Here is a 44,806-nt window from a genome sequence, read left to right on the forward strand (position 1 = left end):
GTCCAAGGCATGATCATTCCTCTTTAGATTTCTCATGCCATCAGTCTAGATGTGTTACCTATGTCTCCGAACGCTTTGTAACCCATGTCCCCGGTTTGTACACATGGCGCACCCTACACTCGAGTGTTTTTGGGGAGGTTTGCGAGTGGAGCCAAACTTCCCTGTGGGTGAAACGCATCTTCAACACGTTTCACTGGCTCCCTGAGACCTTTGCATCCGTTCCGGTGGGGGAGTGTTGTCGCGGCAGCTCCCGGTGGGGTTGCTGTTTGGCGACAGTGATTCCTAATCTATCAGATAAAATTCAGCGGGCCTATAGGCCGAATGGGCCTTGGCGAGCAAACCACGTATAATCTCGATCATGGTTCATTAGATTGGGGATGCGATAAATGAAAACTGCGTTACTGGTGGGATTGTTGGTGGTTTCGGTATTGTTGGTGTTGGCGGCGTGTTCGGCGCCAAAATCGGACGCGCAGGTTTATGATGTGCCGGCGCTGGTGAAAAATGACGTGCTGGAAGGTGAGGGGCAGGTGGCAGAGCCGGGCATGACGGTGTTTGTGCATTACACTGGCTGGTTGTATGACGAGGCTGCACCGAACAAAAAAGGCAAAAAGTTTGATAGCTCACGCGATCGTGGCAGCGAATTTAATTTTCCATTGGGTCAGGGCCGTGTGATTCGTGGATGGGATGAAGGTGTGGCCGGGATGAAAGTGGGCGGTCAGCGGACGCTGATTATTCCGTCCAGTTTGGGTTATGGTTCGCGCGGTGCGGGTGGCGCGATTCCGGGAAATTCTGCATTGGTGTTTGATGTAGAGCTGCTGGGCGTACGCTAAACGCGGGCAAAAAGAAGAAGGGCGCCGTCATGGCGCCCTTCTGCGTTATATCGAGCTATGACTGCCGTCACAGAACGGCGCTTTGCCGCTGTGTTTGCAGCCGCACAGATACACTGTCCGTTTTTGATCAACCTTGAATTCAATGGGTGAGAAATCACTGCCGGCGTGTGAGCCATCGCAGAATGGTTGTTTTTTTGATTTGCCGCAGGCGCACCAGTGATAGGTGCCGGGTTCCAGTTCAACGGCATAGGAGCCACGCTTGGCAATCTTGGGTTTGGTCATCGGTTTTCCTTTTGGTCTGGCCAATTCGATCGACTGAGTAGAACTAGTCGATTATCTCGGCCAGCTTCCGCTTACGCAAGGTTTTGTTTTGACGACAAAGCATAATGGTCTGAGGTTTGTCGATGGTGACTTCGAGGGCATTTTTGCAAGGTTGGGCGTGACTGCCGTCGCAAAAAGGTTGAGCGCTTGAGCGACCGCACTGACACCAGAGGTAGGTGCCTGGACCGAGTTCGATAACATCATCTTCAATGAAAAACATTGGGACGTTGCTCATACAGACCTCCAAAAGGTGAAGTGCCTACACAAAAGCGTAGTTGGTCTGTGAACGGAATGCAAAAGCTGGGCTGGGTAAGAAACCGACACGAACAAATCGTGTCGGTTTGGAGCAATTACTCGCCGTAAATCTCTTTGTAGAAGAATTCTGGCGCAGTTAACGCGGCGCGATGCACGGCTGCGTTGTAGTAACGGGTCGCAAACGGCTTGTTTTGCGCGTCGTTTTCGCGGAAAGTGGTCAGCGTGCTGTCCTTGCAACCCATGGTGGCGCTCCACCAGCCGGATGGATAAATGGGCTGGGGGAAGAAAATTGTCGCCAGGTCAACAAAGCCTGCACCGCCGATGGCGCTGTACATGCCCTTGATGATGTCCATGTGCAGCAGTGGTGATTCGCTTTGCTGAACAATGATGCCGTTGGCTTTCAGGCAGCGGTGCGCCTGCTCGAAGAATGGCTTGGAGAACAGACCTTCCGCCGGGCCAACCGGATCGGTGCTGTCGACGATGATCAGGTCGTAGGTTTCGTCAGCGGCGTCGTGAACCCACTTGATGCCATCAATGAACATGATGTTGGCGCGTGAGTCGTTGTTGGACTCGCACAGTTCAGGGAAGTGAATTTCTGCCGCGCGGGTAACCACTTCGTCGATTTCGATCATGTCCACATGCTCGACCGAAGGATGCTTGAGCACTTCCTTCAGGGTGCCGCAGTCGCCGCCACCGATAATCAACACCCGGCGGGGGTTGGGATGGGTGAACAGCGCGGGGTGGGTGATCATCTCGTGGTAGAGGTAATTGTCGCGGGTGCTGACCATGGTCAGGCCGTCGATGGTCATGAGCTTGCCGAAATTTTCGGTCTCGTATACTTCCACACGTTGGAAATCACTGGTTTGATCGAAAACCTTCTTCTTGATTTTCAAGGAAAAAGCAGTGGTGGCACCGGGAGCCAGTTCGGTGTACCAAGTGTTGTCTAAGCTCATTAATTTCTCCTACGGCCTGCCTTAGGGGCAGTGAAATGTGTTCAGTGGCAAAGCCATAAATTATAATCGCTTTCTTTTCCCAGATGATAGCCGGAATCAGTACATGACAAATTGGACCATAGACGACGCCCGTGAGGCCTACAACATTGCTCATTGGGGGGACGGCTACTTTGACATCAACGATGCCGGTCACGTGATGGTGCGCAACCGCCAGTTGCCGGAACACCCCGGCGTCGACCTGCATACGCTGGCGCATGAGCTGCGCGACCAGGGTTTATCCTGGCCGGTGTTGCTGCGGGTTACCGATATTCTGCGTCATCGTCGCGACAAGCTGTTCCAGTCGTTCGAGCGGGCGACTTCACAGCAGGGCTATCAGGGCAAGTACACTGCGGTTTATCCGATCAAGGTCAACCAGCAGCGTACGGTGGTTGAGCATTTGCTGGCCGATGACCAGTACATCATGGGCCTGGAGGCCGGCAGCAAGCCTGAGCTGATGGCGGTGCTGGCACTGGCGCCGGGTCAGGGGCGGACGCTGATCTGCAATGGCTACAAGGACCGCGAGTACATTCGTCTGGCGCTGATTGGCCGCCGTCTGGGCTATGAAATTTTTCTGGTGGTGGAAAAACTCTCCGAACTGGAACTGGTGATCGACGAGTCGCGCAAGATGGGCATTGAGCCATTGCTCGGGGTGCGGGTGCGTCTGGCCTCCATCGGCAAGGGCAACTGGCAGAACACCGGCGGCGAGAAATCCAAGTTCGGTCTGTCGGCCAAGCAGGTGCTGCAAATGGTCGAGCGCCTGCAAAAAGAGAACTGCCTGCACTGGCTGCAGCTGATTCACTGTCATCTGGGGTCGCAGCTGGCCAACATCCACGACGTGCAAAAGGGCATGGGCGAGGTCGCACGCTTCTACTCCGAGCTGTGCAAGCTGGGCGCGCCGATTCGCAAAATGGACGTGGGCGGCGGTCTGGGGGTGGACTACGAGGGCACACGCTCGCGCAGTTACTGCTCCATCAACTACAGCGTGCAGGAATACGCCAATGACGTGGTGTTCGCGCTGGCGCAGATTTGCCAGCAGCAGGGGCTGCCACACCCGGACATCATTTCCGAGTCCGGTCGCGCCATGACCGCGCATCACGCGCTGCTGATCAGTAACGTGATCGATGTGGAGCGTGCGCCCGGTCTGGAGCAGCCCACTGTGCCAGCCGCCGATGCGCCGGCAGTGCTGCACAATTTGTGGGAGTCGCTGCAAAACATCGACAAGCGCAGCGCGCTGGAAGCCTACCACGATGCGGTGCACTGGTTGTCTGAAGCGCAAACCCTGTTTAATCACGGCCTGATCGCGTTGTGGGATCGTGCGGCTGCCGAGCAGTTGTACTTCTGCATTTGCCGCAAGGTACGCCCGCTGTTGCTGACCTCGTCGCGTTCGCAGCGCGAGGTGCTGGACGAGCTGAACGAAAAACTGGTCGACAAGTATTTCTGCAACCTGTCCATTTTCCAGTCGGTGCCGGACATCTGGGCAATTGAGCAGATCTTCCCCATCATGCCGTTGCAGCGGCTGAACGAGGAACCGGACACTCGCGCCGTGTTGCAGGATCTGACCTGCGATTCTGACGGCTCCATCGATCTGTACGTGGATCAGCAGAGTGTGGAAAACAGTTTGCGGGTGCATGAGATCAAGCCGGGCGAGGATTACTTGCTGGGGCTGTTCATGGTCGGCGCCTATCAGGAAATCCTGGGCGACATGCACAACCTGTTTGGCGATACCCACTCGATCAATCTGGAGTTCACCGAGGATGGCGGCTATTTGCTGTCTGATCCAGAGCAAGGCGACCGGGTCGACGAGGTGCTGGCCTTCGTGCACTACGAGAAGGAGACGTTGTTGCAAGCCTATCGCGACAAGCTGGCAGCGGTGGAACTGGATGCGGCGACACGCGCCCAGTACCTGGCCGAGCTGGAAGCCGGCCTGACCGGTTACACCTATCTGGAGGATTAAGCATGAGCAAGATCGAAGTGATTCGTCAGGCATCCGATGCCGAGATTGCCAAGCGCGGCATTCGCCAGTGGCCGACCTGGGGCAAACAAGCCTCCAAATTTCCCTGGACCTACGACGACAGCGAAACCTGCTACTTTCTTGAAGGCGATGTCATCGTTACTCCCAAAGGTGGCGAGCCGGTGCGCATGGGCAAGGGCGATATCGTGACGTTTCCGGCGGGCATGAGCTGTACCTGGGAAATTTTGGCGGACGTGCGCAAGCATTACAATTTCTTCTAGGCGGTGACGTCGGAAGCAAAAAGCCCCGCAATGCGGGGCTTTTTTGTTTAGAAGCGCAGGTTAAAACGCAGCGCTGCCGGGGTGCGGATGGTGGTGCTGCGGTCGCCGCCGTCACCGGCCAGGATCAGGTCAAAGGTGAGGAAGTCCCGTGGCAGCCAGCGCAAGCCGATGGCTGTGCCGGTGTTGTAGGCACGGCTGGCCGGAGTTTGAAACTCGGCCCCCAGTTGAACTTCGTCCAGCCAGGACGGGGCTTGGCTCAGGCGGGTGAAAACGGCGGTGGCAAAATGCAACTGCAGACTGCCTTTGCTACTGCTGACGTAGGGATTGAGGTTGAGGTACAGGTCGGCCTGGCGGATCTGGTAGGCCATGCCGGCGGTGAGATCAACCGCTGTGCCGGGGCCGGTGTTGACGTAGCCGATCAGGTAGGCGGACATGTCGTCGGCAACTGCACCTTTGGCGCCAATGGAATTCTCGCTGAGGATGCCTTCGCCGTAGGGGGTGGCGACGCGGATTTGGCTGTCCGCAGGAGGTGTCCAGGTGCCGGTGTTGTTGTACAGGTCAACGTAGATGTGGCCGCCGGTGTTTACCCGGCCCAGCTCCTGCAAAAATGCCCGGCTGGGTGCTGCGTGTGTCTGGCTGGTGGTTAATAGCAGAGCCAGCAGGCTGCTGGCTCCGATGAGTTGGCGAATGCGCGCCTTGACCAACGGCGGTTAGCCTCGACGCTTGGTCAGAATGCTGACCAGGCTGTCTTCCTGTTCGATGCGATCGGCAAGAATTTCGCCCAGGGTGGACAAATCGCGCTCCAGGTCTTTGAGACGCTGGCTGCAGTGCTCATTGGTGTCGTACTTGTCGTTAAAATCCAATATCTGCTGGGTAGATGTAGCGATGCTTGGATAAATCTTGTGGGCATGGACGGCAACTGCCTGGCGGCGCTCGCTTTGGGTGTCAATAAAACGATACAGGCGGAAGTGGGCATCGGCGCAGTAATCCACCAGTGACTGGCAGAAGCGCTGGATCAGCTCGCCCATTTCCTCGGAGTATGCAAACGGACGATGGGCAGCCAGTTCCGCGTAGCACGACAGCATGTCGGTACGGTGTCTGATCAATTGCTCAATGGCCTTGATGGAACCCTGGCGACGTTCACCACGAATTTGGTCGGCGGTAGTCACGGCGTTTGATCCTCGGTGTCGGAGTTAAAGTTCATTTTATCAGAGAAACTTGCAGAAAGTGTACCTGAAATACCGCCAGCTAGTACCGGTGTTGGAAGTACAGCGCGGTGCTGGAAAAACCGCCCGTCGTCCATTCTACGCCGACATGGCCGCCTGGGTGTAATTGCCAATCTAATCCGTAGGTTAGCACTTTAGACTGAGTCTGCAGCAGGGTTTGTGTCGAACTGCCTTGTTGGGCTTGTCCCTGTTGCTGGCCGGCGGTGATGCCAGTGTAAAGCGCGAGGGCGTCAAAGGCTTGCCATTGGCCATACAACGATAGCTGCCAAATATGCCGATCCAGTTGTGTGCTGTTGGATTCCCGACGGCTGGAGTGATAACGGTATTCGCTGACTCCGGCCAATTGCAGCCCTTGCCAGACGGGGCTGAGGACGCCAATACGCAGGCCGGCGAGGTAGCCATCGGTGTCGCTGGTCTGTGGTCCTTGCAGCTGATCAAACTGGCGGGCGACGAGCAGGGTGGCGTACAGTTGTTGGCTGTGAAGGTGGCTAAGCTCGGCCAGGGCAGTCTGGCTGTGCAGGTCCCAGCCGGGGGCGAGGCTTTGCTGGCTTTGCTGCAGGGTCAGGGTGAAGGCTTGTGGTTGCCTAACCCATTGATCAATAAAAGGTGTGCTGGCCTGGCAAACCCAGGGACAGAGGAGTAGCGGCAACAGGTTCAGGCGCTGCATGTGGAGTTGTCCTCGTGCCGGTAGGGGGAGTGGTTTTGCAGTTCCTGCATGTATTGGCGCATGGCGTGTTGTTCGCGCTGGCAATAGTCGCTGATGGCGCGGCGAAACTGCGGATCGGCAATCCAGTGCCAGGACCAGGTGGCCGTGGGCAAAAAACCACGGGCGATTTTGTGCTCGCCCTGGGCACCGGGCTCAAACGTCTGCAACTGGTTTTCAATGGCGAACTCAATGCCCTGGTAGTAGCACAGTTCAAAGTGCAGGCCGGGCAGGTTCTGGTCACAGCCCCAGTGGCGTCCCCACAGCGTGTGCTGGTTGTGGAACAGCAGTGCGCCGGCCAGATAGTTGTCACCGCGCCGGGCCAGTATCAGCAGGACTTGTTGGCCCATGCTGCGGGCGATATCGAGGAAAAACGGCAAATTCAGCGTCGCCAGCCCGTTTTTTTCTTCAAATGTGCTGCGGTAAAACCGCGTCATGGCCTGCCATTGCTCGTTGCTGGCATCACAGCCAAGAATGCGTTCGATAACCAGACCATGGGAGTGTGCCTGTTCGCGTTCTTTGCGAATTTGTTTACGCTTGCGCGAACTCAAACGCTGCAGAAAATCATCAAAGTTCGCATAACCCTGGTTGTGCCAGTGAAATTGACAGCCCAATCGCGCCAGCCAACCGGCGTTGGCAAACGCCTGGTTGTCGGCTTCTTGCGTGAATAGCACATGGGCCGAGGACAGCTGATGCAGCTCGACCTGTTGCTGTAGTGTCTGGATGAGCTGGGCCCGTGCGGTCTCGGTGCTGGCCAGTAATCGTGGGCCACTGGCAGGGGTGTAAGGTACTGCGCAGACCAGCTTGGGGTAATAGTGCAATCCCGCTCGGCCATAGGCTTCGGCCCAGGCCCAGTCGAAGACCAGTTCACCATAAGAATTGTATTTAATATACGCCGGCAGCATGCCGATAATTCGATCAGCATCTGTGTGCAGAACATGGTGTGCCTGCCATCCCAGCGATGGACTGACGCAGCCATGGTGTTCGAGGGCGGATAAAAATTCGTACTGCAAAAATGGATTTTGCTCGCCACCCAGGAGTGATTGCCACTGGGCGATAGGGATACCAGACAGAGATTGAATGATTTGACTGTGCATGATGATTTGCGGCTCGACAAGTCATCATACTAATGATCAACGGGTGAGAAATGCAATGACCGATGGACTAGCGCAAAATTTGCTGGACGAACTGCGACAGGGGTATATCACTGCTCTGCCTAGCAAGGTGGAGGACATTGAGCTGCACTGTCTGGCCATGGAAAAAAGCGACGATTACGCCGAGCACTATGCCGAATTATATCGAGCAGTGCACAGTCTGAAGGGCAGCGGTGGTACGTATGGCTACCATATTATTTCTGGTATTTGTCACCAGATGGAAGATTGGCTGACGACATTGGAAAAATGCGTCAAACTTTCCTCCAGCCAGCTGGATATTCTGTTGGCCTACGTGGATCTGCTGCGCGATGCGATCAGCCATATTCAGCAAGCCGAGACCTCGTTCCAGGATATTGAGCAAACCCTGAGCGAAATCAAGAAACGTTCGCACCAAAACAAATTGCATGGTTTGGTGGTGGATCGTTCGTCCATGAATGCCAAAATCATTGCCAAAATACTGGGCGAAGACAACGTGCAATTGGCTGAGGCAAGGGACAGCATTAATGCGTTGTCGCGGGCATTGACTGAAAAATTTGATTTTGTGGTGGTGGCATCACAGGAGTTGGGGCCGCTGAGTGGTTCTGCGTTGATCGCTACGCTGAAACTGTCCAGTGGTGCCAGTGCCCAGAGCAAAACGATTTTGCTTTCCAGTAACACGCAATTGACAGAGCCAGTGGAACTTCAGCCGGATGTGGTGATCAAAAAGGATGCGAAATTGGTTTATAATCTTGAACAATCAATTATGTTGCTGGGATTGAAAAACGCGGCTTAGGTGTGACGTCCAAAGTATATTTTTCACTAAACATCAGTCATCAGGATTATTTGGCGCACTATCAAGGAGCGATACAGTGGGTGATCGTTCGTGCCCATGATGGACGCAAAGTACAATTTCCTGCCTCATTGTTACGCCAATTTGTCGGCCATGATGGTGTACACGGCGCGTTCGAAATTCAGTTCGACGACAACTTCAAATTTCAATCCATGCGACGCTTGCGCTGAGGTGGGCCAGACTTGCCGCGTGCACGGGTTTGCGGCAGATGAACCTGTTCTTCCCGCCAGTCTCCGGGAGCTAAACCTTCCAGTGTCCATGAGCCAATCTGATATCGAATTAACCGCAGGGTAGGAAATCCAACGGCGGCGGTCATGCGGCGCACCTGACGATTTTTTCCTTCGCTGATGGTTAGTTCCAGCCAGCTGGTGGGAATGTTTTGTCGTTCGCGGATTGGCGGATTGCGTGGCCAAAGGCTGGTGGGTTCGGCAATGCGTCGTGCCTTGGCGGGACGGGTTAAGCCATCATTGAGTTCAACGCCCTGACGAAGCTGCGATAATGCGGCATCGCTGATTTCATTTTCCACTTGCACCCAGTAGGTCTTGTCGAGTTTATGCTTGGGGTGGGCGATGCGATGCTGTAACTCGCCATCGTCGGTCAGCAGTAGCAAGCCTTCACTGTCGTAATCAAGTCTGCCTGCAGGGTAAACACCCGGCAGATCGACAAAGTTTTTCAACGTGGTTCGTCCCTGGTCGTCCAGAAACTGTGACATCACCTGAAACGGTTTGTTGAGTAAAATGAGTCGCGCCATGGCTGGGAAACCGTTGTGAAATTTAAGTTTTAGGGAGGGTTGACGTTTATAGCTATGACAAAACCGGTCACAATACGCGGCATCTTACGCCGGGTTGCGGCTGAACTCATTGATGTTTAAGAGGTCAGTTCGCATCAAAAGATATCGTTTCATCAAGAGAACATTTTACCTGAAAGGTTACATGGCAAGGATTAAATTACACCGAAGTGGCTGGTTGTTGGCTGTTGCCATGTTTAGCATGAGTTCGGCCGTGTGGTCGGCCGACGAAGAACCGCAGGTGTTTTCCCCATCGCTGCGTACGCCGGCGAGCACTGGCGAAATCCTTGATCCGTTTGAAAGTCGGGCTGAGGCTTTGCGTCGTGCCAAGCGTGAGCAGGAAAAAGCCCAAAAACTAACGGATGAAAAAAAGGCGCTATCGCCTAATGACGATGACTCCTTGTTGAAGGTGCAGGCGCAGACCGTGGTGGATTTTTGGGCCAAAAGTGCCGGCGGCGTGCCGGTGGTTGAGCATTCCGATGGCACGTTGGGTGAACCGAATACCTCGGCAGTGCTGGGTTACGCGGATGTGCACAGCACCATCGACACCGCTGAAAACAAGTGGTGGGACAACGGCCAGTTTTACGCCAGGTTGCTGTTTACCTTTGGTACCAGCCCTTCGGTGTTTGCCGGGGATGTCCAGGGTGTCAGTAATGTGGACGCACGGGGATATGAGGTAGGCAAACTGATGGAGCTTTGGTATCAGCATGAATACCCTTACAGTCACGCCAATGTTCGTGTCGGCATGCAGGATGTCAAAGACCGGTTTTACCAGATGGAATATACCGGCCTGTTTGTGAACAAGTCGCTGCAATTAGATGGTGTGTTCACCCACGCGGGTTTGATGCCCACCTATCCTAACGCGTCGTTAGGGCTTACTTTTCATACCAACTTGACGCCCGGTCTGTATTGGAGTGGTGGTCTGTACGATGGCACCCCCGGGGCGACAGATGAATATTTCAATACCAGTGTCAATTCCAGTGAAGGCGTACTGAGCATGATCGAAGCTGGCTACGCCAGTGGTGAGCGGTATACCGAAGCGGGCTATTGGCGCATCGCTGCCGGTGGCTGGTATTTGAAAAAAGAAATCCACGAAATGACCGGGCTTCCCACCGTAAATGAGAAGCACATTAATCAAGCAGGGTCTTACCGCTTCGACACTTGGTGGGTGAATCGTCCTGGGGTGGGTGGTGGCTACGCGATGTTAGAGGGGCAATTGATCGACAATCTTGGTGGTTTTGCCAAGTTTGCCATGGGCGATCAATTCGTTAATCGCCTTTACCAGTTTTGGACAGTAGGTTTGCACGTGCGAGGATTGTTGCCGGGGCGCAACTTGGACGAGTTTGGTCTGGCATTGATCCAAACGCGACAGAGCCCTTATTTTTTAGCAAACAATCCGTTGATGTACCTCTGGGACGGGGATAACGTTGTTTCCGCGAAAGCCTTGTCAGCAGAAACCATTGTGGAAGTGACTTATCAAGCCAAGGTGCGGCATTGGCTGAAGATTCAACCCAACATGCAGTTTATTCAAAACCCCGGTATGAGCGCGTTTAATGCGGCGTCTACGGTGATGGGGGTGCGGATGATTGCGGACTACTAGTCAACAAAAAGGGCGCCGAAGCGCCCGTTGAGGACAAGGAGTTCAGGAGAATTATTTGGCTAATTGATCTTTCCAGTATTTGGCTTGTTTCTCGTCTTTCTTCAGGCCAAACCAGCCTTCCTGGTAAGCTGCAGCCAGATATTCCTGGGCTTCGGGTACACCACCTTCGGCGGCCTTGTGATAGAGTTTTACAGCGGTAGCTTCATCCATTTGGCCGGCGGCGCCGTTGTGGTACATGGTGCCCAGCAGGAATTGTGCGCGGGCATCATTTTTCAGTGCCAGAGGCTCAAGTTTGGCGGCAGCCTTGGTGTAGTCCGAGGCTTGGGCAGCCATGAAGCCGTCTTCGAATTCTGCTGCCTGGGCAAGACCTGCCGCAGCACTGATTCCAAGAATTACGATCGACTTTTTGAAAGCGCTAAACATAGGGGTATCCTCTCATGGGTTCTGTCTCAGTGTTCCTGAGATATGAATCGGACTGGGGAGAGGGGCTTTGAGCGGCAAATGCTACGGGTTTTGCCAATCGCCTCACAGAATTGAAATAGCTCATTCTGAAATGTCATTTTCGAGATGAATGTTATGAAATTTGATTTAGACAGCGGGCTGTTCAGTGGAGTGACCAATCAGCCATCGCCAAATTGCGATGCGCGTCCGCTGGGCGAAGTGATTGATTTATTGGTGATTCATGCCATTAGCCTGCCTCCCGGCCAGTTTGGCGGCCCCTACATCAGTGACTTGTTCTGCAACCGCCTGGACGGGGCGGCGCATCCCTATTTTGCCGAGATTCACCAGATGGAGGTGTCGGCCCACCTGCTGGTTCGTCGCCAGGGCGAGGTGATCCAGTACGTGCCGCTGCAATTGCGGGCCTGGCATGCGGGTAAGTCGGTGTTTCAGGGGCGGGAAGGCTGTAACCGTTTTTCCATTGGCATCGAGCTGGAAGGCTGTGACGACGTGCCGTTTGAGCCGGTGCAGTATCAGGTGTTGGTGCAGCTTTGCCGGGAAATTATGCGGGCCTACCCGGCGATTACTCCTGATCGAATCGTGGGTCACAGCGATATCGCGCCGGGGCGTAAGACCGATCCCGGCCCTTATTTCGATTGGTCGCATTTTCGCCAGCTGTTGGCCGAGGCGGTGGCGTGATGGATGGTTCGCTATTGCTGTGGATTAACCAGGGGTGGGCGCATCCCTGGCTGGATGTGTACTTTGAGCTGGTATCTGCCAAGGCGGGGTTTTCGTTCCCGCTGATGGCGCTGATTATTGTGGCGCTGGGGCTGCGCTATGGTGTTGCTGGTTGGCGCGTGGGCCTGGGGTTGCTGGTGCTGGTGGTTTTTGGCGATGCTTTTGGTAATTTGCTGAAAGATGGGTTTGGTATGCCGCGCCCCTGTCTGGACTGGGCCGCGCAGCTGCGGGGCCTGGGAGACAGCCTATTTATCGGTTGCGAAGTCAGTAACAGCGGAATGCCGTCTAATCACGCACTGAATTTCTTTTCGACCTTTGTGTTCATGAGTCTGGTGCTGCGCCGCTGGTACTGGACGACCCTGTTTTTGCTGTTGGCGGTCTCGGTAGGGCTGTCGCGAATTTATTTGGGTAGCCATTTTCCGTCGCAAGTGCTGGTCGGCGCGCTGATCGGCGCCGCATGGGGTGGGGTGTTTAGCTGGATTTGTGTTCGTCACTTCGACTTTATGCGCCAGGTTTGGCAACAACGGAGTGCAGCATGAGATGGCTGGGCGCGTTGTTGCTGTTGTGTCTGGCTCTGCCGGTGGGGGCGCAGTCGCTGCCGGCAAGTTTCGAGGCGTTTTACGAAGTCAAAAAAGCCGGCTTGCTGATGGCATTGGCGGATCGCCGCTTCGAGCAGGCAAGCCTGGTTTATCAGTCAAACTTTCGTACAACCGGCGTGGCCGCGATGGTTGCCGCAGAGGATGTACGCGAAACCAGCTGGTTGCAGCAGTCGGATGGGCTGCGTCCTACGCGCTATCAAAAAATTCGGCGGGGTGATATCAGCGAACGGATTGAGCAGACCTTTGATTGGGCCAAGGGCGAATTGCGGATCAGCATCAATGAACAGAAAAAACAGCATTCGCTGGATCATCTGGTGCTGGATCAGGCATCGTTTCAATTACGGCTAATGCAGGATCTGGCCAAGGGTGAGCGGCAATTCAGTTACACGATTGCCAGTGACAGTCGGTTAAAACAGTACAGTGTGACTTTGCTGCGTGAAGAAACACTGCAATTGGCGAAAGTGAATTATCGCACTTTGGTGATGTTTGCCGATGACGGCAAGACTCAAACCACATTGTGGTGCGCGCCGGAGCTGGGCTTTGTGCCGATACGCATTGCCTATCGCGAAAAAGGCATTACCTTCACTGCCAACATGGTGCGTTACAAAGCGTTATAGTCCCGCCCACCACAGACGCGCTTTTAATCCCCAATACGTGGTGTAACCCACTTCCAGATCGCTGATGTTGCCCTGCGGATCAATGACGAAGCTGCTGGGAAAGCCGCGAATACCATAGTGTCTGGCCATCAGACCGAGATCATCGACCAGCACCGGCGCGGTGATGCCGACCCGTTTGACGTGCTCGCGCACCTGCGACCGGCTGCCGGATTGGGTGGCGATGGTGATCACCTGATACTCGCTGGCCAGTTTGTCGATGCTGGCGTATTCCAGTCGGCATACGCCACACCAGGTGGCCCAAAAATGCACCAGCACCGGCTTGTCGCGCATTTGTCGCAAATCAACGGGCTTGCCGTCCAGACTAATGCCAGACAATAACGGAGCCGCGCCGCTGGGGGCGTCCTGGCCCTGGTAAAGCTGGATAGCCCAGTAGGCAACCAGAACGATGCTGATGTTGATCAGCCAACTTTTCCAATTAAACCTGCTTTTTTTCATGGTGATATTTTCGTCCACAGATGGTCTTATCAATAGGTAAATGCAGTCTTTTACGCGATCGGAGTGCATTTAATTTTCACCGAACGATTGCCGATATCCTTGTCGACAATGAACAGAGAATAAACCTATGGCCAAAATATTATCGGTTGATGATTCAAAAACTATTCGAGATTTGGTGAGCGCGATACTGACGGCGCAGGGTCATGAAGTGGTGACTGCCGAAGACGGTATGCAGGCGATGGATATTGCCCGTGCACAGAAGTTTGATCTGATACTCAGCGACATCAACATGCCGGTGATGTCGGGGATCAGTCTGGTGTCCAAGTTGCGACGGCTTGAAGGCTACGAATTTATCCCGATTGTGATGCTGACAACCGAAGGCGCGGACTACAAGAAAAACAAAGCCAAGCAATCCGGGGCGACGGGTTGGTTGCAAAAACCCTTTACCCCTGAGCGTCTGCTGGGGGCGGTCAATAAGTTGATCAGCTAAGCTGGACGGGCGAACACAGAAAAGGCCGGAATAGATCCGGCCTTTTGTTTTTTGAAAATCATTGCCGCTCAATGTTAGTGGGATTCGTTCTTCTTTTCGCCGCAGCGTTCACATTCGTATACGGTGACCAGTTTGCCCTGTTTTACGTCAAACAGCTGCTGCTTCAGGAGTTTCCATTTGTGAAAACCACGTCGGCATAAGGTGTTGCCTTTGTGTTTGTCTGAAAGCTTGGGTCGCTTGAAGGGAATGACTTCGCCCATACGTACCTGTCGTTGTTAGTGGCTGAAAGGGGCCGAAAACCGTTCCATCATAGCAAGTACTGGGTTCGGGGAGAACCTGAGGTTTTGTGGTTAAATTGACTTTTGTCAGCGCCTGTCACAGGCTGGTAGTGGGTCTGCCTAAAATCGGAATTCGTATGTTATTGAAATTGGTGAGTTATAAACTGTGCCCTTATGCTCAGCGAGTGTTGATTACGCTGCGCCATAAAAAAGTCCCCTACGATATTGAGTTTGTCGATATTGCCCAGCCGCCGGCATGGTTGAAGGAATTGTCGCCCTTGGGCGAGGTGCCGATCATGGTGGTGGACAACAAGGAGGTACTGTTTGAATCCTCGGTAATCTGCGAATTCATCGACGATACCACGCCGGGAGGGCGGTTATTGCCCGAGGACCCGTTGCTGCGTGCTCTGGACCGGAGTTGGATGGCCTATGCCGGCAGCGCGTTGCGAGGCGTGAGTGGGGTGATGCATGCCCGTACCCAGACGCAATGGGATGAATCACTGGATGTGCTGAAAAACAAAATGTGCTGGCTGCAAAATGAATTGCAGCAAACCCCGTATTTCAATGGGCAGGCATTGACGCTGGTGGATTTTGCCTACGCGCCGCTGTTCATGCGGATGCGCCTGCTGCAACTGGACCGGGAGTTGGGCCTGACGGAACATTATCCTAAAGTAGCGGCCTGGGCGAAGGTGCTGCTGGCTTTACCACTGGTGCAGGGATCGGTGGTGAGTAATTTTGACGAGTTGTTCCGCGCCAACGTCGTCACACACGGCCCATTCACCGCACAGCGACTGGGTTGGCGCTAGGACACGGTTAGTGGTCGTACAGCGTGAGTTGTTTGGCGTGGCAGCCCAGCATGATGTCTCCGCGCAAAAACGAAATCAGCAAATCCCCCAGTACCTGTTTGCGCCAGCCGTGTTCGAGGGCTGAGCTGCTCGGATTGGCCAGAAACTGCTCCAGCATTTTGCGGGTGGCCAGCAGATTGGGGTGGAGTTCAAAATCAGCGGCGGTCAGGCTGACGATGGCCTGCAGGGCATCGACCAGGGCGAAGTCTGCCGGAGACAGCTTTTGTTTGCGCTCATAGTCCGGCAGTGGCACAGGCGGCTGGGATTTGGCGGTGTGAATCAACTCGACCAGCGCCTGGCCGTGGCGGCGGACAAATCCTTCGGTCAGGCCACGGATATGCGCCAGCTCTTGTACCTTGTCGGGCAACTGACGGCAAATGTCGATCAGCACCTCGTCCTTGCAGAGCCAGCCGCGTGGCAAGTCTTGCTGTTGCGCAGTGATTTCCCGCCAACTGGCCAATGCCTGCAGCACACTGAGCTGTTGCGGTCGCAGTTTGTTGGCCTGCTTTACCCGCAGCCAGGCGGTTTCCGGTGGATTCTGGTACAGCGACGGCTCGGTCATGGCGGCAAAATCGCTGTCCAGCCATTGCAGGCGATTACGCTCTTCCAGCATGGATTTCAGCTTGGGGTAGATTTGCGCCAGGTAGGTCACGTCTTCAATCGCGTATTGCAGCTGATTGGCCGGCAGCGGGCGACGGGTCCAGTCGGCGCGGGCGTGGCTTTTGTCCAGATTGACGCCCAACAGTTCCTGCACCAGGCTGGCATAACCCAGTTGCTCATCCAGGCCAATCAATGGCGCAGCCACTTGCGTGTCAAAAATGGGGCTGGGCAGTTCGCCGCGCAGGTTGTAAAAAATTTCCAGATCCTGACGGCCGGAATGCATCACCTTGGTGATGTTGCGGTTGTACAGCAGATCCAGCAGGGGCGACAGGTCGTCGATGGCCAGAGGATCAATGCAGGCAGCCAGCTCGGGCGTGGCAATTTGCACCAGGCACAGTTTGGGATAATAGGTTTTTTCCCGTAGAAATTCGGTATCCAGGGCGATCCAGGTTTGGTTTTGCAGCTGCTGACAAAAGCTATCCAGAGCGGCGCCATCGGAAATAACTGTATAATCTGTATTGTTTTTCATGCGCCAAGACTACCAGATGTGGCAGTCTTGGCAAATAGGTCATCAGCTGTTCGGCAGTATTTCCACCGGCCCGGTAGCGATGTTTTCGTTGCGATCATAAATATCGTCGCGGAACTGCACCCGGCCATGTTCATCCACCCAGGCGGTCCAATACAGCAGGTAGATGGGAACGGTTTTTTTCAGGGTAATGCGCTGGGTTTTGCCGTCGCGAATGGTGTCGCGAATTTTGCGCTGATCCCAGCCCTCGTCGTTCAACAGTTTGTACGCCAGGGTGATAGGGCGCTCAATGCGAATACAGCCGGAACTGAAAGTGCGCACTTCCTTGTTGAACAGTTCGCGTGAAGGCGTGTCGTGCAGATAAATGCTCCAGCTGTTGGGGAACATGAACTTGATGTTGCCCAGGCTGTTGTTGGGGCCGGGGTCCTGCACCAGATAATACGGGAAATTGTCTTCATTCAGCGTGGTCCAGTCGACCTGCAGCGGGTCAATTTCAGTGGCGTCCTTTTTCCATGAATCGAATACGCGCATCCGGTTGGTGGTCAGGAACTGACCATCTTTCTGGATTTTGGGCAGCAAATCCTGTTTGGCGATGCTCGCCGGGACGTGCCAGGTTGGGTTGATGTCCAGGTACTCAATCTGGTTGGCAAAGGCCGGTGTGCCTCGATAGGTCTTGCCGATGATAACGCGCATCTCCAGGCTGGGCGTGCCGTTTTCCACCAGCTCCAATTGATAGCCGGCCATGTTTACCATTACATAGCGCTGCCCCAGATCGCGTGGCAGCCAGCGCCAGCGTTCCATGTTTTGCTGAATCTGCTTGATGCGATCATCCAGTGAAATGTTCAGCGAGCGGCGAGTGATGCGGCCGACCATGCCATCCACCTCGTGGCCGTATTGATGCTGAAAGTCACGAACCGCCTGCTCCACATCCGTGTCGAGCAGATCGGCGTAGGTCGGCGGTGTGTTGGCCAGAAACCCTTCGCTGATCAGGCGCTGCCGCAGTGGAATAATGGCGGGATCACGATCGCCCAGGCGCAGGGTATTGCGTCCAGGTACCGTGGGCCAGGTGGGGGTTTGACTTTGCAGTTGACGATAATTGGCCAAGGCGCGCTTGAGTAGCTGATACTGCGGATGCGGCGGCGGCAGTTCGCGCAGCAGTTTGGGCAGGTTGCGTTCGTCAATGGCTTGCCGCAGCAGGGTGATGGGGTCGACCTTGGGTGGATCCACATACCAGCGGGGATCAACGGCGCGGGGATACTGATAGCCGGCGCGAACCTCAATGGAGTAACGCAAAAACGCGTCGGTAAGCAGCAACTCCAGGCGGGCGCGGTTAATGATGCGGTTTGACTTCCAGAGGTAGCGAATGCCGTCGATGTGATACTCACTGGGATCCAGACCCTCCAGGTGGCTGTCAATCAGGGCGTCGCGAAACAGTGCAGCGTTTTCACTCATGCCCCAGGTGGCGTCCCAAATAGGTTGATACTGGCGAGGCGTGTAAAATTCGCGCAGCATGGGGCGATTGATGTCGGGGGCCCAGCTGGAGGGGCCTTCCTGAGCCAGTAGTTGTTCGATGTGCTGTGGAATCGTGGGCTCTGGTGCCTTTTCGGCACTGTGAACCTGGCCAATGGGAAAAGCCAATGACAGCAAAATCAACAGGATAGCGTAATTACAAACAGCGTTGCGCATGACCTTTACCGGTCTCTCCGGGAATATCCGCCAAAACTAATATACTATTCGACACATCAGCCGGGATTTTGATAGTTGGAATCCAAAATATTTATGTCTGTCAGCCAGGGGGCGCTGTAACGTGAGTCGATTACTGATTGATTTTAGACCAGAATTTGAAACGGACTCGAAACTGCCAATGCTGCTGGAAGGCAGTCTGGCCGAGCACGAGCAAATCTGGCTGTGGGACCACTTTTTTGCGTTGGTGATGCAGCAGTTGGCCGAGGATGAACTGGCCAATCACTTGCTGGAAACCCTGGGGCAGTGGGCTGGCGCCTATGCGACCAAAATATTTTTGCCGGTGAATGAATTGCACGCCGAGGGCGCGATGCGGCTGGATGGCAAGCTGACGATTGCGACCATCAGCGGCAGCGTCGACGAGTGCTACGTGATCCAGGCGCAACCTCGCGCCGGCGACTGGCCGCAAGTGACCGTCCGGTTGCCCGAACAGCCAACCCCCAACCGTCTGGCCTATGCCCCGATCGCGGTTGCGCAATTTTTTCTGAATAAAAATCCACTATTTTTCCGAGAGTTGCCGCTGCATATTTTGGCCATGCGCAAGTTTTATCAACAACACAGCCGGCGGGAGGCGAGCAGCGTCAGTGAGGCACCCGGCTATGCTTTCCAGATGGCCATGCGCTTTTTTGACGACATGCAGCGCAAGTCCTGATTGCCATGTCGTTACCGATTGAAGCCTATCTCGCGCCGCTGCAGCAGCTGCTGGTCCAGCATCCCAATGTCATTTTGCAGGCTGAACCCGGCGCGGGGAAAACCACCGTCGTGCCGCTGGCCTTGCTGCAGGCGCCGTGGCTGGCCGGCCAGCGCATTGTGATGCTGGAGCCGCGTCGTCTGGCGGCACGCAGCGTCGCGGTGTACATGGCCAGTTGTCTGGGCGAGGAACCGGGGCAGACCGTGGGATATCGCACCCGCATGGACAGCAAGGTGAGCAAGCAGACCCGGCTGGAAGTGGTCACCGAAGGTGTGCTGACGCGCATGTTGCAGGATGATCCTGCGCTGGAAGCCTATGGATTGGTGATTTTTGACGAATTTCACGAACGATCGCTGCAGGCCGATCTGGCGCTGGCGCTGTGTCTGGATGTGCAGGCGAATCTGCGCGACGAGCTGAAGCTGCTGCTGATGTCGGCCACCCTGGACAGCGATGTGCTCAGCCGCATGCTGGGGCAGGCGCCCGTGCTGAATTGTCCGGGCAGGCAGTTTCCGGTGACGGTGAATTACCGCCCCTGCGAGCCTCGCCAGCGCTGGGATGTACTGGTCAGCGTGATCATGCAGGCGTTGCAGCAACACGCTGGCAGCCAGTTGGTGTTTTTGCCCGGCAGTGGCGAGATTCGACGGGTGGAAGAAATGCTGCGCCAGCAATCGCTGCCGGCGGAGGTGCTGATTGCTCCGCTGTATGGCGATCTGGATCGGCAGCAGCAACTGCAGGCGATTACCGCGCCCGCGCCGGGGCGGCGCAAGATTGTGCTGGCGACCAACATCGCCGAGACCAGTTTGACCATCGAAGGCGTCAATGTGGTGATCGACAGCGGGCAGGCGCGGCAGGCGCGATTCGATGCTGACAGCGGTATGAGCCGGCTGCAGTTGCGGCAGATTTCCCAGGCTTCGGCGCGGCAGCGTGCCGGACGTGCCGGGCGTCTGCAGGCGGGGGTGTGCTACCGGCTGTGGGCGGAGGCCGAGCAAGCGCGGATGCTGGAATTTGACGATGCCGAAATCAAATCCGCCGACATGCTGCCATTGGTGCTGGAACTGGCGCAGTGGGGCGTGCGCGACCTGAACCAGTTGCGCTGGCTGGACGTGCCCAGTGCCGGCAGCGTTGAGCAGGCGCGGACGTTGGCGCGGCAGCTGGAGTTGCTCGACGAGCAGGGGCAGTTGACCGAACTGGGGCGGCAGGCGGCGAAGTTGGGCGTGCATCCCCGTCTGGCGCACATGATGCTGCGCGCCAGCCAGCTGGGGCTGGGCGAGGCCGCGTGCGAGCTGGCGGCGATGCTGGGCGAGCGACCGCTGCTGGGCAATCAGGAAGCCGACCTGTGGGAACATTTTCAGGCGCTGCAGGCCGCCAAGCGTGGCAAGTCGCGTCAGGATGCCGGACTGGTGCAGCGCATCGTCCGTCAGGCGGGGCAATGGCAGCGACAACTGGCAGGCAGTGGCGGCCAGATTCGTGAGGCGAGTCAGCTCGGTTTGCTGCTGGCACTGGCCTATCCTGATCGGGTCGCGATGTTGCGCAGTCCCGGCAGTGGCCGTTACCGCCTGAGCAATGGTCGTGGCGCGGCATTGGTGGCGCATCACCCGCTGGCAACACACCCATTTCTGGCCGTGGCCGAGCTGGGCAGCGACGCGGCCGAGCCGGTGATCCGGCTGGCGGCTCCGCTGCTGGAAGCTGATCTGCGCCAGCAGTTTGCAGCCCAGATCGAACAGTTCGACCAGGTTGGCTGGGACAGGGCCAGTGGTGCGGTGGTGGCGCAACGGCAGTGGCGGCTGGGCGAGCTGTTGTTGCAAAAACAGGAGCTGACACCGGATACGGCTCAGCGGCAGCAGGGTTTGCTGCAGGGCATACGCCAACAAGGTCTGGATTGTTTGCCGTGGGACGATGGCAGTCGTCAGCTGTGCGCACGGTTACAGTTGCTGCGCGAGTGGTTGCCGGAACAGGGTTGGCCGGATTGTTCGGCGCAAGCTCTGCTGGACACGCTGGAGGGCTGGCTGTTGCCGTATCTAGACCGCATGAACCGTCTTACTCACCTGTCGCAACTGAATCTGCGCGATATTCTGCTGGCCAGACTGGACTGGAACCAACAGCAACAACTGGAGGCATTGGCGCCTACGCATTTTGTAGTGCCGACCGGTTCGCGCATTGCCATCGATTACAGTGTCCAGCCGCCGGTATTGGCGGTACGGCTGCAGGAATTATTCGGCTATGACCAGCATCCCAGTATCGCCCAGGGGCGATTGCCGCTGACGTTGCATCTGTTGTCGCCGGCCATGCGCCCGGCGCAGGTTACCCAGAATCTGCCCGGCTTCTGGCGTGACAGTTATCAGTTGGTGAAGAAGGATTTGAAGGGGCGTTATCCCAAGCACTCCTGGCCCGATGATCCGCTGCAGGCGGTGGCGATACGCGGCACCAAGAAACAGTCAGGTAACCTGCCCTGAGTCGCAGCGAGACAATCAGTGCAAGCGCTGATGTGAGCGGTTGCTAGCGTCTTTTTGTCAAGCGATTGCCAAATAATTGTCAGACTTTTCCACAGCGAAAATTTTGATTGACAGCCATCGGTGAAAATTTCCTGCCTAACTTGGCTTGACTTATAAAATCGCATATAAAACATATAGTTACGTCATGGCTAGTTTTTTGATCAATTTAAAGTGGAGCACCATATCATGCGGGTTTGAGCCACTTTCCCCCAATGCATCCACATACTTATCCACAGGTTTTGTGGATAAGTGAAAAATTCGTAGGCAGATGCCTGAGTTAGCCTCGTTTGTGCAATTTGAGGGTGAATGATGCGCGGTATCTCTGGGGAAAATATCCGGGATGAGGTGTGGATGAGGGGGGAGTGAAAATGGGTTTGGGGGCGAGATTTGGGACTGGCGAGAATGGCGCGACTCTGGTTGGATGATTGGTAGCGCGGAGGGGGAGTTGTAGCTGGAACAGGCGTTTTATTGCTCGTGTGGAAAACCGTCGCGCGAAAGCTTGCGGAGGCAATCTTGGATTGTAGTTTGTCACCGAAAGTGGGTGTTTGCTAACGCCTTTTTGTCAATGCAAAGCCAATTTCTTGGCGAGGTTTTCCACAGCGGTCTTATTTTGTACGAGGAGCGCTGATTGGATGTCGGGAGTGGCTGGAATTTGATTTTTATTCAATAAATACAATAAAAACAGCTAGTTATAATTGAGTGAAAAATGATCAATTTAAAGCGTTGGCCGATTTGGCAAGAACAAACCCAGCTTTCCCCCAAGAGATGCACAGAGTTATCCACAGATTTTGTGGATAACTCTGGGGCTGTGAATGTTGTGGATGTCAGGCGACGCCAGTGACTGGATTTTTCGCCGCGCCGGTGCCAAGAGGCGGGTGGTTGTTGTCCATTTCGGTTTCGGTATCGAAGTCCATGGTTTGGTAGCGTGGTGCGAGGCGAGGGCTTTCTACATCGTCATTGGTGGCGTCGTGAGCGTTGCCCTCCAGCGGCTGGGTCAGTTGCTGTGGTGGGTTTTCGCATAGCACCTGGGCACCATTGCTGAGGTGTTGATAAATTTTTTGGTAATTGCTGGCCATTTCCTGCAGTAATTGCGCACTTTGGCTGAAGTGCTGGTCGACTTTTTGCCGGTAGAGCACTTGTTCGCGCTGCATGTCCTGCAGTTGGGCTTCCATCTCGGCGGAGCGTTTGCGGTAGTTTTTGAGGTAGAGGTTGCGGTTGACCAGTGCGCCAATGCCGGCGCCGGCGGCCAGGGCGATCAGGCCGACAACCCATGTGATGGCAGATCCTTCCATGATGTTTCCTCGCGGCTAGGTTGGGGGAGTCCCCATCCTACCCGGATTCCACTGGTCAGGCCAACGCCAACGGGCTATTTGAGTTTGGCTTGGGCGCGCAGTTTGCTGCGGATGAACGCGTCGTGCTTGAGGTAAAGCAGGTCGCTGATTTTGCGCAGCAAATGCTCTTCGTATCGGTCGAGATTGCCGTCGGCGTAGGCGATGTCCCACAGATACTCCAGCAGCAGTTCGCGCTGCTCGGGGCTGAAGTGGCGGGTTATCAGCGAAGTGAATTGGTGATAATCGGTGGCATCGCCGCTTTCCTGGCGGGCCAGTTCGACCAGCTCGTGGGTTTGCTGTTCGCTGAGCGAAAACTTGGCTTGCAGCGACTCGATCAGTGTCTGATGTTCCGACTGGTATTCGCGGTCGTCGACACGCATGACCTCAATCATCAGTGCCGCACTCGCCAGGTGCAGGCGATGCGTCTGATCAGTGCTGTCGCTGCTGTTTTGCAGGTGCTGGCTGAAGAAATCCTGGATGGCTTTGAGCACGCAATTCTCTCCGACGTGCCGGTTAGTCGCGTTTGTTGGCGCGGCTGACTTTGAGCTCGCGACCAAAGAAATCGGCGCCGTCGAGTTTGGCAACGATGTTGTCGGCATCCACGGTGTTGACTTCGACAAAGCCATAACCTTTGGGCTTGCGGGTGGCGCGGTCGGTCACAATGCGGGCATTGATGATAGTGCCGTGCTCAGCGAACAGCTTCATCAAGTTGTGGCGATTGGCGCGAAATGCCAGGTTGCCAACGAACAGGGTTTCGGTTTCACCGTTGCTGCTGATGGGAGCAGCGGCGCGGCTGTCGGCGGTGTCATTTTTGGCTGCGCGGGCGGGTGCGCGGTTCGGTGCTTTGGCGGCCGGACGCGGACGGGTGTTGGCCGTGGCGATGATCACTGTGGCAATGATGCCGCCCAGCAGTATGCCTAGGGACAAGGAACCTGCGGCTAGGCCGAGGACAGGCGCCAGGAAATAACTGGTGACCGCGATGATCGCTGTGATGGTCAGGGCTTTGGCTGCTGGAGTCATATGGGTTACTCAATTCGGGTTTCGGTTGGTGCTCGGGGCCTGGTACAACGCCGACTGTCGTTAATGGGCGCCATGCTAAAGGCGCGGATTATACCTGTATTTGCGGTGCGGCAATAGGTTGTTAGCCAAAATTGCTGATCTATAGCTGTAGATGAGTATTGCCCTGTAACTGATTGTTCATCAAGGCAGGAGGGCTGGCGTCTGTAGCTGCCTCCGGTATAGCAGCGAAAATTGGATTGGTCATCTGTCGGGGGACTGGCATATAAGGGTGATTACAAGTACCATAGCGCGTTTTTTGAACACGGGTTAATCAACGCATGGCGGACAAGCTTTACATTCTTACCAATGGTTGCCAGATGAACGAGTACGACTCCTCCAAAATGGCGGACGTGCTGGATCAAGCCTATGGCATGCAGGTGGTCGGAACGCCGGAAGAGGCCGATGTTTTGTTGCTAAATACCTGCTCGGTGCGCGAAAAGGCGCAGGAGAAGGTGTTTTCCCATCTGGGCCGCTGGCGCGAGCTGAAAGAAAAGCGTCCGGAATTGGTGATTGGCGTCGGTGGTTGCGTTGCCAGTCAGGAAGGCGAAGGCATTCGCACCCGTGCGCCGTTTGTCGACATTGTGTTCGGCCCGCAGACTCTGCACCGCCTGCCGGAAATGGTCAAATCCGTGCGCGAACAGCGCAAGCCCGTGGTTGATGTCAGTTTTCCCGAAATCGAAAAGTTTGATCGCCTGCCCGAGCCTCGTGCCGATGGCCCCAGTGCCTTTGTTTCTATCATGGAAGGTTGCAGCAAGTACTGCACGTTCTGCGTAGTGCCCTATACCCGTGGCGAAGAAGTTTCCCGACCTTTTGATGATGTGTTACTGGAAGTTTCCCAGCTGGCTGCCCAGGGTGTTCGCGAGGTCAATTTGCTGGGGCAAAACGTCAATGCTTACCGTGGCGCTACCCACGATGGTGGAGTTGCCGATCTGGGTGATCTGATTCGCTTTGTGGCGGCGATTGAGGGCATCGGTCGTATTCGTTTCACCACATCGCACCCGGTGGAAATGAATGAGAACATTATCTCGGCCTTTGTCGATGTGCCGCAGTTGGTCAGCCATCTGCATTTGCCGGTGCAAAGTGGTTCCGACCGCATTCTGGCGCAGATGAAGCGTGGCCACACCGCACTGGAATACAAATCCAAAATTCGCAAGCTGCGCGCCGCGCGTCCTGACCTGTGCATGTCGTCGGATTTCATTATCGGTTTTCCGGGTGAGACCGATGCGGATTTTGAAGCAACCATGAATTTAATCGCGGACGTGGGCTTTGATCTCTCGTTCAGTTTTATTTACAGCCCGCGTCCGGGGACGCCAGCGTCCGGTCTGCCGGATGACGTGCCGGCGGACGTGAAAAAAGAGCGTCTGGCGCTTTTGCAGCAGCGCATCAATCAGCAGACGCAGGACATCAGCCGTCGCATGGTGGGAACTGTGCAGCGCATCCTGGTGGAAGGGCCGTCGAGAAAAGACCCCAACGAGCTGCGCGGACGCACTGAAAACAACCGTGTGGTCAACTTTCTCGGCGATGCGTGCTGGATCGGTAAATTCGTTGACGTGCGCATCGTCGACGCTCTCCCCAACTCGCTGCGTGGTGAGTTCGTGGCCGGTGAGGGTGAAAAAGCGTTTAAAATGGCCGCTAACTTAACAGAGACACTAGCTTGAAAGGTTTAGACTCAATTTTGAATTCCCCCGTATCGTCGACCCTGGACTTTCACCTCGAGCCAGTGGACAACAGCCGATTGGCTAATCTTTGCGGCCAGTTTGGCGAACATCTCCGTCAAATCGAATCCCGTTTCGGGGTGCAGATCAATCACCGAGGCAATGCATTTCGCATCGTGGGCGTCGCTGACGATGCTCAGGCGGCGGCGTTGGTGTTGCAAAATTTGTATGCTGATACAGTCAAAGAAAGTTTAACCCCGCAACGAGTGCAGTTGTCGCTACAGGAGGCAGGTGTGGAAGTATTGCGTGATCCCAGTGCCGAACACAGTGCGCCATTGGAGCTGGTGTTGCGGCAAAAAGTGGTGCGTGTGCGTGGTGCCAATCAGGCCAGATACATTCAGCGCATTCGTGAATACGATATCAATTTTGGCATCGGTCCGGCCGGTACGGGTAAAACCTATCTGGCGGTGGCTGCGGCAGTGGAAGCGCTGGAAGACGAACGCGTCAGTCGCATTATCCTGGCCCGTCCAGCGGTGGAAGCCGGCGAGCGTCTGGGCTTTTTGCCTGGTGACCTGGCGCAGAAAATCGATCCCTATTTGCGGCCGCTGTACGATGCGCTGTATGAAATGCTCGGTTTTGATCACGTTGCCAAACTGATAGAGCGTCACATTATTGAAGTGGCACCGCTGGCCTTTATGCGCGGTCGTACGCTCAATGATGCCTACATCATTCTCGACGAGGCGCAGAACACGACCCGCGAACAAATGAAAATGTTTTTGACGCGGATTGGCTTTGGTTCCAAGGTGATTGTTACCGGTGACGTTACCCAGACAGACTTGCCGGACAAACGTGCCTCAGGTCTGCTGCATGTCACCACCATCCTCAAGGATGTCGAAGGTGTCAGCTTTACCATGTTTGAGAAAAAAGACGTGGTGCGTCATCCTCTGGTGCAGCGCGTGGTAGCCGCCTACGAAAAACACGAAAATGCTTGAGCTGGATGTGCAGTTTGCCGTGGACACGGCGGGTTTGCCTGACGAGGCGCAACTGCGTCAGTGGGTGCAGGCCGCGCTGGCGGGCGCAGGCTATCACAAGCCAGCCGAAGTAAGCATTCGCATTACCGATGCCGCCGAGATTAGCCAACTGAATCGCGACTACCGTGGTAAAGATTACGCCACCAACGTGTTGTCGTTTCCGATGGAATTACCCGAAGAATTAGATCTGCCGATGCTCGGTGATATTGTCGTTTGCGCCCAGGTGGTGGCGGACGAATCCCGCGAGCAGGACAAGGCGCTGATGGCGCATTGGGCCCACATGATCGTGCATGGCACGTTGCATTTGTTGGGTTTTGATCATATAACTGATAACGAAGCTGAGGAAATGGAAGGGCTGGAGCGTCAAATTCTGGCCACCCTTGGCTTCCCCGATCCCTACTAACATTAAGAAGAGATATGAAAGAAGGACGAAGTAGTAACGGCCTTGAAGGCCGTTCGTGGCTGGATAAAATCAGCCAGGTGTTTGGTGCCGAGCCCAAAGACCGAAATGACTTGATCGAAATTCTGCGTGATGCCGAACGCCGCGATTTGGTCGGCGGCGATGCCCTGGCGATGATTGAGGGGGTGATGCAGGTATCTGAGATGCAGGTGCGTGACATCATGATTCCCCGTTCGCAAATGGTGGTGGTGGAGCGCGATCAATCCCCAGAACAGTTCCTGCCCGTGATCATGGAGTCAGGACATTCCCGATTCCCTGTGATTGGCGACAGCCGCGACGAGGTGGTTGGCATTTTGTTGGCCAAAGACCTGTTGGGCTATTTTTCTACCCGCCAACAAGGCAGCGACAGCTTTGATATTCGCGACGTGATGCGTTTGCCGGCATTTATTCCGGAGAGCAAACGTCTGAACGTGCTGCTCAAGGAATTCCGCGCCAAGCGTAACCACATGGCAATCGTGGTCGACGAATACGGCGGTGTTTCTGGTCTGGTGACTATCGAAGATGTACTCGAACAAATCGTCGGCGATATCGAGGATGAGTACGATGTCGACGAAGATAGCTACATCATGAAATACAGCGAGAAGAAATTCTCGGTGAAGGCGCTGACGCCAATTGATGAATTTAACGACTACTTTGGTAGCAAATTCTCTGATGAAGAATTCGATACCATTGGTGGTTTTGTCCTCAACCGTTTTGGTCATTTGCCCAGTCGTGGCGAAGTGGTACAGATCGACAAGTATCGCTTTGAAGTGTTGCGTGCGGACAACCGCCGCATCCACCTGTTGCAGCTGACCAAAGTCTCAAAAAATAAATCAGAAAAAATCAGTGAATAATTCGTTGGCTTTTTTGCAGGGGCGCCGCGGCGACCTGACGGCGCTGCTTGCCGGTTTGATGCTGCCGATGGCATTTGCGCCGTTCAACATGTGGCCGCTGGCGGTTGTTTCGTTATTGATCCTGTTCATGGCCTGGCAGCAGGTGAGCGCCAAACGTGCGTTTTGGCGCGGCTGGCTGTTTGGCGTGGGCATGTTCACCATCGGTGTTTCCTGGGTGCATGTGTCGATGACACGGTTTGGCGGTGTGGACGAGCTGTTGTCCATGGCGCTGACGCTGTTGTTTGCCTTGTTCCTGGCGCTGTTCCCGGCCTTGGCTGGCGGTCTGGCGCGACGCTTTAAGCGCGTCGAACAGCAACCGTACCTGCAGCTGGTGGTGTTGATGCCCGTGCTGTGGGTGTTGCTGGAATGGGTCCGCAGCTGGATTTTCACCGGCTTTCCCTGGTTGACGGTGGGCTATTCGCAAATTGACAGTCCGTTGGCTGGTTGGGCGCCGGTGTTTGGCGTGTTTGGCTTGTCATTGTTTATCGCGATGTCAGCGGGACTGTTGGCGCTGATCTGGCTGCAGGGGCAGACGGTGCTCAGACGTACTGCGCCGGTGTTGGTGCTGCTGTGGTTGCTGCCACTGCTATTGATGCGGGTCGATTGGTCGAACCCTGCCGGCGATCCCATCAGTGTCGCGCTGGTGCAGGGCAATGTCAGCCAGGATCAGAAGTGGTTGCCGGAGCAGCGCATTCCGACGCTGGATTTGTACGCCAATCTCAGTCGTGAAAACTGGGGCACCGATTTGATCGTTTGGCCGGAAACCGCCGTGCCGGCGGTGTATCACCAGATCAAGCCGTTTTTGCATGCGGTAGCGCAGGAAGCGCGGATGAACGGCAGCGAAATGCTGGTCGGGATTCCGGTGTACGATCAGCGCACGAAGCATTTTTACAACAGCATGCTGAGTCTGGGTGGCGAAGAGTTATTTTACTTTAAACGTCATCTGGTGCCGTTTGGCGAGTACCTTCCGCTGCCGGATTTGCTGGGCGGTATTATCAACTTCTTCCAGATTCCCATGTCGGATTTTGAACCTGGGGACTCAGAGGAAGCACCGCTGCTGCGACTGGTTGGCCACGAGGCGGGCATTTCCATCTGCTATGAGGATGTGTTCGGCAACGAGGTGATTGAGGCACTGCCATCGGCGGCGTTTTTGGTGAACGCCAGCAACGACGCCTGGTTCGGCGACTCCATGGCCCCACACCAGCATTTGCAGATTGCGCGGATGCGCTCGTTGGAAACGGCGCGCTACATGTTGCGATCCACCAACACCGGCGTATCGGCCATTATCGACGCCAAGGGACAGTTGTTAGCCACCTCGCCGCAGTTTGCGGTGCATGTGCTCAAAGGGGAAATCCAGCCCCTCACCGGCATGACGCCGTTTGCGGTATTCGGCAACCTGCCGGTCGTTATCTTCTGCGTGCTTGGCGTGCTGGCCCTGATTCTGGTCAGCGTGTTTCGTCGTCCCAAGAGCAATTAGCCGCCTGGCTTCCAGGCGCACAACCTGCCAGTTGCTGGTGTTGATGCCAGCGCTGGTAGCAGTCCAGCCCGAAATAATGTGAAACGTATTCGTCAGCCTCGGCGTTGTAGCCGACGCTGGCGGGTATTTCTTTGAGGCAGACATCGCATCTGAGTGAAGTGTTGTTTGTGACGGTGGCCATAAAACCTCCTTTGGCGAGCGACCCGGGGGTCGAAAAGAATATAAGGTTATGCTAATATTTAATTTAGTACTACCTTATAAAGCAAGTATAGTGCGCGGTTGGGCGCGAGGAGGCAAAAAAATGACGTGGTTGGATAAATTACCGTTGTTCCCGCTGGTGGTGATTGCCATCATGCTGGCCCTGGCGCCCTTTGTGCCGGAGCCGCATTTGCTGGAAAAGCTGAAGATGTTGCTGGATGGCTCGCTGCAGCGGCCACTGGATATTTTTGACTTGCTGATGCATGCCACGCCGTTGTTGTTAGTGGTGATCAAGCTGATCAGACGCAACAAGGCTAAAAATTAAATTTCAGGCCGATCTGTTTGTTGTTGTTGACGAAGTTGAGCTGCATTCCCAGCGTGCTTAACTGAAAGGCGCGACGATACTTGTGCGGTATCAGGTAGGCCGCGCCGGTATGCAGGATGGCTGTTCCTAAAAAGTAGGAATTCACCTCCGCCAGGCTGGGACAGCGGCCCAGCAGCAGGTTGGTTTCGGAGTAGCTGCCACCACTGTTGCAATGCACCGAGATGTCGCGGGTTTGCCCCCAATCGGCAACGTGAGCGGTCAAATAGGCGCCCTGCCACATGCTGTCCTGGGTGCTCCACGCCTGTGCGGGACTCATGACTAACCATCCTCCCAGGAACATGATCAGGAAACGCCAAGCTCGGTGCATAATCCCCCTCCCTTGATGTGTCGGTGGATATCCGAGTTGTCGACACAGGATTTGCCAGGACTAAGCACAAAAACTGCGAACTGGGTCACAGAACGCAGGATTTGGCCTTGCTGCGGATGAAATTGGCTATTGCATTGATTTTCAGAAGGAAATCTTCAGGCCGATTTTTTTGTTGTTATTGATGGAATTGATTTGCAAGGCGAGGGTGCCCACCTGGAACATGCGGCGATAGCGGGGTGACAGCGTTTGGGCGATTTTGTAGTGCAGCACGCCAGTGGTCAGAAAATACACGTCGACAGTGGTGGTAGACGGGCAGCTGCCCAATAAGGGATTTTTTTCGTAGTAGTTCAAATCGCCGTTGCAGTGGGCAGCGATGTCACGGGTTTGGCCCCAGTCGGCGAGGTGGACCGCCATGTAGGTGGCTTCCCAGGCGGTGTCGTGGTTGCTCCAGTTTTCGGCGTGGACGGGGGTGGTCATCATCAGCAAAATGCTCAATGCTGCAAGTTGACGACCTACATATCTCATCCCACATACTCCCTGCCCAAACCACGTGTAGTTAATTTCGGCTGGTGACAGGGAGTGATGAAAATTAAAACCGTGACTTGGTTCTCACTTTGAAGGCGGCAAGATGTTTCTGGTGGAATATTGGGCAATTAGCCTTGTCGTGCCAGATAAGACATTAAAAACTCAAGAATTTCTACTCGGTTATAGGCTTCCTGCAGGTTGCGGCCCCAGACGGTGATGCCATGATCGCGAATCATCATTGCCGTCAGTTGACTGGGGTTGGTCTGGTAAAAGGCGCACATTTGCTCGGCGATGCGGGGAACTTCCAGAATGTTGTCGAACACCGGCAGGTCAATTTCTGGATTCTGCTGCCAGATATTAAAGCCCTTGATCATTTCCAGCGCCGGCAGGCGCAGCAAACCATCACGGGCGAATTTTTGGGTGGCGATGACTGCGTCTACCGTGTGCACGTGCAGGCAGGCGCCGGCATCGCTGAACTGCTGGTAGATGACCTGATGAATGCAGGTTTCAGCCGAAGGTTTGTTGCCCTCGGCCAGTTGTTCGAGCATGTCGCCGCTGTGAATATCGACGCGGACGAAGTCGTTTTCATCGAGTTGGCCCTTGGGCTTGCCGCTGGCGGTCAGCCAAAAGCTGTCCTCGTCATGGCGTTTGCTCAGGTTGCCGGCGGTGCCGAACATCCAGCCGCGCTGGTGGAATTGTTTGCCTACCTGGGCCAATGCCTGTCTGGCTGGCATGTCATCGAAAGTCAGGGCCATTTAGTCTAGCTTGCTCCGCAGTTGTTGCTGAATATCATCAAAATCGCGCCAGGCGCAGACCTTGGTTTGCCCCTGCATGTGGGCCAGTAGTTTATCACGGGCAAACACCAGATCTGCCTGTTGAGCGATCTGAAAATCTGACATGGAATCGCCAATGGCGATATTGAAATCCGCCCGGTAGCTGGCCATGACCGTGGCTTTGGGCATGGCCTCGCGGGCGTCATCGTAGGGCAGAACCAGGCGCAGGTGCTCGCCGTCGATTTCAGTTCGCAGGGCGTGCACGGCGTGGATTTTGTCCAGCCAGGGCTGCAGTTTGGTCAGGATGTAAAAGTCCAGACCGCTGGAGAGAATGACCAGCGGAATATCGCGCTGATGCAAAAACTCGACGAAGCGGTCAAAGCCCGCGTGCATGGGTTCGAGCAGGATTTGCTGGCTCATGCGCTCACGGCAGTCACTGGGCAGCAGTGCCGTCAGGTCGATCAGCGCCTGACGCAAACTGAGTTGACCAGCATCCAGTCGCGCCAGTATCGCCGGCGCTTGCTGTGGCAGCCATTGGACAAACATGCCACGCAAGGTTTCGTTGACGGTGATGGTGCCGTCAAAATCACAGAACACCATCAGCGGACAGGTCTTGTTGTCAGTCACCGCCCCATTTCTCCAGGGCTGTTTTCAGTTCTCGCGGGTGATCAACGGCGGCATTCAGCGGACGCTGGTGTTTGACGGCGTCCAGCGCCTGGAAGAAGGCGCGCACGCCGGCAGCAGCGCCCAGCGGGTGATCAAAAATGGCCGAGCCGGCATTAAGTGCGACGTCGTTGCCATAATCGGCCAGCGCGCGACGGGTAATGCCAGGGGTGACACCGGCTGAGGGCACGGGCAGCACTTTGCGTCGTCCGGCGGGTGGATTGCGCAGGATGTCGCGAATGCGAAACTCGCTCTGGGCGGCAAACGGCAGCGAGCCATAGTGTGCCGGCACCAGCACCGCGTCGGCTCCGCCATAGGCCATCAGGGTGCCGAGCAGTACGCTGTAGTCGATGCCGTAATCGCTGCTGCCGTCGGTGGCACCGCCAATGGCACCGGACAGCGCCGGGTGGGCAAAAATGGGCACTTCAACATCGGGATGGGCAGCCAGTGCTTCCAGTACCGAGTAGCCAAAGCACAGCACGTTGAGCAGCAGCGCATTGGCACCGGCGTCCTGCAGGCGGCGGGCAGTGTCGACGATCTGGTCGGCGCGGCCACTGATGTTGACGGCGTACAGCAGGTCTCGGCCCTGTTTTTGGCGCAATTCCTCAAGGACGCGATGACAGGCTTTGACTCGATCCAGGGTTGGCGCGGTGCGCAGGTCAAAGTTGATTTCGTCGTCCTTGATCAAATCCAGTCCCTCGGGCGCAACCTGGGACAGCAGATCGGCATGATCCTGGGCTGACAGACCCAGGGCGGGTTTGAAAATGGCCATGATCAACGGTCGGTCGTGAACCTCGAGCTTGGCGCGTATACCCTCAATGCCGAATTTGGCGCCGGTGCCGTAGTCGTCGGGCAACTCAATGGCCATGACGCGGGCGGGGCCGGCCAGGCTGAATTTGCCAAAAATCATGGTCAGCAGGCTGGCGATGTCGTTTTCGGTATTAATGCGTGGAAAACCAATGCGGGCAATATGACTGCCGTCGGCCTGTGGCTGGATGTCCAGCACCTGGGCGGTGTGGGCGGCCATGGCCTGGGCGCGGTGCGAAAATTCCGCACCCCATGAGCCAACGGTTTGGCCAATGGCAATGACCTTCGCCAGTTTGGCAGCGTCGGCACCGGCTGGAAAACGATAACTGACTGTAATCATCATATTGCTCCTAATCGGTAGCGATTAAAAAAGGCCCCGCAGGGCCTTTGCTTAATCTGCTGTGGCGGCGCTCCAGGGGAGGGTCTCGGGAGTAAACTGAATCTGTCGCTGGGTATATTCGGGTACCCAACCGCTGGTGTCGATGAAATAACGCACGGCTTTGATTCGACTGGAATCGCCCAGGGTGAACCAGTGCTCGGCGTTGGCGGGGACGTTGATGTAGTCACCGGCGTTAACCTCGACCAGGAATTGTTCGCCATCGGCAGTGACAAAACCAAAATAGCCCTTGCCGGCGAGGATGTAGCGCACTTCATCGTCCGCGTGGGTGTGGATGCTCTCAAACTTGGCCAGCAGATCGGATAGGCCGGGAATGTCTTCGTGCAGCACGATCATGTCGCGGGTGGTGTAACCCAGTTCGTCCTTGAGCTGATCAAAGTAGTGATTGACCGATTGCAGCAGGCTGGTTTTTTGGCTGTCATCCAGGGCTTTGGCCGCCAGTAATGACTGGCTGTCGGTATCGGTTGGGACTGGCCAGTAACGCAAACTGACATTCAGCGGCGCCAGGGTGGCTTGAATTTGTTTTAGGTCGTGGATCTGGCGACCGTCGGTAAAAATGATGCGAGCCATTGTCTCTCCTTCAGGAATGCGCGTTGATGTTCACGGCAACAGGCTGTCGAAGCGCAGATTTTATCACAGCGCCGGTGGATTTGTTCGAGGGCGGCGGAATGCCCGTCCCTCAATCCGAGAGGATTCTGTATACCATAGTTGCGGGCTTGTGTACTTGTTGTTGACCGTAAAATTGTGGTGAATCAGGCGAGAAAAATAGAGGCAAGCCCCAGGAACGCAAAAAAGCCAACCACGTCTGTCACTGTGGTGAGGATGACGCTGCCGGCCAGCGCCGGATCGGCACCATAGCGGATCAGCATCAACGGGATGGTGGCACCGGCGAGGGCGGCGACGATCAGGTTGGTGATGATTGCAAAGGCGATGATGGCGCCAAGGGAGACGCTGCTAAACCACAGCGCCGACAGCACGCCGATCACGATGGCCCAAATGATGCCGTTGACCGCACCCACCGCCAGCTCTTTGCGCAGCAGGATGCGGGAGTTGGTCTTGCCGATCTTGCCCAAGGCGAGGCCACGGGTAACCAGGGTGAGCGTCTGGCTGCCGGCGATGCCGCCCATGCTGGCGACGATGGGCATGAGTATCGCCAGGGCGACCAGATTTTCGATGGTGGCGTCGAACAGGCTGATGACCCAGGACGCCAGTAATGCAGTGAGCAGGTTGATCCCCAGCCAGACGGTACGGCGTTGGGCGCTGCGAACCACCGGCGCAAACATGTCGGTTTCTTCGTCCAGACCGGCCGAACTCATGTAGGTATGGTCGGCTTCTTCGAGGATAACGTCGACCACGTCGTCGATGGTGATCCGGCCCAGTACCCGCTGCTGGCTGTCGACCACCGGTGCCGAGACCAGGTTGCGGCGGGCGAACAGATCGGCAACATCATGGGTGGTGGCGCTGGCGAGGATCGCGGGGACATCCCGCAGCATGGCGTCCTTGACCTCCGTGTCCGGGTCCAGGGTCACCAGTGCAACCAGTGGCAGGATGCCAAGCAGTACGCCATCACGATCCACGACGACCAGCGAGTCAGTGTTTTCCGGCAGTTTGCCGCGGGTGCGGGTGTAGCGCTGTACCACTTCCAGGGTCACGTCCGGGCGCACGGTGACCGCGTCGATGTTCATCAGGCCGCCTGCGGTATCCTCGGAAAATTGCAGTACCGCTTCCAGGCGATTGCGGTTCTGCTCGTCCATGGACTGCAGCAGTTCGTTAATGACGGTTTCCGGCAAGTCGGGAAGAATGTCCGCCAGGTCGTCGGTGTCGAGTTTCTCGGTGGCGGCGAGCAGCTCTTCCTTGGCCATGTCGCCAATGAACAGTGCGCGGATTTCGTCATTAACGTAAGTGAGAATATCGCCATCAAGCGATGGGTCGACCAGTTCCCAGGCCCGCACGCGATGCTCGCGCGGCAGAGCTTCAAGCAGGTGGGCAATTTCAGCCGGGTGCAGGCTGTTGAGCAGAACGCCGGCGTCGGTGACATTGTCCTGCTGTAGCCAGCGGCTGATTTGCTGCAAGTGGTCGGCGATTTGATCCGTAGCCTGCATGGCCTGTCCTGTTGATGGGGGTGGTGACGAGTTATTCGTCTTCGTTGAAACGACGGTTGATGAGTTCTTTCAGTGCGGCTAATGCCGCATCGGCGTCATCGCCCTCGGCGCGCACGCTGATTTGACTGCCTTTGCCGGCGGCGAGCATCATGATGCCCATGATGCTTTTGCCGTTGGCGCAACGATCGTCCTTGCACAGCAGAATATCCGCCTGAAAAGCGCTGGCGGTGGCGACGAATTTGGCGGCCGCGCGGGCATGCAGACCTAGTTTGTTGATGATTTCCAAGTGCATTTCAGGCATGGATTATCTCTGTGGCTCGGGGCTGGCGAGTATGCCTTCGCGGCCGCCGCTCAAGGCTTTGGCAACCAGTTCGCTCAAGGTTAAGTGCGGGTAGTTTAACACGCGGATCAACATCGGCAGGTTTATTCCCGCCACCACAACGCAGCGACCTAGGGTCTGCAGCGCGCAGGCAATGTTGCTGGGCGTGGAGCCAAAAATGTCGGTCATGATCAGCACGCCATCGCCGGTTTGCAATTTGCGCCAGTGTTCTTTGGCAGAGGCTGTGATTTTATCGATGTCGCAATCGCAGGCGACGTTGATGACCGCCGCATCCAGCGGGCAAAAACTTAGGGTGTTGATGGCGGTATCCAGTAGCGCCTGACCAACGTGTTCGTGGGTGATAATCAATATGCCGACGGCCATGATTTACAAATCCCGGTTACGACTGAGCACAAGACCGCGTGGCGCAAAATGCGCTCTGAGCCGTTCGGTCATGTACACCGAGCGATGATGGCCGCCGGTGCAGCCAATGGCAATGGTCAAATAGGTGCGACTGCCGGCCTCAAACGTAGGAATCCAGCGTTCGAGAAACGTGCGGATGTCGTCGTACATCTGCTGTACGTCGTCATGCTTTTCGAGAAAATCCTTGATCGGTTGCTGCAAGCCGTTGAACGAACGTAGCTCCGGGTCCCAATAGGGATTGGGCAGACAGCGGACATCGAATACCAGATCGGCATCGACTGGAACGCCGTGCTTGAAACCAAACGACTGGAACATGATGGACATGTCGTGCGAGCTGCGGTTGGCGACGCGCTGTTTGATGAGCGCACGTAAATCGTGCAGGCTGGTCTGGGTGGTATCCAGATACAGGCTGGCTTCTTCGGAGACAATTTGCAGCAGTTGGCGTTCCTGGGCGATGGCTTCGGGCAGGCCGGTGGCATCGCTGGTCAGTGGGTGCTTGCGGCGGGTTTCGCTGAAGCGACGCAGCAAAATGTGATCGTCGGCATCCAGATAGATGACTTCCACATCCACGCCAGTGTCACGCAGTTCTTGCACGATACGCGGAAAATGTTTGAGTTCGTTGTGGCGGTTGCGGGCGTCGATGCTAATTGCCGCGTGGGAGTAGCACACGTCGGTGTTGTCGCACATGGAATTGGCAAACTGCGGCAGCAAGGTGATGGGCAGGTTGTCGATGGCGTAATAGCGCAAATCTTCCAGTACGTGCAGTACGGTGCTTTTTCCAGACCCTGACAGGCCGCTGACGATCACCAGTTTCATAGTGTGCGCACTATCTCCCCGCTTGCTGCGTTGCCGACATCGGCATGCAGCGTTAAGTTTTCCGCCAATGACACCTGGCGTTGATTGACCTTTGTGGCAAATTCTTCCACCAGCTCGCAAGCCTCTGGAATATCGGCCTGCAGTTCGAGCAGCGGAAAGGATTGCGTGCCCAGTTTGATCATGGACCCCGGCGGCGCAATCGGGCGCTTATGCTGCGCTATCCGAATGATAGCGTCAAGCGTTTGCGCGACAGGTCGTTGTGCGATGGAAAACGCCTTGGCCAGATCAATAAATCCCTGTTGGCGCAGATGCAGCCATTGAATGCGTCTGCGCGCGGTGCCGTGCCCTCTTAGTCCAAGCCCATCATTATAAAAATAGACACTGTCGTCAGCGATGATGGCATGGCCGCGCTGCAACAGTTGAAGGCTGAGGCTGGATTTGCCGCAGCCGGGTTCGCCCAGTATCAGTATGCCTCGTCCGTGGATGCGCAGAAAATTACCGTGGACGTACAATCGCGGTGCGCATCGCCAGGCCAGGGTTTGCGTGATACGAGTTATCAACTGCTGCGTGGGCATGCTGGCGCGGAAAACCGGCGGCAGCATCTGTGCCAGTGCAGTGGGAGGTTCGCCGCAGATTATCAGGGCAATGGTTGTGGTCGGGATTGGCTTGATGTCTGCGGAATATTGTTCGCTATCCAGCACCAATAGTGGGCCGACATGGCTGGCTGCAAATGGTGGTTCGAATGTGATGCTGTTTAGTGTAAGCGGGGCGGAATTGAGCGGTTGTAATTGCAGCTCGCGCTGGAGCTGTCGCAATAGCGATGCGGCGCTGACTGGCCGCGCCGCTATTGTGACTGTTTGGGTGCCCAATGGGTTAACAGGGTGTAGAGCTCGTCACTGCTGTGAGCGCTGCGAAGCTGCTGACGGAACTGCTCATCACGACACATTTCCGACAATGCGGCCAGAATCTGCAGGTGTTCCTGAGTGGATTCGGGTGGCACTACCAAGGCGAACAGCAGGTCGACCGGCTGGTTGTCGGGGGCATCATAGTCGATGCCTTCCTTTAGCTGGGCAAAAGCCAGCAGCGTTTTGTCGCTGGCTTTGAGGCGGCCATGCGGGATGGCCACCCCTTTGCCCAAGCCGGTACTGCCGAGGCGTTCGCGGTTGATCAGGCTTTCAAACACTTCCTGTTGATTGATGTCGGGCTCGTTGCTGGCGATCAACTCGCTGAGTTGCTCCAACACTCGTTTTTTACTGCCGGAGAGAATGTCACAGGCAATACGGTCCCGCACTAACAAATCGGAAAGTTGCATAGCTTTGTCTCTAACCTAAAAACCACACGACCGCTGCGCGGATTACTCTCCGGCGGCGGCGTTGGGTGCTGCACCGCGATGAGACTGAATTTTCTCTTTGTGCTTGAGAATCTGGCGATCCAGCTTGTCAGCCAGTGCATCAATGGCGGCATACAAATTTTCGTCGGTTGAGCTGGCGAACAGTTTGTTGTTGGCAACCAGAATGGAAGCCTCTGCTTTCTGCACTTGCTTTTCAACGCTCAAAATAACGTGGATGTCGGTGACGCGATCGAAGTGGCGGGTCAACTTTTCCAGTTTCTCTTGTACATAGCTGCGGATAGAATCAGTGATTTCCACATGGTGGCCGGACAAGTCAATTCTCATATCAATACTCCAATCGTGCTTATGCTAGTCGTTTACGTTCATTGGATGGCGGGATGACCAGCGCGTCGCGGTATTTTGCCACGGTGCGGCGGGCGACATTGATTCCCTGATCCGACAGAATTTTTGCGATTTTGCTGTCGCTGAGGGGCTTTCTGGGGTCCTCGGCGGCAACCATTTTCTTGATCAGTGCGCGAATGGCGGTGGACGAACATTCTCCACCACTGGCGGTACTGACATGGCTGGAGAAGAAATACTTCAGCTCGAAAATGCCTCGCGGGGTATGCATGTACTTTTTGTTGGTGATGCGCGAAATGGTGGATTCGTGCATGCCAACGGCTTCGGCAACATCATGCAGTACCAAGGCTTTCATGCCTTCTTCGCCCTGTTCGAGGAAGCCTTGCTGGCGTTCGACGATGCAGGTGGCGACTTTCATCAGGGTCTCGTTACGGCTTTGCAGGCTCTTGATTAGCCAACGCGCTTCTTGCAACTGACCCTGCATGTAGGTGTTGTCTGCGCTGCGATTGGCGCGCTGAATCAGGCTGGCGTACATCGAATTGATGTTCAGCCGTGGCGTGGCATCCGGATTGAGTGATACGTGCCAAGAACCATTGATCTTACGGACATAAACGTCGGGAACGATATATTCGGCCTGCCCTGATGCCACCAGGTTGCCGGGGCGGGGATTGAGGCCGTGAATGAATTTGACGACTTCACGCAGCTCATCCTCGTTAAGTTTGAGTTTGCGTTTGAGTTGTGCAAAATCACGTTCCGCCAGCAGCTCGAAATGGCTGGTCACCATGGCCTTGGCTTCCTGGTACCACGGAATTTCAGGGTCGAGCTGGGAAATTTGAATCAACAGGCATTCGCGCAAGTCGCGTGCGGCCACGCCGGGTGGATCAAAGTTCTGCACGCAACGTAGCACCGCTTCGACTTCTTCAATGTCGATTTCCAGTTCGTCTTTTAGCGATTCCCAAATGGCTTGCACGGTGTCGCCCAGGTAGCCGTCATCACTGACCGAGTCAATGATGGAGGTGGCTATGGCTTGATCGATTTCGGTCATGGGCGTCAGGCGCATTTGCCACAGCAAATGATCCTGCAGGGATTCCTGCTCGCAATTGCGGCTGTCAATGTCGCGGTCATCTTCATCGTTGAAGGAGCCGCTGCTATTGGAGTAGTTGGTGGGTTCGTAGGTGTCTTCCCAGGAGCTGTCGACGGGCAAGTCGTTGGGAATTTCATCAACTTTCAGATCAACCGTGGTTTCCTGGAAGTCGCGATCATCGGTGTTGGTGTTGCCCTCGGCGGCGCGGGTTTCTGCCTCGGTATGGGCATGTTCGCGTTGCTCGCCATCTTCGATCAATTCCAGCATTGGATTGCTTTCCAACGCATCCTGGATTTCCGATTTAAGCTCGAGCGTCGACAGTTGCAGGAGGCGGATAGCCTGCTGTAACTGCGGTGTCATCGTGAGATGTTGACCTAGACGAAGTTGGAGAGATTGTTTCACTACAAACTGCTCTCTGTTCCCTGATAGTTATAATGGAAAAACATCGTTTTTCGTTTAGTACCGATTATACATCATACCCGCCGGAGAATGGCTACTGTTTGTTTGTTGCTGGCGACAGGCCGTTCAAAGGCGGAAATTTTGACCAAGATAGACTTCTCGCACCAGCTGATTCTCCAGAATCCGCTCCGGCTGGCCTTCGGCGATGACCGTGCCCTGACTGATGATGTAGGCCCGTTCGCAAATCCCCAGGGTTTCGCGGACGTTGTGATCGGTGATTAAAATGCCGATGTTGCGCTGCTTTAGGTGACGAATGATGCGCTGGATGTCGATGACCGAAATGGGGTCCACGCCGGCAAACGGCTCATCCAGCAGGATAAAGCGCGGCTCGGCAGCCAATGCGCGGGCAATTTCCACCCGGCGACGTTCGCCGCCCGACAGGGCCATGCCCTGCGAGTCGGCGATGTGGGTGATCTGGAATTCCTGCAGCAGTTCTTCCAGTTTGGCCTGGCGTTGTTGCTCGCTGAGTTCGGGCCGTCCCTCAAGTACGGCGAGGATGTTTTCCTCGACGGTGAGTTTGCGAAAAATCGATGCCTCTTGCGGCAGATAGCCTATGCCCAGTTGTGCCCGCTTGTGCAGTGGGTAGCCGGTCAGGTTTTGCTCATCCAGCAAAATATTGCCCGCGTCCGACGGAACCAGGCCGACGATCATGTAGAAACTGGTGGTTTTGCCCGCGCCGTTGGGGCCGAGCAAGCCCACCACTTCGCCGGCATTGACCGTCAGCGAGACGTCTTTGACCACGTGACGGGATTTATAGCGCTTGGCCAGATTGTTTGCGACGAGTGCCATGAGGGGAATTATTCCTCCAGCGTACTGGGCTGGATTACGACTTGTACCCGCTGGCTGGATTGGTCGTCACTTTCGGCGCGCACGTAGCTCTGATTGAGGTCGTAAAGGATGCGATTGCCGCTGAACATGTTCATGCCCTGGTTGAGGCTGGCGCTCCGGGTCAGGATCAGCTTGCCGTCACGCGCCAGATATTCGAGCTGTAGCGCCTTGGCGACGACATCGAGCTTGCCTGCCTCGGGTTTTTGGCGGAACGTCGAGGGCTTGCCGTTGGCGATGATTTTGACCAGTACGCGGTTTTCGGTGTGGACGACGATGTTGTCCGCCGTCAGGCGAATACTGCCCTGGATGAGTTGCACCTTGCCGCTGTAGGTGCTGACGCCATTGCGGTCATCAATGTCGACCTGGTCGGCTTCGATGTGAATGTTTTGTTTGGAGTCATCCGGCAGCGCCCAGGCGTTGCTGGCGACTATCCAGGTAATGATCCATAGCAACTTACGGCTGAACATAGGTGCCTCGTACCTTGGAGTGCAGTTGCATTTGTCGGCTGTCGAACAACAGGTGCATGCCGTGGGCTTGAATCGTGGCCGAAGCGTAGTAAATCTGTACCAGCCCAGGTGCGTAGCTGGTGCGGGTATTCATGTCGACATTGAGTTGATCGGTTTCGACCTGCAGGTAGCGCGCGGCATGGTCGGCCAGTTGTTCGATGCGGACATTGTGGTTGAGTGTGAGCTGGCCTTTCAGCAGTGAACCCTGTTCGGCGGTCAGGCGCCACAGCGGCTGGTCGTCTTGCAGAATGGTGATGTCGGGTGACTGCAGTTCCGTGTGGCGATCGGCAAAATGAGCCAGGCGCGAACCGCTCAACTGCTTGGTCAGCTTGCCCTGTTCATCGGTTTCGCTGAGGCGAAAATTTTCCATGTAGTAATCCGCTTCCTCGTTCAGCAGCGCGCTGGTGTCAGCATTGCGCAACTGCTGTTCGGTTTCCGTCAGCCACAGAATGACGACGACCGCCAGCAAAAGCGCAATGATCAGGGTGGGCTGCAGGCCACGGGAAAACGCCATGGGTTATACCAGATAGTGTTGAAGTTGCGATTCTAGCGTGGATTGGGCTTCCATGATCAGTTCGCAGACATCACGGGCTGCGCCCTGGCCACCCAGGTTGGGGGTTTGCCAGTGGGCGTGTTTTTTGACCAGACTGTGGGCATCCTGCACCGCGATGGCCAGACCAACTTTGAGCATGACCGGCAAATCAACCACATCATCGCCGACGTAGGCCACTTGCTCAGGACTGAGCTCGAGCTTGCTGATCAGTTCGCGAAACGCCGGGACTTTGTCTTTTTGGCCCTGGTAGACGTGTTTGATGCCCAGCTCATTCATCCGGTGGGTGACGATGCCGGAGGTGCGGCCAGTGATAATGCCAACGTTGACGCCAGTGCTTTGCAGCATTTTCATGCCGTGACCGTCGCGGGAATGAAAGGCTTTGATTTCGTCGCCGGATTCGGTGACGTACAGTCGGCCGTCGGTCAGAACACCATCGACATCAAAAATAACCAGTTTGACCTGGGCGGCCTTGGCCAGAATATCGCGCATTAAACCACTCCTGCTCTGAAAAGATCGTGCATGTTGAATGCGCCGACCACTTGATTATGTTCGTTGACCACGGGCATGCCGTTGACCTTGCGTTCTTCCATCAGCTTGAGCGCTTCGGCAGCCAGTGCTCCCTGCTGAATGCGCACACCGTCGCAGGTCATGATGTCCTGAATGCGAGTGTTATGCAGATCGGGCTGATGTTGCAGCAGGCGGCGCAAATCGCCATCAGTGAACATGCCCAGCAGGTTGTTTTGTGCATCGACCACGGTGGTGAAACCCAGTCGCTTGGCACTCATCTCAATGATGGTTTCGCTGAGCGTGGCATCGGCACTGACCTGCGGGATGTGCTCGCCAGTTTGCATGATGTCATCGATCAACAGCAACAGGCGACGGCCCAATGCGCCACCGGGATGAGAGCGGGCAAAATCTTCGGCAGTGAAGCCACGGCTTTCCAGCAGGGCAACGGCCAGCGCATCGCCCATGGCCAGGGTGGCGGTGGTGCTGGCGGTGGGGGCGAGTCCCAGTGGACAGGCTTCCTGCTCAACGCTGATGTCCAGATGGACGTTGGCATTGCGCGCCAGGGTCGAATTCGGATTGCCGGTCATCGCCACCATCGGTACGTTTTGGCGCTTGATCAGCGGCAAAATCGTCAGGATTTCGCCGGTCTCGCCGGAGTTGGAAATCGCCAGAACCACATCCTTGATGGTGATCATGCCCAGGTCGCCATGGCTGGCTTCGCCGGGGTGAACGAAAAAGGCCGGACTGCCGGTGCTGGCCAGGGTGGCGGCGATTTTGCCACCAATGTGGCCGGATTTGCCCATGCCGACCACAACGATACGGCCTTCGCAGGACAGCAAGGTGTGGCAGGCGCGGACGAAGCTGTTGTCCAGTCGGTCTTTCAGGCGGGCGACAGCGCGGGATTCAATATCGAGTACCGCTTTGCCCATGTCGATCAGGGCCTGATCGTGAGGGGTGCTGGCGGGCAAAATGCGTTTTTCGCTGAGGGTCATGCCTTTTTTTCCGGGTAGCCGATTTCGGTTAATTTGGCGGACAACTGCGTCCGATCCAGGGGCTCGCCCTGTACCGTGACCTGGCCGGAGGCCAGATCGACGTCAACGGCCTGGATGTTGGCCAACGCGCCCAGTTTGTTTTTGATGTTGGCGACACAGCCGCCGCATTTGACGTTGGCTACGGTAAATTGTTCGGTGCTCATCAACGCTCCTTAGGCGGATGCCATGTAGTAAATGGTGCCAAGATAGCCCAGAAAAATCGCCAGCAGCGATCCGCCGGCCACTCGTCCTATCTTGCCGCCAGTGCCCCGTTGGCCTTTGGCCATGAAATACAGCAAAACCGTCAACAGTAACATGACCGGAATGTCGCGGGTCATGACCTCCACATCCAGGGCGGCGGGGGCGATCACGGCTGGAATTCCCAGAACCGCCAATAAATTGAAGATATTGGAGCCGATTATGTTGCCGATGGCAAGGTCGTCTTCACCCTTGCGCGCACTCATCACTGTGGCGGCCAGCTCGGGCAGGCTGGTGCCGATCGCGACGATGGTCAGGCCGATGATCAGGTCACTGACGCCCAGGGCTTGGGCAATGGCGACCGAACCCCAGACCACCAGACGGGCACCGATCAGCAAACCTGTCAGGCCGATGACCAGCCACAGAATGGATTTGTTCAGCGGTAATGACTGGGGAAGTTCGTCGGTGACTTCCTCGGTCATGGGATCTTTTTGCATGCGTTGCTGCTGCGCCAGATGAATCATCCACCACAGGAAGCAGAGCAAACCGCCGAGCAATAATATGCCGTCAATGCGTTCGAACTGGCCGTCCAGGAACAGCAAAATCACCAGGGCCATGATGGCCATCAAAATGGGAAATTCGCGGCGAATCAAATCCGAATGCACTGCCAGCGGCAGCATCATTGCGGTCATGCCCAGAATCAGGCCAATGTTGGTGATGTTGGAGCCGATGGCATTGCCGACAGCCAGATTGGTGTTGCCTTCCATTGCGGCAATGGCGCTGACCAGCATTTCCGGTGCGGAGGTTGCCCAGCCGACAACGATCAGGCCGATGATCAGTGGCGATACGCCCAGGGTGCGCGCCAAACT

At 55.9% G+C, this 44,806-nt stretch carries 57 protein-coding genes; 19 read left to right on the forward strand and 38 right to left on the reverse strand.

The genetic code is table 11. The features are described from left to right. Nucleotides 1–386: 386 nt before the first annotated feature. Complete coding sequence (locus OEW58_07080) at nucleotides 387–830, forward strand: FKBP-type peptidyl-prolyl cis-trans isomerase (GenBank protein MDH5301107.1); 444 nt, start codon at nucleotides 387–389, stop codon at nucleotides 828–830. A 45-nt stretch (nucleotides 831–875) separates the two neighbouring features. On the opposite strand, the gene OEW58_07085 is transcribed toward OEW58_07080, so the two are convergent. The 3 genes from OEW58_07085 to speE all read right to left on the reverse strand — a co-directional run bounded on the left by OEW58_07085 (nucleotide 876) and on the right by speE (nucleotide 2,359). Then, nucleotides 876–1,112 carry a CDGSH iron-sulfur domain-containing protein gene (locus OEW58_07085; protein ID MDH5301108.1) on the reverse strand — a complete coding sequence of 79 codons (237 nt, stop codon included), beginning with the start codon at nucleotides 1,110–1,112 and terminating at the stop codon, nucleotides 876–878. Between the two features lie 43 nt (nucleotides 1,113–1,155). Then, nucleotides 1,156–1,386, reverse strand: a complete 231-nt coding sequence (locus tag OEW58_07090; GenBank protein MDH5301109.1) for a CDGSH iron-sulfur domain-containing protein — start codon at nucleotides 1,384–1,386, stop codon at nucleotides 1,156–1,158. Nucleotides 1,387–1,501: 115 nt separating this feature from the next. Next, the gene (gene speE / locus OEW58_07095; protein MDH5301110.1) at nucleotides 1,502–2,359 is read right to left on the reverse strand and encodes a polyamine aminopropyltransferase; all 858 of its coding nucleotides are present in this window, start codon (nucleotides 2,357–2,359) and stop codon (nucleotides 1,502–1,504) included. A gap of 103 nt (nucleotides 2,360–2,462) precedes the next feature. Here speE and speA point away from each other — a divergent pair, with 103 nt between their 5' ends. Both speA and OEW58_07105 read left to right on the forward strand, forming a co-directional pair. Further along, nucleotides 2,463–4,352, forward strand: a complete 1,890-nt coding sequence (speA, locus tag OEW58_07100; protein MDH5301111.1) for a biosynthetic arginine decarboxylase — start codon at nucleotides 2,463–2,465, stop codon at nucleotides 4,350–4,352. Between the two features lie 2 nt (nucleotides 4,353–4,354). Continuing rightward, nucleotides 4,355–4,630 (forward strand): cupin domain-containing protein, encoded by a 276-nt coding sequence (locus OEW58_07105; GenBank protein MDH5301112.1) that lies wholly within the window; start codon nucleotides 4,355–4,357, stop codon nucleotides 4,628–4,630. Nucleotides 4,631–4,677: 47 nt separating this feature from the next. Here the strand turns inward: OEW58_07105 and OEW58_07110 are convergent, their stop codons facing one another. The 4 genes from OEW58_07110 to OEW58_07125 all read right to left on the reverse strand — a co-directional run bounded on the left by OEW58_07110 (nucleotide 4,678) and on the right by OEW58_07125 (nucleotide 7,656). After that, entirely contained in the window at nucleotides 4,678–5,334 is a 657-nt protein-coding gene (locus tag OEW58_07110) for a hypothetical protein (protein MDH5301113.1), read from the reverse strand. Nucleotides 5,335–5,340: 6 nt separating this feature from the next. Beyond that, nucleotides 5,341–5,799, reverse strand: a complete 459-nt coding sequence (locus OEW58_07115) for a sigma D regulator (protein MDH5301114.1) — start codon at nucleotides 5,797–5,799, stop codon at nucleotides 5,341–5,343. Nucleotides 5,800–5,878: 79 nt separating this feature from the next. Further along, nucleotides 5,879–6,523 (reverse strand): hypothetical protein, encoded by a 645-nt coding sequence (locus OEW58_07120; protein MDH5301115.1) that lies wholly within the window; start codon nucleotides 6,521–6,523, stop codon nucleotides 5,879–5,881. Next, nucleotides 6,511–7,656, reverse strand: a complete 1,146-nt coding sequence (locus OEW58_07125; GenBank protein MDH5301116.1) for a GNAT family N-acetyltransferase — start codon at nucleotides 7,654–7,656, stop codon at nucleotides 6,511–6,513. Before OEW58_07125 ends, OEW58_07120 begins: the two co-directional genes overlap by 13 nt. A gap of 55 nt (nucleotides 7,657–7,711) precedes the next feature. Here OEW58_07125 and OEW58_07130 point away from each other — a divergent pair, with 55 nt between their 5' ends. Beyond that, nucleotides 7,712–8,485: an Hpt domain-containing protein gene (locus OEW58_07130; GenBank protein MDH5301117.1), complete on the forward strand. Its 774-nt coding sequence runs from the start codon at nucleotides 7,712–7,714 to the stop codon at nucleotides 8,483–8,485. Nucleotides 8,486–8,487: 2 nt separating this feature from the next. Further along, nucleotides 8,488–8,712 carry a DUF2835 domain-containing protein gene (locus OEW58_07135; protein ID MDH5301118.1) on the forward strand — a complete coding sequence of 75 codons (225 nt, stop codon included), beginning with the start codon at nucleotides 8,488–8,490 and terminating at the stop codon, nucleotides 8,710–8,712. Here the strand turns inward: OEW58_07135 and OEW58_07140 are convergent. Continuing rightward, a complete protein-coding gene (locus OEW58_07140; GenBank protein MDH5301119.1) occupies nucleotides 8,688–9,293 on the reverse strand; it encodes a pseudouridine synthase in 606 nt (201 codons plus the stop codon). The genes OEW58_07135 and OEW58_07140 overlap by 25 nt on opposite strands. A gap of 181 nt (nucleotides 9,294–9,474) precedes the next feature. On the opposite strand from OEW58_07140, the gene OEW58_07145 reads away from it, so the two are divergent. Further along, a complete protein-coding gene (locus tag OEW58_07145) occupies nucleotides 9,475–10,929 on the forward strand; it encodes a carbohydrate porin (protein ID MDH5301120.1) in 1,455 nt (484 codons plus the stop codon). A gap of 51 nt (nucleotides 10,930–10,980) precedes the next feature. Here OEW58_07145 and OEW58_07150 read toward each other — a convergent pair whose 3' ends face one another. Next, a complete protein-coding gene (locus OEW58_07150) occupies nucleotides 10,981–11,352 on the reverse strand; it encodes a hypothetical protein (protein MDH5301121.1) in 372 nt (123 codons plus the stop codon). Nucleotides 11,353–11,505: 153 nt separating this feature from the next. Here OEW58_07150 and ampD point away from each other — a divergent pair, with 153 nt between their 5' ends. Genes ampD through OEW58_07165 form a run of 3 tightly spaced genes read left to right on the forward strand, consistent with a single transcriptional unit; the run spans nucleotide 11,506 to nucleotide 13,321 of the window. After that, on the forward strand, nucleotides 11,506–12,066 hold the full coding sequence (gene ampD / locus OEW58_07155) for a 1,6-anhydro-N-acetylmuramyl-L-alanine amidase AmpD (protein ID MDH5301122.1): 561 nt from the start codon (nucleotides 11,506–11,508) through the stop codon (nucleotides 12,064–12,066). After that, nucleotides 12,066–12,644 (forward strand): phosphatase PAP2 family protein, encoded by a 579-nt coding sequence (locus tag OEW58_07160; GenBank protein MDH5301123.1) that lies wholly within the window; start codon nucleotides 12,066–12,068, stop codon nucleotides 12,642–12,644. The genes ampD and OEW58_07160 overlap by 1 nt, the downstream gene beginning before the upstream one ends. Next, nucleotides 12,641–13,321, forward strand: a complete 681-nt coding sequence (locus OEW58_07165) for a DUF3108 domain-containing protein (protein ID MDH5301124.1) — start codon at nucleotides 12,641–12,643, stop codon at nucleotides 13,319–13,321. Before OEW58_07160 ends, OEW58_07165 begins: the two co-directional genes overlap by 4 nt. Here OEW58_07165 and OEW58_07170 read toward each other — a convergent pair. Then, complete coding sequence (locus tag OEW58_07170; GenBank protein MDH5301125.1) at nucleotides 13,316–13,816, reverse strand: protein disulfide oxidoreductase; 501 nt, start codon at nucleotides 13,814–13,816, stop codon at nucleotides 13,316–13,318. The two genes, OEW58_07165 and OEW58_07170, sit on opposite strands and share 6 nt — an antisense overlap. 127 nt (nucleotides 13,817–13,943) lie before the next feature. On the opposite strand from OEW58_07170, the gene OEW58_07175 reads away from it, so the two are divergent. Then, nucleotides 13,944–14,306, forward strand: a complete 363-nt coding sequence (locus tag OEW58_07175) for a response regulator (GenBank protein ID MDH5301126.1) — start codon at nucleotides 13,944–13,946, stop codon at nucleotides 14,304–14,306. 74 nt (nucleotides 14,307–14,380) lie between these two features. Here the strand turns inward: OEW58_07175 and OEW58_07180 are convergent, their stop codons facing one another. Then, complete coding sequence (locus OEW58_07180) at nucleotides 14,381–14,566, reverse strand: hypothetical protein (GenBank protein MDH5301127.1); 186 nt, start codon at nucleotides 14,564–14,566, stop codon at nucleotides 14,381–14,383. A gap of 155 nt (nucleotides 14,567–14,721) precedes the next feature. Between OEW58_07180 and OEW58_07185 the strand changes: the two genes are divergently transcribed. Continuing rightward, on the forward strand, nucleotides 14,722–15,390 hold the full coding sequence (locus tag OEW58_07185) for a glutathione S-transferase family protein (GenBank protein MDH5301128.1): 669 nt from the start codon (nucleotides 14,722–14,724) through the stop codon (nucleotides 15,388–15,390). Between the two features lie 7 nt (nucleotides 15,391–15,397). Here the strand turns inward: OEW58_07185 and rnd are convergent, their stop codons facing one another. Then, nucleotides 15,398–16,558: a ribonuclease D gene (gene rnd / locus OEW58_07190; protein ID MDH5301129.1), complete on the reverse strand. Its 1,161-nt coding sequence runs from the start codon at nucleotides 16,556–16,558 to the stop codon at nucleotides 15,398–15,400. 42 nt (nucleotides 16,559–16,600) lie between these two features. Further along, entirely contained in the window at nucleotides 16,601–18,241 is a 1,641-nt protein-coding gene (locus OEW58_07195) for a L,D-transpeptidase family protein (GenBank protein ID MDH5301130.1), read from the reverse strand. A 121-nt stretch (nucleotides 18,242–18,362) separates the two neighbouring features. On the opposite strand from OEW58_07195, the gene OEW58_07200 reads away from it, so the two are divergent. Then, nucleotides 18,363–18,950, forward strand: coding sequence for a hypothetical protein (locus tag OEW58_07200; protein ID MDH5301131.1), 588 nt, complete (start codon nucleotides 18,363–18,365; stop codon nucleotides 18,948–18,950). Between the two features lie 5 nt (nucleotides 18,951–18,955). Further along, entirely contained in the window at nucleotides 18,956–21,442 is a 2,487-nt protein-coding gene (gene hrpB, locus OEW58_07205) for an ATP-dependent helicase HrpB (GenBank protein MDH5301132.1), read from the forward strand. A gap of 863 nt (nucleotides 21,443–22,305) precedes the next feature. On the opposite strand, the gene OEW58_07210 is transcribed toward hrpB, so the two are convergent. The 3 genes from OEW58_07210 to OEW58_07220 all read right to left on the reverse strand — a co-directional run bounded on the left by OEW58_07210 (nucleotide 22,306) and on the right by OEW58_07220 (nucleotide 23,832). After that, entirely contained in the window at nucleotides 22,306–22,773 is a 468-nt protein-coding gene (locus OEW58_07210) for a YhcB family protein (GenBank protein MDH5301133.1), read from the reverse strand. Nucleotides 22,774–22,847: 74 nt separating this feature from the next. Next, nucleotides 22,848–23,303, reverse strand: coding sequence for a TerB family tellurite resistance protein (locus OEW58_07215; GenBank protein MDH5301134.1), 456 nt, complete (start codon nucleotides 23,301–23,303; stop codon nucleotides 22,848–22,850). A gap of 22 nt (nucleotides 23,304–23,325) precedes the next feature. After that, complete coding sequence (locus tag OEW58_07220) at nucleotides 23,326–23,832, reverse strand: RNA-binding protein (protein ID MDH5301135.1); 507 nt, start codon at nucleotides 23,830–23,832, stop codon at nucleotides 23,326–23,328. Between the two features lie 317 nt (nucleotides 23,833–24,149). Here OEW58_07220 and miaB point away from each other — a divergent pair, with 317 nt between their 5' ends. From miaB to lnt, 5 genes are read left to right on the forward strand one after another with little or no spacing between them, the layout of a single operon-like run. Beyond that, a complete protein-coding gene (miaB, locus tag OEW58_07225) occupies nucleotides 24,150–25,529 on the forward strand; it encodes a tRNA (N6-isopentenyl adenosine(37)-C2)-methylthiotransferase MiaB (GenBank protein MDH5301136.1) in 1,380 nt (459 codons plus the stop codon). A gap of 14 nt (nucleotides 25,530–25,543) precedes the next feature. After that, nucleotides 25,544–26,518 (forward strand): PhoH family protein, encoded by a 975-nt coding sequence (locus OEW58_07230; GenBank protein ID MDH5301137.1) that lies wholly within the window; start codon nucleotides 25,544–25,546, stop codon nucleotides 26,516–26,518. Next, a complete protein-coding gene (gene ybeY, locus OEW58_07235; GenBank protein ID MDH5301138.1) occupies nucleotides 26,511–26,960 on the forward strand; it encodes an rRNA maturation RNase YbeY in 450 nt (149 codons plus the stop codon). Before OEW58_07230 ends, ybeY begins: the two co-directional genes overlap by 8 nt. Nucleotides 26,961–26,974: 14 nt before the next feature. After that, nucleotides 26,975–27,850 (forward strand): CBS domain-containing protein, encoded by an 876-nt coding sequence (locus tag OEW58_07240; protein MDH5301139.1) that lies wholly within the window; start codon nucleotides 26,975–26,977, stop codon nucleotides 27,848–27,850. Then, entirely contained in the window at nucleotides 27,843–29,366 is a 1,524-nt protein-coding gene (gene lnt / locus OEW58_07245) for an apolipoprotein N-acyltransferase (protein ID MDH5301140.1), read from the forward strand. Before OEW58_07240 ends, lnt begins: the two co-directional genes overlap by 8 nt. On the opposite strand, the gene OEW58_07250 is transcribed toward lnt, so the two are convergent. Continuing rightward, on the reverse strand, nucleotides 29,335–29,547 hold the full coding sequence (locus OEW58_07250) for a DUF3330 domain-containing protein (protein ID MDH5301141.1): 213 nt from the start codon (nucleotides 29,545–29,547) through the stop codon (nucleotides 29,335–29,337). The two genes, lnt and OEW58_07250, sit on opposite strands and share 32 nt — an antisense overlap. Before the next feature lie 120 nt (nucleotides 29,548–29,667). Here OEW58_07250 and OEW58_07255 point away from each other — a divergent pair, with 120 nt between their 5' ends. Beyond that, complete coding sequence (locus OEW58_07255) at nucleotides 29,668–29,889, forward strand: RND transporter (GenBank protein ID MDH5301142.1); 222 nt, start codon at nucleotides 29,668–29,670, stop codon at nucleotides 29,887–29,889. Here the strand turns inward: OEW58_07255 and OEW58_07260 are convergent. The 21 genes from OEW58_07260 to OEW58_07360 all read right to left on the reverse strand — a co-directional run. After that, on the reverse strand, nucleotides 29,879–30,205 hold the full coding sequence (locus tag OEW58_07260; GenBank protein MDH5301143.1) for a hypothetical protein: 327 nt from the start codon (nucleotides 30,203–30,205) through the stop codon (nucleotides 29,879–29,881). The genes OEW58_07255 and OEW58_07260 overlap by 11 nt on opposite strands. A gap of 192 nt (nucleotides 30,206–30,397) precedes the next feature. Further along, a complete protein-coding gene (locus OEW58_07265) occupies nucleotides 30,398–30,781 on the reverse strand; it encodes a hypothetical protein (GenBank protein MDH5301144.1) in 384 nt (127 codons plus the stop codon). A gap of 128 nt (nucleotides 30,782–30,909) precedes the next feature. Continuing rightward, complete coding sequence (gene mtnB / locus OEW58_07270) at nucleotides 30,910–31,536, reverse strand: methylthioribulose 1-phosphate dehydratase (protein MDH5301145.1); 627 nt, start codon at nucleotides 31,534–31,536, stop codon at nucleotides 30,910–30,912. Further along, on the reverse strand, nucleotides 31,537–32,181 hold the full coding sequence (locus OEW58_07275) for an HAD-IB family phosphatase (protein ID MDH5301146.1): 645 nt from the start codon (nucleotides 32,179–32,181) through the stop codon (nucleotides 31,537–31,539). It abuts the gene before it with no gap. Beyond that, the gene (locus OEW58_07280; protein ID MDH5301147.1) at nucleotides 32,174–33,367 is read right to left on the reverse strand and encodes a RuBisCO large subunit C-terminal-like domain-containing protein; all 1,194 of its coding nucleotides are present in this window, start codon (nucleotides 33,365–33,367) and stop codon (nucleotides 32,174–32,176) included. Before OEW58_07280 ends, OEW58_07275 begins: the two co-directional genes overlap by 8 nt. A 48-nt stretch (nucleotides 33,368–33,415) precedes the next feature. After that, nucleotides 33,416–33,991: a cupin domain-containing protein gene (locus OEW58_07285; protein ID MDH5301148.1), complete on the reverse strand. Its 576-nt coding sequence runs from the start codon at nucleotides 33,989–33,991 to the stop codon at nucleotides 33,416–33,418. Nucleotides 33,992–34,173: 182 nt separating this feature from the next. After that, the gene (mgtE, locus tag OEW58_07290; protein MDH5301149.1) at nucleotides 34,174–35,523 is read right to left on the reverse strand and encodes a magnesium transporter; all 1,350 of its coding nucleotides are present in this window, start codon (nucleotides 35,521–35,523) and stop codon (nucleotides 34,174–34,176) included. A gap of 31 nt (nucleotides 35,524–35,554) precedes the next feature. Continuing rightward, nucleotides 35,555–35,824, reverse strand: coding sequence for an HPr family phosphocarrier protein (locus tag OEW58_07295; GenBank protein ID MDH5301150.1), 270 nt, complete (start codon nucleotides 35,822–35,824; stop codon nucleotides 35,555–35,557). 3 nt (nucleotides 35,825–35,827) lie between these two features. Next, a complete protein-coding gene (locus OEW58_07300; protein MDH5301151.1) occupies nucleotides 35,828–36,226 on the reverse strand; it encodes a PTS fructose transporter subunit IIA in 399 nt (132 codons plus the stop codon). A 3-nt stretch (nucleotides 36,227–36,229) separates the two neighbouring features. Then, nucleotides 36,230–37,081 carry an RNase adapter RapZ gene (gene rapZ, locus OEW58_07305; GenBank protein MDH5301152.1) on the reverse strand — a complete coding sequence of 284 codons (852 nt, stop codon included), beginning with the start codon at nucleotides 37,079–37,081 and terminating at the stop codon, nucleotides 36,230–36,232. Beyond that, complete coding sequence (locus tag OEW58_07310) at nucleotides 37,078–37,896, reverse strand: hypothetical protein (GenBank protein ID MDH5301153.1); 819 nt, start codon at nucleotides 37,894–37,896, stop codon at nucleotides 37,078–37,080. Before OEW58_07310 ends, rapZ begins: the two co-directional genes overlap by 4 nt. A 29-nt stretch (nucleotides 37,897–37,925) precedes the next feature. Further along, entirely contained in the window at nucleotides 37,926–38,393 is a 468-nt protein-coding gene (gene ptsN, locus OEW58_07315) for a PTS IIA-like nitrogen regulatory protein PtsN (GenBank protein MDH5301154.1), read from the reverse strand. Nucleotides 38,394–38,435: 42 nt separating this feature from the next. Continuing rightward, entirely contained in the window at nucleotides 38,436–38,756 is a 321-nt protein-coding gene (gene raiA / locus OEW58_07320; protein MDH5301155.1) for a ribosome-associated translation inhibitor RaiA, read from the reverse strand. A 19-nt stretch (nucleotides 38,757–38,775) separates the two neighbouring features. Continuing rightward, nucleotides 38,776–40,257, reverse strand: a complete 1,482-nt coding sequence (locus OEW58_07325; protein MDH5301156.1) for an RNA polymerase factor sigma-54 — start codon at nucleotides 40,255–40,257, stop codon at nucleotides 38,776–38,778. 123 nt (nucleotides 40,258–40,380) lie between these two features. After that, entirely contained in the window at nucleotides 40,381–41,112 is a 732-nt protein-coding gene (gene lptB, locus OEW58_07330) for an LPS export ABC transporter ATP-binding protein (GenBank protein ID MDH5301157.1), read from the reverse strand. After that, nucleotides 41,112–41,609, reverse strand: coding sequence for a lipopolysaccharide transport periplasmic protein LptA (gene lptA, locus OEW58_07335; protein ID MDH5301158.1), 498 nt, complete (start codon nucleotides 41,607–41,609; stop codon nucleotides 41,112–41,114). Before lptA ends, lptB begins: the two co-directional genes overlap by 1 nt. Further along, on the reverse strand, nucleotides 41,596–42,162 hold the full coding sequence (lptC, locus tag OEW58_07340; protein MDH5301159.1) for an LPS export ABC transporter periplasmic protein LptC: 567 nt from the start codon (nucleotides 42,160–42,162) through the stop codon (nucleotides 41,596–41,598). Before lptC ends, lptA begins: the two co-directional genes overlap by 14 nt. Nucleotides 42,163–42,165: 3 nt before the next feature. Continuing rightward, nucleotides 42,166–42,690, reverse strand: coding sequence for a 3-deoxy-manno-octulosonate-8-phosphatase KdsC (gene kdsC / locus OEW58_07345; GenBank protein ID MDH5301160.1), 525 nt, complete (start codon nucleotides 42,688–42,690; stop codon nucleotides 42,166–42,168). Then, nucleotides 42,690–43,637, reverse strand: coding sequence for a KpsF/GutQ family sugar-phosphate isomerase (locus OEW58_07350; protein ID MDH5301161.1), 948 nt, complete (start codon nucleotides 43,635–43,637; stop codon nucleotides 42,690–42,692). Before OEW58_07350 ends, kdsC begins: the two co-directional genes overlap by 1 nt. 59 nt (nucleotides 43,638–43,696) lie before the next feature. Beyond that, nucleotides 43,697–43,903 carry a heavy-metal-associated domain-containing protein gene (locus tag OEW58_07355; GenBank protein ID MDH5301162.1) on the reverse strand — a complete coding sequence of 69 codons (207 nt, stop codon included), beginning with the start codon at nucleotides 43,901–43,903 and terminating at the stop codon, nucleotides 43,697–43,699. 9 nt (nucleotides 43,904–43,912) lie between these two features. Then, nucleotides 43,913–44,806 (reverse strand): calcium/sodium antiporter (locus tag OEW58_07360; GenBank protein MDH5301163.1); only part of this gene is annotated, 894 nt, incomplete at its 5' end.

Source organism: Gammaproteobacteria bacterium (assembly GCA_029884425.1).
In the GTDB taxonomy this organism is placed as follows: Bacteria; Pseudomonadota; Gammaproteobacteria; order S012-40; family S012-40; genus JAOUHV01.

Bases quoted from the DNA above. Each gene is read 5' to 3' on its own strand.
- OEW58_07080 (MDH5301107.1), top strand. From the start codon at position 387: ATGAAAACTGCGTTACTGGTGGGATTGTTGGTGGTTTCGGTATTGTTG.
- OEW58_07085 (MDH5301108.1), bottom strand. From the start codon at position 1,112: ATGACCAAACCCAAGATTGCCAAGCGTGGCTCCTATGCCGTTGAACTG.
- OEW58_07090 (MDH5301109.1), bottom strand. From the start codon at position 1,386: ATGAGCAACGTCCCAATGTTTTTCATTGAAGATGATGTTATCGAACTC.
- speE (MDH5301110.1), bottom strand. From the start codon at position 2,359: ATGAGCTTAGACAACACTTGGTACACCGAACTGGCTCCCGGTGCCACC.
- speA (MDH5301111.1), top strand. From the start codon at position 2,463: ATGACAAATTGGACCATAGACGACGCCCGTGAGGCCTACAACATTGCT.
- OEW58_07105 (MDH5301112.1), top strand. From the start codon at position 4,355: ATGAGCAAGATCGAAGTGATTCGTCAGGCATCCGATGCCGAGATTGCC.
- OEW58_07120 (MDH5301115.1), bottom strand. From the start codon at position 6,523: ATGCAGCGCCTGAACCTGTTGCCGCTACTCCTCTGTCCCTGGGTTTGC.
- OEW58_07125 (MDH5301116.1), bottom strand. From the start codon at position 7,656: ATGCACAGTCAAATCATTCAATCTCTGTCTGGTATCCCTATCGCCCAG.
- OEW58_07130 (MDH5301117.1), top strand. From the start codon at position 7,712: ATGACCGATGGACTAGCGCAAAATTTGCTGGACGAACTGCGACAGGGG.
- OEW58_07140 (MDH5301119.1), bottom strand. From the start codon at position 9,293: ATGGCGCGACTCATTTTACTCAACAAACCGTTTCAGGTGATGTCACAG.
- OEW58_07145 (MDH5301120.1), top strand. From the start codon at position 9,475: ATGGCAAGGATTAAATTACACCGAAGTGGCTGGTTGTTGGCTGTTGCC.
- OEW58_07150 (MDH5301121.1), bottom strand. From the start codon at position 11,352: ATGTTTAGCGCTTTCAAAAAGTCGATCGTAATTCTTGGAATCAGTGCT.
- ampD (MDH5301122.1), top strand. From the start codon at position 11,506: ATGAAATTTGATTTAGACAGCGGGCTGTTCAGTGGAGTGACCAATCAG.
- OEW58_07160 (MDH5301123.1), top strand. From the start codon at position 12,066: ATGGATGGTTCGCTATTGCTGTGGATTAACCAGGGGTGGGCGCATCCC.
- OEW58_07165 (MDH5301124.1), top strand. From the start codon at position 12,641: ATGAGATGGCTGGGCGCGTTGTTGCTGTTGTGTCTGGCTCTGCCGGTG.
- OEW58_07170 (MDH5301125.1), bottom strand. From the start codon at position 13,816: ATGAAAAAAAGCAGGTTTAATTGGAAAAGTTGGCTGATCAACATCAGC.
- OEW58_07175 (MDH5301126.1), top strand. From the start codon at position 13,944: ATGGCCAAAATATTATCGGTTGATGATTCAAAAACTATTCGAGATTTG.
- OEW58_07180 (MDH5301127.1), bottom strand. From the start codon at position 14,566: ATGGGCGAAGTCATTCCCTTCAAGCGACCCAAGCTTTCAGACAAACAC.
- OEW58_07185 (MDH5301128.1), top strand. From the start codon at position 14,722: ATGTTATTGAAATTGGTGAGTTATAAACTGTGCCCTTATGCTCAGCGA.
- rnd (MDH5301129.1), bottom strand. From the start codon at position 16,558: ATGAAAAACAATACAGATTATACAGTTATTTCCGATGGCGCCGCTCTG.
- OEW58_07195 (MDH5301130.1), bottom strand. From the start codon at position 18,241: ATGCGCAACGCTGTTTGTAATTACGCTATCCTGTTGATTTTGCTGTCA.
- hrpB (MDH5301132.1), top strand. From the start codon at position 18,956: ATGTCGTTACCGATTGAAGCCTATCTCGCGCCGCTGCAGCAGCTGCTG.
- OEW58_07210 (MDH5301133.1), bottom strand. From the start codon at position 22,773: ATGGAAGGATCTGCCATCACATGGGTTGTCGGCCTGATCGCCCTGGCC.
- OEW58_07220 (MDH5301135.1), bottom strand. From the start codon at position 23,832: ATGACTCCAGCAGCCAAAGCCCTGACCATCACAGCGATCATCGCGGTC.
- miaB (MDH5301136.1), top strand. From the start codon at position 24,150: ATGGCGGACAAGCTTTACATTCTTACCAATGGTTGCCAGATGAACGAG.
- ybeY (MDH5301138.1), top strand. From the start codon at position 26,511: ATGCTTGAGCTGGATGTGCAGTTTGCCGTGGACACGGCGGGTTTGCCT.
- OEW58_07240 (MDH5301139.1), top strand. From the start codon at position 26,975: ATGAAAGAAGGACGAAGTAGTAACGGCCTTGAAGGCCGTTCGTGGCTG.
- OEW58_07250 (MDH5301141.1), bottom strand. From the start codon at position 29,547: ATGGCCACCGTCACAAACAACACTTCACTCAGATGCGATGTCTGCCTC.
- OEW58_07255 (MDH5301142.1), top strand. From the start codon at position 29,668: ATGACGTGGTTGGATAAATTACCGTTGTTCCCGCTGGTGGTGATTGCC.
- OEW58_07260 (MDH5301143.1), bottom strand. From the start codon at position 30,205: ATGAGTCCCGCACAGGCGTGGAGCACCCAGGACAGCATGTGGCAGGGC.
- OEW58_07265 (MDH5301144.1), bottom strand. From the start codon at position 30,781: ATGAGATATGTAGGTCGTCAACTTGCAGCATTGAGCATTTTGCTGATG.
- mtnB (MDH5301145.1), bottom strand. From the start codon at position 31,536: ATGGCCCTGACTTTCGATGACATGCCAGCCAGACAGGCATTGGCCCAG.
- OEW58_07280 (MDH5301147.1), bottom strand. From the start codon at position 33,367: ATGATGATTACAGTCAGTTATCGTTTTCCAGCCGGTGCCGACGCTGCC.
- OEW58_07285 (MDH5301148.1), bottom strand. From the start codon at position 33,991: ATGGCTCGCATCATTTTTACCGACGGTCGCCAGATCCACGACCTAAAA.
- mgtE (MDH5301149.1), bottom strand. From the start codon at position 35,523: ATGCAGGCTACGGATCAAATCGCCGACCACTTGCAGCAAATCAGCCGC.
- OEW58_07295 (MDH5301150.1), bottom strand. From the start codon at position 35,824: ATGCCTGAAATGCACTTGGAAATCATCAACAAACTAGGTCTGCATGCC.
- OEW58_07300 (MDH5301151.1), bottom strand. From the start codon at position 36,226: ATGGCCGTCGGCATATTGATTATCACCCACGAACACGTTGGTCAGGCG.
- rapZ (MDH5301152.1), bottom strand. From the start codon at position 37,081: ATGAAACTGGTGATCGTCAGCGGCCTGTCAGGGTCTGGAAAAAGCACC.
- ptsN (MDH5301154.1), bottom strand. From the start codon at position 38,393: ATGCAACTTTCCGATTTGTTAGTGCGGGACCGTATTGCCTGTGACATT.
- raiA (MDH5301155.1), bottom strand. From the start codon at position 38,756: ATGAGAATTGACTTGTCCGGCCACCATGTGGAAATCACTGATTCTATC.
- lptA (MDH5301158.1), bottom strand. From the start codon at position 41,609: ATGTTCAGCCGTAAGTTGCTATGGATCATTACCTGGATAGTCGCCAGC.
- lptC (MDH5301159.1), bottom strand. From the start codon at position 42,162: ATGGCGTTTTCCCGTGGCCTGCAGCCCACCCTGATCATTGCGCTTTTG.
- kdsC (MDH5301160.1), bottom strand. From the start codon at position 42,690: ATGCGCGATATTCTGGCCAAGGCCGCCCAGGTCAAACTGGTTATTTTT.
- OEW58_07350 (MDH5301161.1), bottom strand. From the start codon at position 43,637: ATGGGCAAAGCGGTACTCGATATTGAATCCCGCGCTGTCGCCCGCCTG.
- OEW58_07355 (MDH5301162.1), bottom strand. From the start codon at position 43,903: ATGAGCACCGAACAATTTACCGTAGCCAACGTCAAATGCGGCGGCTGT.